This window comes from Ovoidimarina sediminis (assembly GCF_032586175.1).
GTDB classification, from domain to species: domain Bacteria; phylum Pseudomonadota; class Alphaproteobacteria; order Rhodobacterales; family Rhodobacteraceae; genus Ovoidimarina; species Ovoidimarina sediminis.
The window spans coordinates 56,091-111,993 of the sequence record NZ_JAWHTE010000015.1 but is presented as its reverse complement, the minus strand read 5'-3'; the positions used below and the strand labels follow the sequence as shown (position 1 = coordinate 111,993).

Genomic DNA, 55,903 nt, shown 5'->3' with positions numbered 1-55,903 from the left:
TACCACGATAGCGCCAGCACCGCCGCCGTCGCCGCCGCCGCCACGGCGAAGCCGAGGGCCGGGGAACTGTCTGACACCCCGATCACCCCGAACCGCACCCCGTCGATCAGGTAGAAGACGGGGTTCATGTGGCTCGCGGCCTGAAGCCAGCCGGGCAACCCCTCGATCGAGTAGAACGTGCCCGACAGGAAGGCGAGCGGGGTGACGATGAAATTCGTGATCGCCGCCATATGATCGAACTTCTCGGCCAGGATCGCCGCGATCAGCCCCAGCCCGCCCAGAAGCGCGGCTCCGAGGATCGTGAAGGCCAGCGCCACGAACGGATGCGCCAGCGGCACGCCCAGCCCCACGACCATCACGATCCCCGTCGATACCGCGACCAGTACACCCCGCGCCACGGCGCCGGTGACATATCCGATCACCAGCTCCGCCGCCGACAGGGGCGGCATCAGCGTATCGACGATATTGCCCTGCACCTTCGCCACCATCAGCGAGGATGAGGCATTGGCGAAGGCGTTCTGGATCACCGTCATCGTCAGGATGCCCGGCGCCAGGAAATGCAGGAACGGCACCCCCATCACATCGCCACGGCTCGGCCCGATCGCCAGCGCGAAGACGGCCAGGAACAGCCCCGCCGTCACCAGGGGCGCAAGCACCGTCTGCGTCCAGACCGACAGGAAGCGCATCACCTCCCGCCGGGCCAGCTCGTAAAGCCCCAGCCAGTTCCACCGTCCGAACCGCCGCGCGCCCATTTGCCGGGTGATGCCCATCACTGCTCTCCTTTTCCGTCGGCCTGTCTTGTATCCCGGGCCCCGGTGCTTAGAATAGGGCTCAGGCGAAAAATGAAAGCGGCCTCCCACAGGGGCCGCTTTTTCGAGAGAGAGACAGGTGCCGAGATGTCCTGGACGGATGAACGGGTCGAGCTGCTGAAAAAAATGTGGAGCGATGGGCAAAGCGCAAGCCAGATCGCCAAGGAACTGGGCGGGGTCACCCGCAACGCGGTGATCGGCAAGGTGCACCGGCTCGGCCTGTCGAACCGCACGGCGGCCCAGCCCGCCAAGCCGCTGAAGGAAAAGGAAAAGCCGGAAAAGGCCATGGCGTCCGCCAAGGCCGACACCGCCGCCGAGGCGGTGGCCGATCCCGCACCGGCCGAACGCCCCTCCACCCCGGCGCGGCGCGCGATCATCCCCGCCGGCCAGCCGCTTCCGCCACAGCCCTCCGCGAACGAAATCTCGCCCGAGGCGCTTGCCAGCGTCCGCGAGGTCGAAAAGAAATCCAAGAAAATCAGCCTGATGGAACTTACGGAACGCACCTGCAAGTGGCCCGTGGGCGATCCGGCGACCGATGATTTCTGGTTCTGCGGCCTGCCCGTGCAGCAGGGCAAACCCTATTGCGAGGCCCATGTCGGCGTGGCGTTCCAGCCCATGTCGTCCCGGCGGGATCGTCGGCGTTAAGGCAACGTCCCAAGACTTTCCTCACCTTTGACAAAAACTCGCGCCGGTTCACCGGTTAGGCTCGTTGAAAGAGCCGCCGAACGGACTGGCGTGAATGGCGAGGCGCAGAGCGGATCATATCCCGCATTGGAAGCGCGCCGATCTTCTGTCGGCATGCGCGTGCCTGTGCCTGCTCTCCGCCCAGCCGGCCCCAGCCGATACCTTCGCCGAAGGGCTGACGCTCGTCAGCGTCGATGTGGGAGGTCTGTCCTCCCTGGCGTCCAGCTATGAAATTCTCAGCGGCGGCCTCTCCGACGGCTCGCGCTATTCCTTCGATCGCTACTACGCCTCCGATTACCAGGACATCCGCTTCACCATGCTCTCGCCGGTTAGCGAGACCTTCGGCATCCTCTGGGGCTTCGGCACCGGTGAACGCGGCAACAAGTACCGCATCGATCCCAGCCTGAAGATCGGCTTCGTTCTGACCGAGCCGATCACGAAGAACGAATGGGTCTCGCTCTCCGTCTCCACGGTGATCGGCGGCTACTTCCGGGAAGAGGCCTGCACGGCGGATTACGGCGCGATCGGCGGCGTCCAGCGGGTGAACTGCCGGATGGCGGATTCGATCCTGCCGCCGTCCGAAACGCTCGAATACCTCGAAAATCGCCCGCCCGAAGATCAAGTCTTCATCTCACTCCGCTACCACCTGCGGTTCTGAAACGAAAACGGCCGGGGATGTCCCCGGCCGCTCTGTCTCGGTTGGATAGGTGCCTACTGCGGAATTGAAGCTGGCGAAAGCGCGCAGGACAGGCAGGCCTCGCCCATGCCGTGAATGCTCGCGCTATAGTTCCGGATCGTATCCGTCCGCGCCGTCGACAGCAGTTGGTCAACGACCTGCACTGGCGTTGCAGTGTCGAACTTGTCGCCCAGAAGCGCGGCATAGCCCGACACGATCGGTGCCGCGAAAGACGTGCCTTCAAGCCCGCCATTGTCACCGGATTTCACTCCGACGACGAGGAACTGCTGCTGCGCAACAACGTTGTCACCCGCTACCGTCGAATAGCGTGCCATCGAAGCCTGCTTCTTCGCATCGCCATCCTTGGTCAGGGCCCCGACGAAGATCGCGCCGTCCGCACCGATAAGCTGTTCGTTCAGCGCATCATAGACCGTCACAATCTGACCACCGATGATCGCTGCGAACGGATCGGTCAGCGCGCCGCCGTTGGTGTTGCCCGCAGCCTTCACGAAGACCGCACTGCCCGCAAACGCCTGGTCAACAATCGAGTCGCCTAGGGCCCCGAGGTTTACACTCGTGGCATTCACGTCTTCCGCCAGCGCAAAGCTCAGGTTGACGACGTTCAGATCCCCGGACGTCGCGCTGTAATAGGAGGTGATCGAACTGTTGATGTTGCTGTCGTAGTCGACGCCGCCAAGCGCGCTGTCCGAACCCGCCCTGGACGCATCCGGCGCCACAAGCGAGGCCTGAAGCGTTGTCCACTCACCATGGAAAAGGGCCTGTGTCGTTCCGTCGAGATTGCCCGAATACTGCGCGCCGTCAAAGCTGTCGACCACGATCAGATGCGATCCGACGCCCGTGTAGGCCCCGCCCAGATCGCCGGGCGAGAACGCAAGCGCCACATCGGGATGCATCCAGGAGTAATAGCCCTCAACCGTAGGGCCACCGCCCTTGCCGCCGCCGGGGCCGCCCTTATCTCCACCGCCGCCGCCGCCGACGGGACGACCCTGTGCTTCGGCAATTCCGCCAGTGGCCGCCAGAATGAGTGCGACCGACACCGACAATCCAAGTGCCGCAAATTTCTTCATTACCGTTTCTCCCCTCAGAGATGACGCTACGGTAACCTGAATGTGATTTCCGTCAAAACTTAGCCGGATTCCCGCCGAATATGGCCGGAATAGGGCGGGAATCCCCGCCAATACGAAACAATTCTGAGCAGCCGCTCAAGGATTGTTTCGAAAACGCAAAACCAGCCCCGCCATGATTTGCACCGCTCGAAGGCACCCCACGCCGGGGCAGGGGGCCCGGCCTCACCGGTTCAGCAAGCCCCCCAGCCCCTTCTTCAGCACGTCTTCCAGCCCGCCTTCCACCGCGTCCTTCAGTTCGTCCTCGACGCGCTCCTTCACCTCTTTCTCCACCCGCTCGCGCACCTCCGTCTCCACCCGCTCGCGAATCGCGCCCTCGATGTCCAGCCGCACGCGCGGGTTGTCCCAGCTGCCCGTCACCCTGAGCGGCACCTTCAACCCGGCATTCTCGCCCCCCAGAAGCTCCGGCACCACGCTCAGGTCCAGCGTCTGCCCGCCGATCCCGATCCGCCCCGATCCCGTGGCCCGGAACAAGGGCGCGGTCAGCCGCAGGTCGTCATTGATCACCACGCCGTCGACGATCCGGAACGTGCCGCTGATCTCGTCGAAGATCGTGGTATGACCCTGCCCGACATAGGACGGGTCGAGGTTCCGAAGCATCCCGGCGATATCAAGGCCCAGAAGCTCGCCCGCCCCCACCCGGAACGCGCCATTCCCGTTCAGCGAATTCATCAGCCGGTCCATCGAATTGCCGACACCCAGCACGTCAAGCTGCAGGTCCCCCGCCGCCACGATCCGGTCATAGCCCACAAGTTCCGACAGCAGGCGCGAGATCGCGAAGGCCGATCCGGCGATGTCCAGCCGCGTCGAAAACCCGTCGCGGCCGTTCAGCACAAGCGTGCCCGCCGCCGAGCCGTCATAGGCCTGAAGCCGCGCGATCTCCGTCACCGCGCGCCTGTCCTCGATCACCGTCTCCGTTGCCAGCGCCCCGATCGTCGACGTGCCCAGCCTGAGGCCCGAGGCCGTCACGCCGATCCGCCCGTCGATCAGGCCAAGCGCGCTCACGTCGAAGGGCTCCGTAGACCATCCCGTGGTGGCCCCGGCCGCGTTCGTCTCCGCACCCCCCCCGGTCTCGACACCGCCCAGGTCGAAATTGCCAAGGTTCAGATCGGCCTGCACCACGGGCCGCGCGCCGCCCAGCCGCACCTGCGCCACCCCCTGCACCCGGTTCTCGTCCAAAGTCAGGTCCAGATCGGCGACCGAAAGCGTTTCGTCCTCGAAGGCCACCAGCGCGGTCGCTTCCATCCGGTCGCGCCCAAGCCCGCGCGGCAGATCGGGCGCAGGCTGCCCCAGGGCCGCAAAGACCCGGGCAAGATCCGACGCGCTCGCCCGCAGCGCACCATCGAGCGCCGCGGGCTGAAGGCCGAGGATGCCATCAAGCGCCACCTCTGCCGACCCAAGCGTCAGCGCCGCCTGAAGCGGCGAGGTCCCGCCCGCCAGAAGCTCTGACAGCGCCACCACCTCCGCCTCGCCGGAAAACGCCGCTTCGCCCATCCGCGCGGCCATCGCAAGTGTCACGGGTCCCGCACTGTCGGGGAACCCCGCGGTCAGGTCGATATCGTCCAGCCGCACCGTCGTGCCATCCGCGGGCGTAAAGATCACCGTGCCGCCCGTGATCCGCGCCGCGTCAAGCGTCAGCGCCCGCGATGCGCCGGTTCCGCCGCCGCCCGCGCCCGCGGCGGGCGCGCTCCCGGCCTCTCCGAAGGCCCAGTTCCCCGTGCCATCGGCCCCGGTCGCCAGCCGGATCACCGGCTCCCGTATCTCGATCCCCGTCACCCGGATATCACCGAAGATCGTCCCGGGATCGATCCCGACGGAAATGCCCGCGGCCTCCACCATCGGCTCGGGCCCCGCCCAATCCGCATTCTCCAGCAGGAACGCCCCCGTCGTCACCCCCAGCACGGGCCAGAGCGTCGGGCGAACATCGCCCTCGATCACCAGCGCCCGGCCCGTGGCCGCCTCGAACCGGTCGGTCGCGATCGCCGCGATCCGCTCCGTCGGCACGAGAAACAGCGCCCCCACGGCAAGGACGATCAGAAGAACGACAAGCCCCAGAAGGCGCCAGACCCATTTCATCGAAAGTGCTCCACCTGCTCTTTTTCCCAACGCTACGCCGTGACGAAACCCGGTTCAATCGCCTTCCCGGCACGCCAAGGGCGATTGCGGGCGCGCCCGCCCTCCGCTATCTCCCCGGGGCCATGAGCCAGAACCCGCCAGACCTGCGCCCCGACCGCGCCAACGCCCGCCTCGACGCGGCCGCGGTCGGCGTGAAGGGCAGGGGCCGCCAGCCCACCATCGGCATGGTCTCCCTCGGCTGCCCCAAGGCGCTTGTCGACAGCGAACGCATCCTCACGCGGCTCCGCGCCGAAGGCTATGCGATCAGCCCCGATTACACGGGCGCCGAGGCGGTGATCGTCAACACCTGCGGCTTCCTCGACAGCGCCAAGGCCGAAAGCCTCGAGGCGATCGGCGAGGCGCTTCAGGAAAACGGCCGCGTGATCGTCACGGGCTGCCTCGGTGCCGAACCCGAATACATCACCGGGGCGCATCCGAAGGTTCTCGCCGTCACCGGGCCGCATCAGTACGAGGCGGTGCTCGATGCGGTCCACGCCGCCGTCCCGCCCGCGCCCGATCCGTTCATCGATCTTCTGCCCGCCCGCGGCGTCAGCCTCACCCCGCGGCACTACAGCTACCTCAAGATCTCCGAGGGCTGTAACCACAAGTGCCGCTTCTGCATCATCCCCGACATGCGGGGCCGCCTCGTCTCGCGCCCCGCCCACGCGGTGATGCGCGAGGCCGAACGGCTGGTCGAGGCTGGCGTCAGGGAACTCCTCGTCATCAGCCAGGACACCTCCGCCTACGGGGTCGACACCAAACATGCCGAGGCGAACGGCCACCGCGCCCACATCACCGATCTCGCCCGCGATCTCGGGGGCTTGGGCGCCTGGATCCGCCTCCACTACGTCTATCCGTACCCCCATGTGCGCGATCTGATCCCGCTCATGGCCGAGGGCCGCGTGCTCCCCTATCTCGATATCCCCTTCCAGCACGCCCATCCCGACACGCTTCGCCGCATGGCGCGGCCCGCGGCGGCGGAAAAAACGCTCGACCGCATCGCCGAATGGCGCGCCATCTGCCCCGACATCACGCTCCGCTCCACCTTCATTGTCGGCTACCCGGGCGAGACGGAGGCGGAATTCCAGACGCTCCTCGACTGGATGGACGAGGCCCGGCTCGACCGCGTCGGCTGCTTCAAATACGAAAACGTCGCCGGCGCCCGCTCGAACGCCCTCCCCGATCACGTCCCCGACGAGGTGAAGGATGACCGCTGGGCCCGCTTCATGGCGCGTGCCCAAGCCATCTCGGAAGCCAAGCTCGCGACGAAAGTCGGCCAGACGATCGAGGTCATCGTCGACGAGGTCGACGAAGACGCCGCCACTTGCCGCACCAAGGCCGACGCCCCGGAAATCGACGGCAACCTCTTCATCGACGAAGGCCACCAAGGGCTGAACCCGGGCGATATCGTCACCGTCACCGTCGACGAGGCGGGGGAATACGACCTCTGGGGGCGGCTGACGGCCGGGGGATAAGACGTCGGGGCATTTCCGAGAGACATGTCGGCTCTGCGGACGAAGCCGCACTTCGGAAGAAAGCCTGACGACAGTCCAGAATCGCCTGCTGCGAGGATGCGGGGACAGAGCCGCCAGTCCAGCCCGGGCCGAACATGGACCGAAAATTAGTGATTGAACTCAAACCGTTGGTTATATTTCTTGAATGTTAATTCAATTTTGGGGGTTGATAGTATGAAGTTGTCCGTTTTCGTTCCCGCGCTAGCGGCTGGTGTGATTTCCTTGTCGTCGGCCGAGGCGTCGACATTTGCTTCTACCGCTGATGCGTCATTGGTAGGCGGGTACAGCTTTTATGCTGTCCAATCGTTCACGGCGACCGAGAATAACATTTCAGGGTTCGACGTGTTCATTTCGGGGACGGGGACGGCTGGGACTATTGAAGTGGATCTTACAATCTACTCGGACGCCGAGCTCACCAATGCTCTGGTAACGGCGACCGATACGGAAGTAAGCAGAAGCACCTTTGCCGAGTTCACGTTTGACCCGGTCGAACTGATTATCGGAGAAACATACTACCTCTACGTTGACCCGGATGATCTGTTGGCTGTCGGCACCGCTTGGAGCGATCCTTACGCCGACGGCGCGATTGTAAAGGTTGGCGGGGGGCGTCTGGTCCCGTCGGCGGACATGATTTTCAATGCATTCTATGATCCGGAGTATGGCGTAGAGGGTGACGGAGACGAGCGCCCGCTGCCCTCAATACCGCTTCCGGCAAGCGCATGGTTGCTGCTTGGGGGAGTTGGCATACTCTTGGGGAAGCGAAGAAAGCGAGAGACTTGGAATAGCAAGAGGCGCGGGCAGTGATGCGGCGTCTTTGCCGGATATGGTCGCGCCGAATATCGAACGGATTTCAATGACCGCTCCGGGCCGATTGTGTTGAAGACGTCGGGTTGAGGAGCGCGATCGGATCGGTCAGACCGGGCCGGCAGAACCGCCGCTCCGACGGAATGCCGAAGGCATATCCCCCGATCAGCATCCGGATCATCAGCTCGGGATCGACCGGCGGCCGTCCCGTAGAACAGCGCGCCCTGCGCCACTTGCCTCGGCCGCATCATCGCCAGACCTCCCATGCCTCGGGAGAAGTGACTCAGCAGCTCACCCTGCTCTCAAGCCGAGGTTTTCAATCCTATCGGCTCAAACCAGCCATCAGCCGCCTCAATCCAAACTCCGGATCTCCTCGTTCGCCTGGCGCAGCCGCCCCGCCAGATCCTTCACGATATTCGCCAGGATCGTCGCCATGATCTGCGGGCGCTCCACCGACAGCGTCCGGATCTTATCGAGCGAGAACTTGTAGGCGACCAACGCGTTATCGGCATGAACGTCCGCCGTCCGCTCGCCACCGTCGACCAGCGCCATTTCCCCGAAGGTTGCACCGGGGCCAAGCGACGCAAGCCGCCGCCGCCGCCCGTCGCCCAGCGTGATCGACACGCTCGCGCTGCCGCTCGCCAGGATATAGAACGCCTCGGCCGGATCACCCTCGGCAATGATCCTCTGTCCGCCCATATAGCTGACCGGCGAGACGATGCTTTCGAGAAGCCGGTAATCCTCCGGCTGAAGCCCTGAAAAGATCGACAGCCGCGACAGGGAATAGACCGATCGATCCACCAGATCGTAATGGTCGCCCAGCAGGCGGTCCTCGGCCGCCTGAACCGCCAGGTCGAGGTCCGGGTACCGCTCGACGCCATCGCACTGCGCCGCGATCTCGCCGGCAAGGCGCGCCAGCGCGGTGCTGTCGCCCAGCCCGCTCATCGTGACACGGCAACCGAGCGCCAGGAACTCCCTCAGCGACTGCACCAGCAACCGGCTCGCAGCGGCATCCGCGTATCCCACCCTGCGAAAGTCGATCACAAGCTCCTCGACCTCCGAGGTTTCGGCCGCCAGCCGGCGAATGACCGTTTCCGCCGACCCGAAGTACAGCGCGCCCTGCAGCTCGGTAACCGAAACCCTCTGACCATGCCGCTGAAGCCAGGCCCGCTCCGACTCCGAACGCATCCGCTTCGACATGGCCTCGCTGGCCCGGCGGTGGTGCCGGATCACCGTGCCCGCCGTCGCCCGCTCGCGAAAGCCGTGCAGGCCGAACTCCCGGCTGATCGCCTTGCACACCTCGACCCCCCGCACCGAATTGCCATGCGGGTCCAGAGGCGGCGACCAGACGGCAATGCCGGCCTGTCCCGGGATCACCGCGATCACGCCGCCCGACACCCCGCTCTTGGCCGCGATCCCCACCTCATAGGCCCATTGCCCGGCATAATCGTACATGCCGCAGGTGCTCATCAGCGTCAGCACATCCTGTACATGCTCGGGTTCGAAGATCTCGTCCCGGGTCAGGGGATGCTGGCCCAGATTGCCCAGCGTCGCGGCCATATAGGCCATGTCGCGGCAATTCACCCGGATCGAGCATTGCCGGAAGTAAAGATCCAGCACCCGCTCCGGATCCTTGTCGATCATCCCCGTGTTCAGCATCATGTAGGAAATCGCCCGGTTCCGGTGCCCGGTTTCCAGCTCCGACTGGAACACGGCGTTGTCGATCGACAGGGGCCGACCCGCCAGGCGGCTGAAAAGGTCGGTGACCGAGGTCTCGGCCTGCGCGTCGTACAGGATGTTGGCGATCGAGATCGCGCCGGCATTCACCATCGGGTTGAAGGGCCGGTTGTGCACCTCGTCCAGCACGATGGAATTGAACGCTTCGCCGGTGGGCTCCACGCCGACCCTTTTCAGAACGGCCTCGGTCCCGTACGTCATCAGCGCCTGGCCATAGGTAAAGGGCTTCGACATCGACTGAATGGTGAATTCCGTGGTCGTCGCGCCGCATTCATAGACGGTGCCGTCCATCGTCGCCACGGCGATGCCGAAGCTCATCGGATCGGCATGGGCCAGCTCCGGGATATAACTTGCCACCTCGCCCGAGGTGTTCTTCAGAAGCGTTTCGCGCAGCCCTTCGAGATACCGGGTGATCGGCGAACTGAACGCCGACTGGCCCGCCGGAGCGCCCGGCTCTGTGTGCATCTTGCTTCCGTCCACTTCGATTTCCCCACCGCCGGAGCCCTTGATCCCATGGGCCGGGCCCGGTGCGTTCGCCACGCACATGCGTTTCGTGGCCCGAGGCGGGCGGCACCGCAAATTCCCGGCGCGGATCGCCGCGCAACAGCGACCGCGGCCACACCGGGCGCGGAAAAAAAGGGCAGATTGTCGGGATCTGCCCAATTCCCGGGATGTTTTGGGATGCGCCCCGCCGCTACTGCGTCCGCACTTCCATCACTGTCGCCATCATCTGTGGCAGGGGCAGGTATCCGCGCACCATCCGGTCCTTGAACACGAAACCGGGCGTGCCGTTGATCTCAAGCTTCTGCGCCAGTTCGTGGTTCGCCCGGATCACCGCCGAAACCTCCTCGCTGTCCATCCGCCGCATGATCTTGAGCGCCGACAGGCCCTTGTCCTCGGCGATCCGCTCCAGCGTGTCCCGGGTGAACGTGCCCCGATGCGCGATCAGCGTGTTGTTGATGTCCTCGTAGGCCTCCGGCCCGTCGATCTGCAGCACCGAGATCGCAAAGCGTGACGCCTCGACCGATTCTTCCCCGAGGATCGGGAATTCCTTGATGATCTTCTTGATCCGCCCGTCGGCCTCCAGAAGCCGCGCGATCTCGGGATGCGCCTTCCGGCAATAGCTGCAGCGATAGTCGATGAACTCGACCATCACCACGTCGCCGTCGGGATTGCCGCCGATGAAGGAAAAATCGTCCTCGAAGATCTCTTCGGAAAGTTCTGAAATCAGGGCCACTTCCGCGCGCGCCCGCTCCTCCGCCTCGCGCTGTTCCAGCACGGCGACGGCCTCCATCAGAACGCGGGGGTTTTCCAGAAGGTATTCGCGCACCGCGGCGCCGAAGGCCTCCTTCTCGGACGCGCTCATATCGCTCGGGTCGAACGCGGCGGCCCCGCCCGCGGTCAGCGCGACAAAGCTTGCCGCAAGGGCTGTGGTACGGATCATTCCGTTACTCCTTTTCACTCTCATTGGCTTCCTCCGAAGGCCGCCAGTATGTCTTCGGCCCGGCGCCGACCGGGCGATCCCGCGGGTAAAAGCCCCGCGGCGCGCTTGGCATGGATCACCGCGTCTTCCGCCTGGCCGATCATCGCATAGCGTTCGGCGGTCGAAACGCTGGCCATTCCGTTCTGTCCGTTCCGTGCATAGGCCACCGCGAGGTCGCGCAAAAGCACCGGGTTGCGCGCGTCCCGCGCCCGTGCCCGCGTGAGCACATCCAGAGCGGTGCCATAGCGTTCCGCGGCCAGAAGCGCCCGGCCATAGCTCGCAAGGATCAGCGGGTCGCTCGGGCGCAGCTCCACCGCCCGCCCATAGGCCTGCACCGCAGGGCCGATTGCCCGGCTCTCCATCAGGATCTGGCCGCGCAGCTCGTGCACGAAGGGGTCGGTGGGGCGCATCGCGGCCAGCCGGTCGATCTCGGCCCGCGCCTTCTGCGTATTGGCCTGCCGGTGATAGGCGATCGCCCGCCGCATCACGGCGATATCCGATCCGTCGGAAGATTTCACCTTGCGAAGCGTCTCGCGCGGGCTCCGCACGAAGGCCCCCAGCTTGCCCTGCGCACGCCGGAACCAGTACTCGTCCGACGACCGGTCCGCCGGAATCACCCTCAGCCCCGCGGCCATCCCCTCGACGGCCCGCATCCGGTCCCGCGTCAGCGGATGGGTCTGCACGTAGGGGTCGCGGCGCGGCGCGGCCAGCGCCTCCTGTCCCCGGAACCGCTCAAGCACCCCTATCGCCGCCCTGGGGTCGATCCCCACCTCCGCCATGAAGCGCAGGCCCGAGGCATCGGCGGCCGCTTCCTCGGCCCGGGTATGGGCGAAGAACGCGGCCATGGCCGACGATTGCGTGCCGATCGCCAGCCCGGCGGCCGCCTGCGATTCCCCCGCCAGCGCCGCCGCCAGCCCCAGCGCCATCCCCGCGAAGGCAGACCGCGACGCGGCCCGCCTGTTGCTCAGCCGCCGAGGGATGTGGCCGTTCGCGATATGGGCGATCTCGTGGGCGATCACCGATTGCAGTTCCGCCGCCGATCCCAGCCTCAGGATCAGGCCGGAATGGATGAACACGGTGCGGTCGTCCACGATGAAGGCGTTCATCCGGTCGTCATGGATCACCATGATGTCGATCCGCCCGATGCTCATCCCCGACACGCCGACGATCGGCTCCGCCAGCTTCTTCAGTGCATATTCGATATCGGGGTCGCGCAAGAGCGTGCGCGCACTCGCGGCAAACGCCACAAGCGCCAGAAGGGCGGCCAGACATCCGATCCGAAGGGCACGCAAGAGGGCTTTACTCCGACACCATTGACAGGGCCCGCACCCCATGTGCAGGTCACCGCGCGCAGAGGATAGGAGAAGGTGGATGCGAAGCTCAAGGCGCGGCGAGGTCGATCCCTTTATCGTGATGGACGTGATGGAGGCCGCCCGCGCCGCCGAGGCCGCCGGTCGGCACATCATCCACATGGAGGTGGGGCAGCCCGGAACCCCAGCACCCGCAGGGGCGCGCGCCGCTCTGGCCGCCGCGATGGAGCGCGATGCGCTCGGCTATACCGTGGCCCTCGGCCTGCCCGAACTGCGCGCCCGGATTGCGCGGATCTACGCCGATCGCCACGGGCTCGATCTCGATCCGGCCCGCGTCATCGTCACCTCGGGCTCCTCGGGCGCGTTCCTGCTCGCCTTCACCCATCTCTTCGACGCGGGCGACCGCGTGGCCTTGGGCGATCCCGGCTACCCGTCCTACCGCCAGATCCTGAGGGCGCTCTCGCTCGATCCCGTTGGCATTCCGACACGGATCGAAAACCGCCTTCAGCCCGCACCCGAGGACGTGCCGCAAGACATCCAAGGCCTGATCGTCGCCTCGCCCGCCAACCCCTCCGGCACGATGCTCGACACGCCCGCCCTCACGGCGCTCTACGAGGCCGCAACATCGCGCGGAGCGGCCTTTATTTCCGACGAAATATACCATGGCATCGAGTACGAGCGGCGCGCGGTGTCGGCCCTCGAAATTTCCGATGACGTGACCGTCATCAACTCGTTCTCGAAATACTATTCGATGACGGGCTGGCGCGTCGGCTGGATGGTCGTGCCCGAGGCCCATGTGCGCGGCATCGAACGGCTTGCCCAGAACATGTTCATCTGCCCCTCCCACGCCGCACAGGTCGCGGCCCTCGCCGCCCTGGACTGCGAGGCAGAGCTCCAGGCAAACCTCGCCGTCTATGCCGAGAACCGCCGCCTGATGATCGAAGGGCTGCCCGGGGCGGGCTTCACCGATGTCGCGCCGCCCGACGGCGCCTTCTACGTTTATGCCGATGTCTCGGCCTTCACCGATGACAGCCTCGCCTTCGCAAGGCGGCTTCTCGACGAGGCGGGCGTCGCCGCCACCCCGGGGATCGATTTCGATCCCGTCCGGGGGCGCCACACCCTGCGCTTTTCCTACGCCCGCTCGACCGAGGATATCGCCGAGGGCCTCCGCCGCCTCGTGGATTTCATGGCGAAGGGCTGACGGCGCGGTCCGAAAACAGTTTTGGCCTGACCGGGGTTGCGGTATAGTCCCGGGAAACAATCGCCCGCCAGAGGCGATCACGAGGCAGGCATGTCGAGACTCACCTTGCTCCTTCCGGCGCTCTGCGCCTTTCTTCTGTTGGCCGCGCCCGCGCAGGCCACGCCGCTCGGCGCGCTCGCCCGCGTCTCGGGCAGCGACAGCGCCGTCAGCGACGCGGGGCAGGGGCTCGACCTATCCCTCGCGCTCAGCCAGCCGGTGCCCTGGCGCGCCTACACGCTCGACGCACCGAGGCGCCTCGTGATCGATCTTGCCGAAGTCACCTGGCCGGGCGAGATCCCCGTCACCTCCCGCCGCGATCTCGCGCTCTCGACCGGCACGGCCCGTCCCGGCTGGTCGCGCCTCGTCCTCACCCTCGACGCGCCCCTTGCCATCGACCGGGCCGAACTCGACACCTCCGCGCCCGACGGCCGCGCCCGGCTCTCCGTCAGCCTCGGCCCGGTCGACGAAGCCACCTTCGCCGCCCGCGCCCAGGCCGCACCCGACCTCGCGCTACCCGCCGCGACGCCCGATGGCGCGCGGCCCGTCATCGTCCTCGATCCGGGCCATGGCGGGATCGATCCGGGCGCGGTGGCCGGCGGCCTCGTTGAGGCCGATCTCATGCTCACCTTCGCCCGCGAACTCAGGGGCATCCTGCGCGCCACCGGCGCCTTCGATGTCGTCCTGACGCGCGACGCCGATGTCTTCGTTCCGCTGGAAACCCGCATCACCCGCGCCCGCCAGGCCGGGGCGACCGTGCTGATCTCGCTCCACGCCGACGCGCTTCCGCCCGACGCGGGCCATGCCTCGGGCGCCACCGTCTACACCCTCGCCGAAGAAGCCTCGGATATCGCCTCCCAACGCCTCGCCGAACGCCATGACGAGGATGATCTGATCGCCGGCGTCGACCTCGGGGGGCAGGGCGACGAGATCGCGCTCGTGCTCATGGATCTCGCCCGCACCGTCACCCAGCCCCGCACCGATGCCCTGGCCGATACCCTCGTCGGCGCCATCGACGCGGGCACGGGCGCCACGAACTCCAACCCGCGCCGCGCCGCGGCCTTTTCCGTCCTGAAGGCCCCCGATTTCCCCTCCGTCCTGATCGAGCTGGGCTTTCTCTCCTCCGAGGCCGATCGCAAGCGCCTTTCCGACGGGCGCGCCCGCATGGCGCTGGCCCGCGCCATAGCCGACGGCCTTCTCGACTGGACGGCCAAGGATCGCACCCTTGCGGCGCGTCTCAAATGACCGTGACGGGCCCCTTGCCCTCCGGCGGGTTTCGTCCCATGGAACGCCCCGTCTGTTTTGACCCTGGCGGTCCGGCCCCATATAATCGGGCTGGGTCGTCTAACCCGAGGTGTAGCGCGTGTTGAGGTTTGTCTTTTCCATCCTTGGCGGGATCTTCAGCCTGGCCACGCTTGGCGCGGTCGGCGGCGCGCTCATCGTGGGCGCGGTCTTCTACATGTACGGCCGCGATCTGCCGAACCACGAACAGCTCTCGCAATACACGCCCCCCACGATCAGCCGGATCTATTCCACCGAAGGCCGGATCATCGATGAATTCAGCCAGGAACGCCGCCTCTTCACACCGATCGAAGAGGTGCCCGACCTCGTGAAAGCCGCCTTCATCTCGGCCGAAGACAAGAACTTCTACGAACATGGCGGCTTCGACGCCCGCGGCATCGCCGCGGCGGTGATCGAGGCGGTCGAAACCCGCGGCGCCCGCGTGCGCGGCGCCTCCACCATTCCCCAGCAGGTCGTGAAGAACTTCCTTCTGTCCTCCGACCGGTCCGCCGAACGCAAGATCAAGGAACTGATCCTCTCGGTGCGCCTCGAAAGCACCCTTTCGAAGGACAAGATCCTCGAGCTTTACCTCAACGAGATCTTCCTCGGCCAGAACAGCTACGGCGTCACCGCGGCGGCCCAGACCTATTTCAACAAGCCGCTGTCCGATCTCACGCCCGCCGAAGCCGCCTATCTTGGCGCGCTCCCCCAGCGGCCCTCGTCGCTTCACCCGGTCCGGAACGAGGCCGACGCGATCCAGCGCCGCAACTTCGTTCTGCGCGAGATGAACGAAAACGGCTATATCGACGACGCAACCTACCAGGAGGCGCGTCTCGAGCCGCTTCTGACCGTGCAGGCCGGGGATCTCGAAGGCTTCCGCCAGCAGCTCCCGCCACGCGACTATTTCACCGATGAAATCCGCCGTCAGCTGACCCGCGATTTCGGCGAGGGGCAGTTCCTCGGCGGCGGCCTTACCGTCCGCGCGACCATCGACCCCGAAATGCAGATCGAGGCCGCCAGCGCGCTGCGCCGCCAGCTCGAGGCCTATGACCGCGAACAGGGCGAATGGCGCGGCACCGGTCTCACGCTGCCGACCGATATCCTGGGTGATGAAAAGGCCTGGCGCGAAGCGCTCGCCGCCCTTGAAATCCCACGCGATATCGAAGGCTGGTTCCCCGCCGTCGTCCTCGCCGAAGGCGACACCTCCGTCCGCATCGGGATCGAGGGCGTGCGCGACGATGCCGACGGCCATTTCATCCCCCGCGAAGACGTGCGCTGGATTCGCGGCGCCAGCACGCCGGGCGATATCCTCGATGTGGGCGATGTCGTCCATGTCCGCGCCATGACGTCGGACAGCGACGGCAGCTTCCTTCGCTGGACGCTCCGCCAGGTGCCCGAGGTGCAGGGCGGCTTCATGGCGATGGATGTGAACACGGGCCGCGTGATCGCCATCCAGGGCGGGTTTTCCTACCAGCATTCGGTCTTCAACCGCGCCACCCAGGCCACGCGCCAGCCGGGCTCGTCCTTCAAGCCCTTCGTCTACGCCGCGGCGCTCGACTCGGGCTTCACACCGGCCACCATCATCGTCGACGCGCCGATCGAGGTCGACGTCGGCGGCGGCCGCGTCTGGCGGCCTCGGAACGCATCGAACGAATTCTACGGGCCAACGCCGCTCAGAACCGGCATCGAACGGTCGCGAAACCTGATGACGGTGCGGCTTGCCGAAGAAATCGGCATGGATGTCGTCGCCTCCTATGCCGAGCTTTTCGGCGTCTACGACCGCATGGGCCAGTACCTCGCCAATGCGCTCGGATCCGAGGAAACCACGCTCTACCGCATGGTCGCCGCCTACGCGATGTTCGCCAACGGGGGCGAGCGCATCGAACCCACGCTCGTCGACCGGGTGCAGGATCGCTGGGGCACCACGATCTACCGCCACGACGCGCGCAACTGCGAGGAATGCGGCACGGCCGATCTCGATCCGGGCCGCGCGCCCCGCATCATCTCGAACCGCCGCCAGGTGATGGATCCGGTCACGGCCTATCAGCTGACCTCCATGATGCAGGGCGTGGTCCAGCGCGGCACGGCGGCGGGGCGCGTGAACCTGCCGGTTCCGGCCGCCGGCAAGACCGGCACGACGAACGACGCGAAAGACGTCTGGTTCGTGGGCTTCACCTCGAACATCGCCGCCGGCTGCTACATCGGCTACGACACGCCCCGTCCCCTCGGGCGCGGCGCCTCGGGCGGCCGCTTCTGCGCCCCCGTCTTCCAGGATTTCATGGAAAAGGCCGTGGCCAAGTATGGCGGCGGGCCGTTCGAAGTGCCCCCGGGCGGGCGCTTCATCAAGATCGACCGCTTCACCGGCGAACGCCTGCCCGATACCGCGACGGGCGATTACGTCGTGGCCGAATATTTCCGCGACGGGGAAGAGCCCGTCTTCGGCCTGATGTATGACGGCGGCTTCGCCATGGGCTCGAACCTCCCGCTCTTCGAGCGCGACGCCCAGCCCGAGACCGAGACGACCGTCACCGCGGGCGACGGCCAGACCGTCACGATCCCGACCACCCGCGACACGGGCACGATCTCATCGGGCGGACTTTACTGAGAGGGTGGAGGGGCGCTGCCCCACCTCCCTCCGGTCGGCCCCCGGGATATTTCAGGCCACATGAAGCCGGAAGGGCGCCTTTCATCCGCCGCCCCTTCCTCTTGTTCCACCGCCCCCGCCTTGCTACATCGCCCTCCTGACAAGGACGAACCCCATGCGTGCCGAAGCCGAAAACACCGTCGCCGAGATCGAGAAATCCCTGGCCCTCCTGCGCCAGCGGATGGATTGGGACACCGCCGAACATCGCCTCGAGGAATTCAACGCGATGACGGAGGATCCGGGTCTCTGGAACGATCCAGACCGCGCGCAGAAACTCATGCGCGACCGCCAGATGCTCGTCGACGCGATGGATCGCTACAAGGGGATGAGCCAGGATCTGTCCGACAATGTCGAACTGATCGAACTGGGCGAGGCCGAGGGCGACAGCGACGTGGTGGCCGAGGCCGAAACGGCGCTGAAGGCCCTGAAGGAACGCGCCGCCCAGGCCGAGCTCGAGGCGCTCCTGTCGGGGGAGGCCGACGGCAACGACACCTTCCTCGAAATCAACGCGGGCGCCGGCGGCACCGAAAGCTGCGACTGGGCCTCGATGCTCGCGCGCATGTATGTCCGCTGGGCCGAAAAGCACGGCTTCACCGTCGAACTTCTGTCGGAAAGCGCGGGCGACGAGGCAGGCATCAAATCGGCCGCCTACAAGATCTCGGGCCCCAACGCCTATGGCTGGCTCAAATCCGAAAGCGGCGTGCACCGCCTGGTGCGGATCTCGCCCTTCGACAGCGCCGCCAAGCGCCACACCTCGTTCTCCTCGGTCTGGGTCTACCCGGTCGTCGACGAGAATATCGAGATCGAGGTGAACCCCTCCGACATCCGCGTCGACACCTACCGCTCCTCCGGTGCCGGCGGGCAGCACGTCAACACCACCGATTCCGCCGTGCGGATCACCCACATCCCCACCGGCATCGTCGTCACCAGTTCCGAGAAATCCCAGCACCAGAACCGCGACATCGCCATGAAGGCCCTGAAATCGCGGCTCTACCAGCAGGAGCTCGACCGCCGGAACGCCGAAATCAACGCCCAGCACGCCGCCAAGGGCGAGGCGGGCTGGGGCAACCAGATCCGCTCCTATGTGCTGCAGCCCTACCAGATGGTGAAGGATCTTCGCACCAACCACGAAACCTCCGACACCAAGGGCGTGCTCGACGGCGATCTCGACGGCTTCATGGCGGCCACGCTCGCGATGGATGTGGCGGGCAAAAGCCGGGCCGAGGCCCAGGCCGAAGACTGATCCTTCGCGCTTGATTCCGCCCGCCGCCCGGCACAGGCTGCGGGGCAGGGGAGGACCGAGGGCGCATGAACACCACCACCGAACTCGAAGCATCGCGCGTGCCCGATATCGGGCACCTCACGGTGACGGAGATTTTCGCGGCGCTGCGCGCGGGCTGGCGCGATTTCCTCGCCGCCCCCGTCTTCGGCATCGCCTTCTCGGCGGTCTATGTCGCGATGGGCTTTCTCCTTCTGATCCTGGGAGCGGGCACCTTCGTCTGGACGCTCGCGCTTTCCCTCGGCTTCCCGCTTGTCGCGCCCTTCGCCGCGGTCGGGCTTTACGAGGTCTCCCGCCGGCTCGAGGCGGGCATTCCCCTCGTCTGGTCCGAAATCCTCTCTGTCGTCGTCCGCGAAAAGGACAGGCAACTGCCCTGGATCGGCGTCATCCTCCTGATGATCTTCCTGTTCTGGTCCTTCTTCGCCCATATGCTCTTCGCCCTCTTCATGGGGCTCTCGACGCTCACCAACATCTCGTCGAGCTATGATGCGCTGCTCACCGGCAACGGGCTCACCATGATCGCGATCCAGGCGCTTGTGGGCGCGGGCGTCGCGTTTCTCACCTTCGCGCTCACCGTCGTCAGCCTGCCGCTCCTCCTCGAGAAGGAGCTTGATTTCGTCACCGCCATGCTCACCTCGATCCGCGCGGTCCGGGCGAACCTGCCCGTCATGCTGATCTGGGCGGCGGTGATCGCGGGGCTTCTCTTCCTCGGGATGCTGCCCCTGTTCCTCGGGCTCTTCGTGGTGCTTCCGGTCCTGGGCCACGCGACCTGGCACATCTACCGCCGCGTGCTCTACGATCCTGTCTGAGGTCCGCCCGAAACGCGAAAGGCGCCGCGGTATCCCGCAGCGCCTTCCGTGATCCTTGCGATCCGAAGGGGCCGGATCAGCTCTTCGCGCCAGCCGCCGCAGGCTGCGGGCTCGACGAAGACGAAGTCGGCGATGCACCGGGCGCAGGCTTCGGCGCGGGCTTCCCGCTCGTCGAAAGCGGGTCTTCCTGCCGCTGGACGGAGCCTTCGAAATGCGCCCCCGATTCGATCGCGATGGTCTTGTGAATGATGTCGCCCTCGACCTTCGCGGTCGCGGTCAGGCGCACCTTCAGGCCGCGCACGCGGCCGATGATCCGGCCATTGACGATCACGTCGTCGGCCATGCACTCGCCCTTCACCGTGGCGCCTTCGCCGACAGTCAGGATATGGGCACGGATATCGCCTTCCACGGTGCCTTCGATCTGGATATCGCCGGCGGTCTTCAGGTTGCCCGTGATGGTCAGGTCAGACGACAGAACAGACGCCGGCGGCTTCGCCTTCGGGGCCGAAGAGGTGCTGTAGTCGGTGGAGGGTTTGCTCGTGTCCATGGGATCCTTTGCCTCGCTGTTGTTGGACGATGACGGCGTTTCTGGGGTGCCGCTGTCGCTCACTCTGCTTTTAGAAAACATCTCTCGCTGCCTTGATGTAATTCATCGGGTTTATGGGGGTGCCGTCGACCCTGATCTCATAGTGCAGATGAGTGCCGGTCGAGCGTCCAGTATTTCCCATATCACCGATGCGGTCTCCGCGCGAGACCCTATCGCCCACGTTCACCCGGATCTTCGAAAGGTGTGCGTATCGGGTCTCGATCCCGAAATCGTGCCGGATCTTGATAAGCTTGCCATATCCGCTCTGCGTCCCGGCGAAGATCACCACCCCGTCCGCGGTGCTATGGATCGGCGATCCGTGGCCGCCCGCGAAATCCGACCCGTTGTGCATCCGCCCGTTCCGCGGGCCGAACCCGCTGGTATAGCGGAAGGCGCCCTTCACGGGTTCGTAGAACGGCGTCTTCTGCACGGCGATCCGGTACAGGTTCAGCCGGTCAAGCCGTTCGAGGATGTCGTTCGCCCGCAGCGTATCGGCATCGGGCGGCGCGTTCTTGGTTGAAAACTGCAGCGGCGTCAAAGGCCCGCCCTGTCCGGAATAGCCGCGCCGCACCGTCTCGATGATCGAATCCGCGGGAAGCCCGGCCTGCCGAAACATGTCGTCCAGCGGTTCGAGAGAGATCGACACCGCTTCCTCGAGCTGCCGGAAGATCCGGTCGTTCCGCTCCTCGGCCAGCTTCTTCTCGAATTCCATGTCTTCAAGCTGCGCAAGCGTCACGGCGGTCGTCGCCGCCTTGTCGTCGCGTTCGGCCGCGGTGCCCGACAGGGCGGCGGCCAGGTGATCGACGGTCGACTGAAGCTCTTCCATCGCCGCCACTTCCGGCGCGACGGCATCCTCGGTCTCGGCCAGCGTCGCCGTCAGGTCGGCCACCCGCAGGGCCTGGGCGTCGCGCTCCGCGATCGCCGTGCGAAGCGAGGCCCGCAGCGCGCCGATCCCGGCTTCCAGTTCCTTGCGGCGTTCCTCGGCGCCCAGAAGCCGGGTCTGCATCGCCGAAACCTCTGCCAGCGCCAGCGAGAAACGTTCATGCGCCTCGCGGGCCTCTTCCGCCCGCGCATCCCGCTCCGCCGAAATCGTGTTCAGCCGCTCGCCGTACAGCGCCATTTCCCGCAGCGCCTGGTCGCGCTGGTTCCCGGCGCCAAGCGAATCCATCAGGAGGATCGCCGAGGCCACGATCGTCCAGCCCACGACCATGCCGCTGCCCGCGACGGCGATAAGCTGCGTCACCGGGCTCAGCCGCACATAGCGCGTCTCGCTGTCCGATCTCAGGAAAAGCCGCTGCTCGGGAAATACCCGTTCCAGACGCGTCCGCAGAACATGCAGGAGGTGCGCTCGTGTCATGGCTTTTACCGCTCGTCTCTTGTCCCGTTTGTCCCACGGCATGCCCATGCCGCATTTTTGGACAACATGGTGTTAACGGCGCGCCGGGAAACGGGCAACCTCTTTGATCGAATTGGCGATTTCTCTTCGGGATCGTGGCTATTCCGGCGGCTTTTCGCCGATGCTGGGGCCGGTTTCATCCACCAGCGGCCAGTAGAAGTCGGGCGGGATTCCGGCCTCCGCCCGCTTCTCCTCGTTGAAGGGCGGCTTCGGCCCGCCGGGGAAATAACGCCGGACCAGCCCGTGAAACGCCTCCTTCGGGTCGGTGTCCTCCCGCCCGCAGAGGAAGTGAAACCATTTCGAGCCATAGGCGACATGCCCCACTTCCTCGCCATAGATCACCTCGAGCGCGGCCACGGCCTCATCCGCCCCGGCCTTCCGGAAGATCCCGATCATCCCCGGCGTCACGTCAAGGCCGCGCGCCTCCAGCACCATCGGCACGATGGCAAGCCTGCCCATCAGGTCGTCGGCCGTCTCCTCCGCCGCGCGCCACATGCCCGCATGGGCGGGCAGCGCACCGTAATGGCTGCCCATCGCCTCAAGGCAGTCGCAGACAAGGTTGAAATGCTTGGCTTCCTCGTCGCCCGCCTTCACCCAGTCGTCATGGAACCCCATCGGCATCGGCACATCGGCGAACCGCGCGATGATGTCCCAGTGCAGGTCGACAGCGTTCAGCTCGATATGCGCCACCGCGTGCAGAAGCGCGATCCGCCCCGCCTCCGTCCCCGGCTTTCGCTTCGGCACGTCCCGGGGCGGCAGAAGCTCGGGGCGCGCGGGGCGTGCGGGAAAGTCGGGCGGGCTGGCCCGGCCCACGGGCAGGGGGGCGCCCGCCTCCCGCGCCGCCCGCCACCGCGCGGCATGGGCGCGCGACAGCGCCGCCTTCGCGCGCCCGTCCGCCGTCGACAGAACCTCGACGGCCATCTCGGCAAGGCTGGCCGGCGTCCCGCTCACAACGCCTGCACCGCCTCGAGCACGATGGCGTCATGGCCCGGCACCTTCACCTTCCGCCAGATATCGCGCACCCGGCCGTCGGGGCCGATCAGGAAGGTCGACCGCTCGATCCCCATATAGCTCTTGCCGTACATGCTCTTCTCGATCCACACGCCATAGCGCTCGCAGACATCGCTTTCCTCGTCCGACAGAAGTGCCACCTGAAGCCCGTGCTTGTCGCGAAACTTGTCGAGCTTCTTGACCGAATCCTTCGACACGCCAAGCACCACGGCGCCCGCGGCCTCCATCGCGCTCCGCATCGCGGTGAAGGCGACGGCCTGCTTCGTGCAGCCCGAGGTATCGGCCCGCGGATAGAAATACAGAACCACGGCCTTCCCCTTCAGATCGCTCAGGGAAATCTCGCCGCCGCCATCGCGGGGCAGGGTGAATTCGGGGGCGCTATCGCCTATCGCAACCATCTTGGGTCTCCTTCTGCGCGCATCGTGATATCCCTTGCTGTTTTAGGCTGCGGCGCGGCAAGTTAAAGGTGAGGAATGGCAGTGGACCCCGATCCAGAGGCCCCGGCGACACCGGAGGCCGATGACGCGCGCCCGGAACGGGCCGGGCGCCGCTGGCCGCTCTATGCTCTCGCGCTCCCCACGATCCTCGTCGGCCTGATGCTCGGCCTGTTCTACGCGGTCGAAGGGCGCACCATCGCGCTTCCCGCGCCGCTCTCCGAACGGCTCGAGGCAGAACTCGCCCAAGGGCTCGGGCAGGGCCGCGTGCGCATCGGCGGGGCCGAGGTGCGGCTCGACAGCACGGTGTCGGCCTCGATCGTCCTGCGCGACGTGATCATCCGCGACGGCGGCGGCGCGCGCCTCGCCCAGGTCAACCAGATGTCCGCCAACTTCCCCGTCGCGATCCTCTGGGGCGGGCGCATCGCGCCAGACGATTTCGCGATCCACGGTGGGCAGCTTACCCTGCGCCGCGCCGCCGACGGGGCCTTCACCCTCGCCTTCGGCGGGGGCGAGCGCTCTGCCGAGGGCAACCTCGCCGATATCCTGCAAAGCCTCGATGCGCTCTTCACCGACACCCCGCTCGCCGAGGTGCGCGAAGTCGCCGCAACCGATGTCACCATCGCGGTCGAGGATGCGCGCTCGGGCCGGGTCTGGCAGGCCACGAACGCCCGCGCCACGCTACGCAACACGCCCGACCGGATCGACCTCGACGTTTTCAGCGAGGTCTTCAACGGCACCGAGGATCTGGCGGCCGTCCAGCTTTCCTTCCGCACCACGAAGGGAGAGCTTGACGCCGAACTCGCGGCCACCATCCTGAACGCCGCCGCCGCCGACCTCGCGCTGCAAACCCCTGCGCTCAGCTATCTGGGCCTCCTCGACGCCCCCGTCTCTGGCGCGATCCGCGCGGTCTTCGACGACATGGCCGAACTCGAAAGCCTCGCCGCCACCCTCGATATCGCGGCCGGCAGCCTCCGGCCCGCCGGCACCGTCCGTCCGATCGCCTTCAACCGGGGCCGCGCCTATCTCACCTACGATCCGGCAGAGGCGCGGCTCGGCTTCGACGAGATATCGGTGGAAAGCGATGCCCTCCGCCTCACGGCCGACGGCCACGCCTATCTGCGCGAATTCCGCGGCGCCTGGCCGCAAAGCATGGAGGCCCAGCTGCGCGTCAGCCAGGTCGCCGTCGCACCCGAAGGCCTTTTCGAAAACGCCGTCACGCTCGACAGCGGCATCGCCGATCTGCGCGTCCGCCTCGATCCCTTCCGCGTCGATCTGGGCCAGGTCGTGTTCCGCGACGGCGACACCACGCTCCGGGGGCAGGGGGCCGTCTCCGCCGATCCCGAAGGCTGGCAGGTGGGCGTCACGCTCGCCGCCGACCGGATCACGCCCGACCGCGTGCTGGCGCTCTGGCCCCTCGGCGCGGCCCCCGGCGCCCGCCGATGGGTGGCGGAAAACCTGCTCGATGGCCAGATCACCGATGTGAATGCCGGGTTCCGCATCGCGCCGGGCCAGGCCCCCGCCATCGGCGTCACCTACGATTTCGAAGAGGCCCGCGTTCGCTTCCTGCCCTACATGCCGCCCCTCGTCGACGGGCGCGGCCACGCCGCCGTCTTCGACAACGCCTATACCATGCGCCTCGACCGCGGCATCGTCGTGCCGGAAGAGGGCGGTGCGATCGACCTCACAGGCTCCACCATCCGCATCGCGCCGCTCGACGAAAACCCGCCCCGCGCCGAAATAGGCATCCGCGCCACGGCGCCCCTCGAAGCGGCGCTCACGCTGCTCGACAACAAACCCCTCGAGATCCTGCAGAAGGCCGGCCGTCCCGCCGATCTCGCGGCGGCCACGGCGACGGTGCGCGCCACCCTCGGCTTCCGCCTCCTGAAGGAGATCCCGATCGAGGCCGTCCGCTACGACGTCGCCGCCACCCTGTCCGACGTCCGCTCCTCCACGCTGATCCCGAACCGGATGCTCACCTCCGATGCGCTCGGCGTCACCGTCGTCCCGGGCCGGCTCACGCTCTCGGGGCCGGTCGAGGTCGACAGCGTGCCGATGAACGTCGTCTTCGATCAGCCGTTCGGCGATGGCGGCCTCGCCCCGGCCCGCGTGACCGGCACCATGACGCTTTCGAATAGCCTGCTGTCGACCTTCGGTGTCGGCCTGCCGCCCGGCACGGTGGGCGGCGAAGCCCCGGCGGAGTTCACCCTCGATCTGCCCCCGGGCGAACCGCCGGGCCTCTGGGTCTCCTCCGATCTCGGCGGGCTGACGCTTCGGATCCCCGCGCTCGGCGTCTCCAAATCGGCGGGCACGCTCGGCGAGTTGTCCCTCGACGCCGCGCTCGGGCCCGATCCCCGGATCGACCGCATCTCCCTCGAAACGCTGGGCTTCTCCGCCGAGGGCCGGGTGCGCCTCGCCCCGGGCGGCGCCTTCGAGGCGCTCGAACTTGATCGCCTCGCCGCCGGGCGCTGGCTCGACGCCGCCGCGGTGACGCTCGAAAACCGCGGGGCAGGGCAGGCGCCCCGGATCCGCGTCGACGGCGGCACGATGGATCTGCGCGCCCGTCCCGACGGGGGCGGCGGCGGCGCGCCGGTCCCGGTCGAACTTCGCCTCGACCGCGTGCAGATCACCGACGAGATCGCGGCCACGAACCTGGTCGCCAGCCTTGTCTCGGGCAATGGGCTCGACGGCACCTTCACCGCGCTCGTCAACGACGGCGCCCCCGTCCGGGGCCGCCTCGCGCCGCAACGCGGGCGCACCGCGATCCGCGTGCAGGGCGACAACGCGGGCCAGATCCTGCACAATTCCGGCCTCTTCCGCTCGCTCGAGGAAGGCAGTTTCGATCTCGTCCTCGCCCCGCGCGAGGAAGGCCCAGGCTTCAACGGCCGGCTCCGGATCGAAGACGCGCGGCTCGGCGATCAGCCCGCCATCGTCGACGTGCTCGACGCCATGTCGATCGTCGGCATCCTCGATCAGCTGCGCGGCCCCGGCATCGTCTTCGATTCGATCGAGGCCAATTTCCGCCTGCTCCCCGACCGGCTCCTGCTCGACCGCGCGGCGGCGGTGGGCGCCTCCCTCGGCGTCTCGCTCGACGGCGTCTACGGGCTCGAAACCCGGCGGCTCGACATGCAGGGCGTGCTCTCGCCGATCTACATGCTGAATTCCATCGGCTCGGTCTTCACCCGGCGGGGCGAGGGGCTCTTCGGTTTCACCTTCAAGATCCGCGGCGCGGCGGAAAACCCCAGCGTCTCGGTCAACCCGCTCTCGATCCTGACCCCGGGCATGTTCCGCGAGATCTTCCGCCGCCCGCCGCCGGGCGAGACGCAGTAGGGAGAGCCTTCCGATCGATTGCCGTGCCAGCGCATGCCCGTGGGGAGGCGCTTGCGCTGGCACGGCGGCCCGGCGGGCCTTGATTCCGTACCGGGCGATCCTTCAGAAGGCCAAGCCCCCTTGCATCCGGAAGGACTTCACCCGAAATACCCACTCCGTTCTCCTTACCGACGCCCCAATCACCGCCCCCATGAAACTCTCCGATTTCGATTTCCCGCTCCCCGATCACCTGATCGCCACCCGCCCGGCAAGCCCGCGCTCCTCCGCGCGCCTCCTCGTCGCGCGGGGCGACAGCATCGCCGACCGCACCGTCACCGATCTGCCCGGCGAACTCCGCCCCGGCGACCGCCTCGTGCTCAACGACACCAGGGTCATCCCCGCCCGCCTCTCCGGCATCCGCCACCGCACAGGGGGCGAGGGCGCCCGGATCGAAATCACGCTCCTCCAGCCCACCCCCGGAGGCCACTGGCGCGCGCTCCTGAAACCCCTGAAGAAGGTCCGCGACGGCGAAACCATAGACCTCCCCGCAGGCCTCACCGCCACCGTCGAGACCCGCGACGACGGGCAGGCCACGCTCTCCTTCAACCTCGAAGGCGCCGCCTTCGACGCGGCGCTGGCGGAGGCCGGCAACATGCCCCTCCCGCCCTATATCGAGGCGCGCCGCAAGGCTGACGCCCGCGACAAGACCGATTACCAGACGGTCTGGGCCCGAAACGATGGCGCCGTCGCCGCCCCCACCGCCAGCCTCCATTTCGACGAACCGCTCCTTCAGGCCCTCGCCGACCGCGGCGTGGGCTTCACCCATGTCACGCTCCATATCGGCGCGGGCACCTTCCTGCCGGTCAAGGTCGACGATATCGCCGATCACCGGATGCACGCCGAATGGGGCCGGATCAGCCCAGAGGCGGCAGACGAGATCAACGCCACCCGCGCCGCGGGCGGCCGCATCATCCCGGTCGGCACCACCGCGCTCCGCCTCCTCGAAAGCGCGGCGCGCGACGACGGCACCCTCGCCCCCTGGACGGGCGAGACCGATATCTTCATCACCCCGGGCTTCCGCTTCCGCATCACCGATGCGCTGATGACGAACTTCCACCTGCCGAAATCGACGCTCATGATGCTCGTCTCGGCGCTGATGGGGCGCGACCGTATCATGGCGATCTACGCCCACGCCCTGCGCGAGGAATACCGCTTCTTCTCCTACGGCGACGCCTCGATCCTCTTCCCCGAGGCCTGAACGCGACAAACCTTTGTCGAAAAAACACCGGACGCGCCCCCGGCCATGCTGCTAGGCGGGCGCAACAAGACGTGAAACGGCGCAAGACATGATACAGGTCCTCGGCTCCTCCTGGGCAATCCTGCTCGGGCTCCTGCTCCTGATGCTCGGCAACGGCATCCAGGGCACGCTCCTCGGCATCCGGGGCGCGATCGAGGGCTTTTCGACCTACGAGATGTCGCTTGTCATGTCCGCCTATTTCCTCGGCTTCTTCGGCGGCTCGCGCATGACGCCGCGCCTCATCCAGCGTGTGGGGCATGTCCGCGTCTTCGCCGCGCTCGGCTCCTTCACCTCCGCGGTGCTGATCCTCTTTCCCACGCTCACCGATCCCTGGGCCTGGGTCTTCCTGCGCGTCCTGATCGGCTTCTGCTTCTCCGGCATCTACGTCACCGTCGAAAGCTGGCTGAACAACGCGGTCGAGAACGAGAACCGCGGCAAGGCACTTTCGCTCTACCTGATCGTTCAGATGGCCGGCATCATCTCGGCCCAGGGTCTCGTCGCGGTGGGCGATCCCTCGGGCTTCGTGCTCTTCATCATCCCGTCGGTCCTGGTCTCGATCGCCTTCGCGCCGATCCTGCTCTCGGCCACCCCCACACCGTCCTTCGAGACGACGAAGCCGATGGGCATTCTCGAGGTGTTCCAGATCTCGCCCCTGGGCTGCGTCGGCGTCTTCGTCCTGGGCGGCGTCTTCTCGGCCATGTTCGGCATGGCGGCGGTCTACGCGACCGAGGCGGGCTATTCCGTCGGACAGATCTCGCTCTTCGTCGCGATGATCTACGTGGGCGGGCTTTTGCTGCAATTCCCGATCGGCTGGGTCTCCGACCGGATGGACAGGCGGATCCTGATCCTCGGGGTCTCGGCCCTGGGCGGGGCGGCGGCGCTCATCGGCTCGATGACGACCGAGATCTACTGGGTCATCATCGGCGTCGCCTTCTTCGTCGGCGGCACGGCGAACCCGCTCTACGCGCTGCTTCTGGCCTATGTGAACGACTATCTCGACGGCGAGCGCATGGCGGGCGCCTCGGGCGCGCTCATCTTCGTCAACGGGATCGGCGCCATCGCCGGCCCGCTCGTCATCGGCTGGCTCATGGCACAGCTGGGGCCGCGCGGCTTCTGGCTCTTCGTCGCGATCCTGATGCTTGGCCTCGCGGCCTATGCGGTCTGGCGAATGGGCCGGCGGCCCATGGCGGTGCCGGTCGAGGAAACGGTGCCATATGCCCCGATCACGCCCGTGGCCTCGCCCGTCGCGACCCAGCTTGCGCAAGAGTATTACGCAGACACGAGCGATGAAATCGTGAGCGATTCCGCAACAAATGAAACTTCTCGCGACCACAAAAGTTGAGAATCGAAGAAACTCTTGTAACGCTTTGAAAAAAACATGTGCACAACGAGCAGGCGAAAAGGTGAGTGTGTAGAATGAAACCGGAAGACGTATTGTCGTATTGGCTGGACGAGGTTGGTCCTGACGGCTGGTACAAGGGCGGCGATGCTCTCGACAAAGAGGTCGCGTCCAAATTCCAGGACACCTGGGAAAAGGCGGGTGAGGGCGCGCTGTCGCTCTGGCTCACCTATCCCTCCGGTGCGCTGGCCTACATCATCCTGACGGATCAGTTTCCGCGCAACATGTTCCGGGGCACGGCCAAGGCCTTCGCCACCGATGCGGTGGCGCTCGCGGCGGCCAAGTCGGCCATCGCCCGCGGCTGGGACATGAAGATCGACGAACCGGCGCGCCAGTTCTTCTACATGCCGCTGATGCATTCCGAATGCCTCGTCGATCAGGATCGCTGCGTGCGGCTGATGCTGACGCGGATGCCGAATTCCGAACCCGATCACCTGCTACACGCCAAGGTGCATCGCGAGGTGATCCGCCGCTTCGGGCGCTTCCCCTACCGCAACGATGCCCTGTCGCGGAAACCGCAGGGGGACGAGCTCGATTTCATCGCGAATGGCGGCTACGCCCACGCGCTTCAGACGATGCAGGGCGCCCGGCCCCACGTCTGACCGGCCGATGCGACGATTGCCGCCCCGGCCACCGCGCCGGGGCCTCGTTGCATGCCTCTCTTCCCGTATTGACAGCGTCCGCCGGTCTCACGGCCCGGTAAGCCGTGCGGCGCGGTAGGATCTGTTCGGAAAGATCACCGTACGCCCGCCTCCCGGATTCTGACGACGGGCGGTGTACGGGCTGTGTACGCCCTGTGTACGCCGTGTGACTTTGTACAAAACGCCCCGAATCGCAGGCGTTACCCCACCGTACTCAGGCCGAGCAGCTGGCCCCGCCAAGCACACAGAACTTGGCGCAATGGGGGTGGTTCAGCGCCACCTCGCCCTCGGCCTCCGCCAGCGTTTCGCCAAGCTCGAATTCGGGCTCATAGGGCAGCAGCGTGCAGGCCACCACCACCGGCCGCGCCGCCCCCTTGCGCTTCACGACCATTCGGGACGAGGCGCACATCACATCCTCGGGCCGCTTGTTCAGGATACCCCAGCAAGCCGTTGTAATCTCTGGTACATCCGCCGTCTCGTCCATCTCGGGGAACAGCACCGTCATCCCCGGATCATCCGCGTCGATGGCAAAGCCCTCCCGCGCATAAAGCGCCGCATAGCCTTCCCGCGCCGAGGCGTCGCTTTCATGCCAGAGCGCCCGGCCCGCCACCGCCATGCGGATCCCGGCATCCCTCAGCCAGCGCATCCCCTCGATGCTTTTCTCGAAACTCCCCGCGCCCCGCTCCTCGTCATGCCGCAGCGGCGACCAGTGATCGAGCGACACCCGAAGTGTCATGCGATTTCCGTATCTTGCAGCCAGATCCTCAAGCCCCGCCCGCACCGATTTCCGCATCATCGGGCGCATGGCGTTCGTCAGGATCAGCACATCGTAACCGCGCGCAAGCGATACCTCCGCCATCGCGATCATCTCGGGGTTCATGAAGGGCTCGCCGCCCGTGAACCCGATCTCGCGCACGCCCCAGGCCCGCTCGTCAAGCTGGTCGAGAAACCCTTCCAGCTCCGCGGTGGTCAGATAGACGAGACGGTCGTTCTTCGGAGAGGATTCGATATAGCAGTTGACGCATTCGATATTGCAGAGCGTCCCGGTGTTGAACCACAGCGTCTGCGGGTACGACAACGCAACCCGTGCCCTCGGCTCGCCTTTCGCCGTCACCGCGGGATGGTCGAACTTGCCGAACGCCGCTTCGCCGGAGGGGTGGTCTTTCATGGGGGCACTCTTTTATCCTTCGCAATCAACGGGTACTGCCGGACGGGCCGAAAGGCCATACCCCGGGTCGGCTTTGACGCAGTTGTGAAGCGCGGCTCCCGTGCTAGACAGCAGCCACTGGTCAGCGTATACGAGCGGCACATTGTTAGCGTTAACATCACATAGGACGAGCGCCCATGGCCTCTCGCGTCATTCCCGTGGATCCGTTTGATCTGGTCATCTTCGGCGGCACCGGCGATCTCGCCCGCCGCAAGATCCTGCCGGGTCTCTTCCGCCGCTACTGCGCCGGCCAGATGCCTGCGGAGGCCCGCATCATCGGCGCGGCCCGCTCCGATATGTCGAATACCGAATATCGCAGGCTGATCGGCGAGGCGCTCGAGGAATTCGGCGCGGCCGACGGGAAGAACCAGAAGGACGTGACCGAGTTCCTGCAGCGCATCGAATACATCGCGATCGACGCCATGGGGAAATCCGGCTGGAAGGCGCTGGCGAAGGCGCTTCGCAAGAACGTGGTGCATGCCTTCAACTTCTCGGTCGGCCCCGCGCTTTTCGGCCCCCTGGCCGAGCGGCTTCATGAAAACGGCATCGCCGACACGCAAAGCCGCATCGTCGTGGAAAAGCCCTTCGGTCACGATCTGGCTTCGGCGAAGGAACTGAACGCGACGCTCGCGCAGTATTTCGACGAACGCCAGATCTACCGGATCGATCACTATCTGGGGAAGGAAACGGTTCAGAACCTGATGGCCGTCCGCTTCGGCAACATCCTGTTCGAGCCGCTCTGGAACGCCCAGTACATCGATCACGTGCAGATCACCGTGGCCGAAACCGTCGGCGTCGGCGGGCGGGGCGAATATTACGACAAGTCGGGCGCCATGCGGGACATGGTGCAGAACCACCTGATGCAGCTTCTCTGCCTCACGGCGATGGAGCCGCCGGCGAAGTTCGATCCGAACGCCGTCCGCGACGAAAAGCTGAAGGTTATCCGCGCCTTACGCCCTGTAGCCAATGGCGATCTCGTGCGCGGGCAGTACAGCGCGGGCTCCGACACACCGTCTTATGCCGAAGAGGCCGAAAATCCCTCGTCGACGACCGAAAGCTTCATCGCCATGAAGATCGACATCGAGAACTGGCGCTGGAACGGCACCCCCTTCTACCTGCGCACCGGCAAGCGGATGCGCGCGCGGCTGTCCGAAATCGTCGTCCGCTTCAAGGAACCCCCGCATTCGATTTTCGACGAGGATGCAGGCTCCAACGCCAACGAACTCACCATCCGCCTCCAGCCGAACGAGGGCATGGACATGATGGTCACGATCAAGGAACCGGGGCCGGGGGGCATGCGCCTCGTCCAGGTGCCGCTCGACATGACCTTCGCCGATGTCCTCGGTTCCGACGGATCGGATGTGCCGGATGCCTATGAACGCCTCATCATGGACGTGATCCGGGGCAACCAGACCCTCTTCATGCGCGGTGACGAGGTCGAGGCCGCCTGGGCCTGGACCGATCCTATCATCGAGGGCTGGGAAAGCCGGGGCGACAAGCCTAACCTCTACGAGCCCGGAACTGCGGGCCCCGAAGAGGCGTTGATGCTGATGCACAAGGACGGGCGCCGCTGGCGCGATCTGAAGCCATGAGATTTATCGAATATCCCGACCGCGAAATGATGATGATCGACCTCGCCAACCAGCTGGCGGGCGAATTGTCGAACTACGTCACCCACCATGACAGCGCCACCTTCGCCGTGCCGGGCGGCACGACGCCGGGGCCCGTCTTCGACACGCTGAGCGGGGCGGATCTGCACTGGGACAGGATCCGCGTGCTGCTGACCGACGAACGCTGGGTGCCGGAAGAGCACGAACGCTCGAACACCCGGCTGATCCGGGAGCGGCTTCTGACGAACCGGGCGGCGATGGCGGACTACATTCCGCTTTACGCCGAAACCGACACGCCGGAAGACGCGATCGATGATCTCGCCGCGCGGCTCGAACCCGAACTGCCCCTGTCGGTGCTGCTTCTGGGCATGGGGGCCGATGGGCATATCGCCTCGATCTTCCCCGGCGCCGATCGGCTGGACGAAGCCCTGTCGTCGAAAGCCCCGCCGCTGATGGCGATGCGCGCCCCCGGCGCCCCGGAACCCCGCATCACGCTGACCGCGCCGGTCCTCACCGGCGCGATGTCGACGCATATTCTGATCACCGGGGCGGAAAAACGCGAAACCCTGGAACGCGCGCGCCACGCGAAGGCACATGACCTGCCGGTGCAGGCGGTGCTGCACGACGCGACGGTGCACTGGGCGGAGTAGAGAGATGGACTGGAGCAAGCTGAAATCGGCCGCCGAGGCCGCGACCACCCGCCGGATCGAGGATCTGCTGGACGCCCCCCGGGCCGACGGCTTCGCTGTCAGCGCCCTCGACATGCGGTTCGACTATTCGAAGACCACGATGAACGAAGACGACCGCGCGCTTCTCGTCGAGATGTACGAGGCCTCGGGCGTGCCGGCGCGGCGCGAGGCGATGTTCTCGGGCGAGAAGATCAACGAAACCGAGGGCAGGGCGGTTCTTCACACCGCGCTGCGCAATCTCGACGGCGGGCCGGTGATGGTCGACGGGGCGGATGTCATGCCCGGGGTGCTTGAAACGCTCTCGCGGATGGAGGCCTTTGCCGAAGGCATCCGCGACGGCTCGATCGCCGCACCTGGCGGGCACCGGTTCACCGATGTCGTGAATATCGGCATAGGCGGGTCGGATCTTGGCCCCGCGATGGCGACGCAGGCCCTGTCGCCCTATGCCGACGGCCCGCGCTGCCATTTCGTCTCCAACGTGGACGGGGCGCATATCTACGACGTGCTCGACACGCTCGAACCAAGCTCGACCCTCGTGATCGTCGCATCGAAGACCTTCACCACGATCGAGACGATGATGAACGCCGAAACCGCCCGCGCCTGGCTTGCGAAAACGGTCGGGGCGGAAAAGGCGGGCGCTCATTTCGCGGCCCTGTCCTCGGCCACCGACAAGACGGCGGCCTTCGGGATCGATCCGGCCCGCGTCTTCGGGTTCGAGGATTGGGTTGGCGGGCGCTATTCCATGTGGGGGCCCATCGGGCTTTCGCTGATGATCGCTATCGGGGCAGAGGCCTTCCGCGCGTTCCTGAGGGGCGCAGAGGCGATGGACCGACATTTCCGCGCCGCCCAACCGCTCGAAAACATGCCCGTCATGCTGGCGCTCGTCGGCCTCTGGCACCGGCAGGGCTGCGGCTATCCGACCCGCGCCGTTCTGCCCTACGAACAGCGCCTTGCCCGGCTGCCGGCCTACCTTCAGCAGCTCGAGATGGAATCGAACGGCAAGAGCGTCGCGATGGATGGCGCGCCCTTGCCCGTCGCCTCGGGGCCCGTCGTCTGGGGCGAGCCCGGCACCAACGGCCAGCACGCCTTCTATCAGCTGATCCACCAGGGCACCTCTGTCATCCCCTGCGAGTTCATGGTCGGCGCCGAAAGCCATCACCCCGAGCTTGCGCACCAGCACCGGCTTCTGATCGCGAACTGCCTTGCGCAGTCGCAGGCGCTTCTCAAGGGGCGCAGCTTCGAAGAGGCGCAGGCGCTGATGGACAAGGCCGGCTTCGAAGGGGCCGAACGTGACCGGCAGGCGCGCCACCGGGTGTTCCCGGGCAACCGGCCGTCGACGACCCTGACCTATCCGAAGCTGACGCCCGAGATCCTGGGCCAGATCGTGGCGCTCTATGAACACAGGGTGTTCGTGGAAGGCGTGATGCTTGGCATCAACTCCTTCGACCAGTGGGGGGTGGAGCTTGGCAAGGAACTGGCCAAGTCGCTTGAACCGCTCGTGGCTGGCGAGGGGGATGCGGGCGATGTCGACGCCTCGACGGCGGCGCTTCTGGGCTATCTCCGGACGCATGGCTGAGCCGCCGCTGCCTGGCGCGACACTTCGGTTTCGCGGTGGGGCGGTGCTGCGCTAAGCTTCCGGAACCACTACGGGGGATCCCGCCATGACCGAACACAAGGCCTCCTGCCCCTGCGGGGCGCTTTCGCTTACCGCATCGGAAGATCCGCTCATCACCATCGCCTGCAGTTGCCGGGCCTGTCAGAAGCGCACGGGTTCCGCCTTTGCGACGGTGGCCTATATCGCGAAGTCCGCGGTCGAGGTCACGGGGCCCCGGCAACGCTGGGGCCGGACGGCGGCCTCGGGCCGGGGGGTGGAGAATGTCTTCTGTCCGACCTGCGGCACGACGCTTTACTGGACGCTCGATTTCCGCCCCGATCACATGGGCATTCTGGTGGGCGCCTTCGACACCGAAAAACCCACACCCACGCGCGCGGTCTGGACCTGCGAGAAATTGCCGTGGGTGGAGATCCCGGGCGGATGGGAGGCGTTCGGGCAAGGCTCGCCCGGCTCCTGATCAGCCCTCGGCAACCGCCCCGTCACGGTCCCGAAGCACGGCCCGCATGGTATCGCTCAGCGGCATCTTCGTCGTGCCAGCCTTGTCGGTCATCACGATCACCGCACTGCCTTCGACCTTCAGCGCACCGTCCGACCAGACGCCGTAAACCTTTTTGAACGAGGTTTTCCGAAAGCTCACGCAACGCGCGGTGACGACATAGCTTTCGTTGAGGAACATCGGCGCGTGATAGTCGCAGGTAATGGCCCGCAGAACGAAGGTGGGATCCTCGGGGCCGTAGAACGAAATCCCGTACGCGGCGAACCAGCCCACGCGCACGGTTTCGAACCAGCGAAGATAGGCGGTGTTGTTCACATGGCCGAGCGCGTCAAGTTCATAGAACCGCACCCGATCAGCCTGCCCGAAGGTCCAGGGATCCGGGATGCCTTCGGCGCGAAGCGCGTCGGTCGAGAGGGGGGTGAGGTAATCGGCCATGGGCAGACTGATGCCCCAGAGGCGCTGGCAGGTGCAAGGGGAGAGAGGCTGGAGCGGGTGAAGGGAATCGAACCCTCGTCTTAAGCTTGGGAAGCTCCTGCTCTACCATTGAGCTACACCCGCATCTTCGTGCTTCACTATCCCCGGGCCGGGCGCTGGTCAAGAATGCGCGTCGGGGTCCTCCGGCGCGGGCACGATCAGCGGCTCTGCATCCCGGGCGCAGGCGGCGAGATGGGCGGCGGCATCCGTGACGGGGGTGAGGCCGAAGCTGCGGGCGATCTCGGCAAGAACCGGGTGGCGGTCGCGGGCCGGGGTGGCGTCGAGCCGCCCGATGGTTTCCTGCGGGCTGTAGATCAGCCCGTCGAGCGCGAAGAACCCCTCGACGATCCCGAGCGACAGAAACTCCCCCAGGTCGCGCCCCAGAACGAGGTTCGGCGTCGGAAACGCCATGGGGGCCGTCATGACCACAGGGCAGGTTTCGCTCAGCCCCGCGCCGGCGTCGAGGAGGCAGAAATGCACGCCGTCCCCGCCCGTCCAGGCAAAGGGCCGCGCGTTGAGCGGCGTCTGATCGTAGCCGGAGGGGCGCAGATCCTTCGCCATGAAAAGGCCGATCTCGTCGCCCGTCGACTCGGGCGCCGCGTCCAGGATCGCATTGAGGCGCGCGAGGGCGGGCACGCTGTCGAGCGGCAGGGGCGCGCTCACCCCCGGCGCCTCCGCCGCCGGCCACCGTCTGCCCCGCCGTCACCGGCGTTGAAGGCGACCTGCGGAAGCTCCACGATCTCGCGCAGATGCGGGAAGGGGGCGGTGGCATGGGGGATCGCGTTGGCGGCCACGAAATGCTCCTGAAACCGGGGTTCCACCGCCGTTTCCACCTTCTTGATCCGGCCCACGACCTCTTCGATCCGGGCCCGGTCGGCGATGTTGCAAAGCGCCATGCGCGCGCCGGTTCCCGCGGCGTTCCCGGCGCTCGTCACCTTTTCAATCGGCGCATCGGGGATCATGCCGAGGACCATCGCGTGCTTCGGCGAGATATGCGCCCCGAACGCCCCGGCCAGCACCACGCGATCCACCGTGTCGGTGCCGATCTCGTCCATCAGAAGCCGGGCGCCCGCATATAGCGCGGATTTCGCAAGCTGGATCGCGCGGATATCGCCCTGGGTCACGGTGATGACCGGGCCCCCCTCGGCGCTGCCATCGTGCAGAAGATAGGCGTGCGTCCGGCCTTCGGGGATCATGCGGGGCGTGCCGGTCTGTTCGGCAGAGCCCAGAAGCCCGCGGGGATCCATCAGCCCGGCAAGGCGAAGTTCCGCCACCGCCTCGATGATGCCCGAGCCGCAGATGCCGGTGATGCCGCTTTCGGCCGTGCGCGTGGCGAAGTCGGGATCGTCCGACCAGAGATCACAGCCGATGACGCGGAAGCGGGGCTCCTTCGTCGCCGGATCGATCTCCACCCGTTCGATCGCGCCGGGGGCGGCGCGCTGGCCCGACGAGATCTGCGCCCCTTCGAAGGCGGGGCCGGTCGGGGAGGAACAGGCGAGGACACCGCGTTTGTCGCCCAGCAGGATCTCGGCATTCGTGCCGACATCGACGACAAGCACCAGATCATCGGACATGTCGGGCCGCTCGGCCAAAGCCACGGCGGCGGCATCGGCCCCCACATGGCCCGCGATACAGGGCAGGAGGTAAACCCGCGCGGCCCCGTTCACGCCGCCGATCTCAAGCTCACGCGCATCGAGGTGCATGGCGCCGGAGGTGGCGAGGGCGAAGGGCGCCTGGCCAAGTTCCACCGGGTCGATCCCGAGAAGGAGGTGATGCATCACCGGGTTGCAGACGAAGACGGCTTCGACGATCTGGCGCGCCTCGATCCCGGCTTCGGTGGCCAGTTCCTCGGCCAGCTGGCCGATGGCCTTGCGCACCGCGCCGGTCATCTCGGCATCGCCGCCAGGGTTCATCATCGCATAGCTGACCCGGCTCATCAGATCTTCGCCGAAGCGGATCTGCGGGTTCATCACCCCCGCGGACGCCGCGACCTGGCCGTTGCGAAGATCGGTCAGGTGGGCCGCGATGGTGGTGGAGCCGAGATCGATGGCAAGCCCGTAAAGCCGCCCTTCCCAGAAGCCCGGCCAGATATCGAGAATGCGGGTGGCGGGGGAGGCGTGATCGCGGTGCACCGCCAGCGTGACCGACCAGTTGCCCTTGCGAAGCGCGGGTTGCAGGCGGGTGAGGACAGGCAGCGCGATCTCGACCTCCGCAATCTCCCACTGCGCCAGAAGCGCGGCTTTCAGGCGTTCGAAATCGCCCGAGGGTTCGTGCATGTCGGGTTCCTGCACCTCGACGTAGAGAAGCCGGGTGGCGGGATCCATCACGATCTCGCGCGCATCCGCCGCCTTGCGGACGACCTGTTTGTGCACCTGGCTTTCGGGCGGCACGTCGATCACCACATCGCCCTGGATCGTGGCCTGGCAGCCGAGGCGCCGGCCTTCCTTCAGCCCGCGCTTTTCGTCATAGCGGGCCTCGACCTTGTTCCATTCCGACAGGGCATCGCGGGCGACGGTGACCCCGTGCTTGGGAAAGTCGCCGTATCCCGGGCTGACCTGGCATTTCGAGCAGATGCCGCGCCCGCCGCAGACCGAATCGAGATCGACCCCGAGCTGCCGCGCCGCCGCCAGCACGGGGGTGCCGATCGGCACCCGGCCGCGTTTTCCGGAGGGTGTGAAAAAGACCAGCGCGTCCGACATCGGGGCCCCTTGAAGGAAACTGTTGCGTTCCCGCCCTACTTAACGGGTTCCCGCCGATGGAAAAGACGCTGTGCGGCACAAATCTGCCTATTGGCGTCATGGGCGGCCCGGAGCGTTGCGTCGGCGCGTGACGAAGCGCAAATCTGCGTCAAGAACCAGACCCGAGCAGCAAACACGATCCCATCATGGCAGCCTTCGCAGTCATCGCCGTTCCCGTGCTTTACATCGCCCTGCAATACGCCGCGCTGTCGCGGATGCGCGAGGGCTGGCAGGTTGCGGCGCTGTTTCCGGTCGGGCTGATCTCGCTGTCGCTTCTCGTGATGATCCTCGGCCTGATCGCGGGCATCGATATGGCGATGGCCGCCGTGATCTTCGGCCTGCCGGCGGCGACGCTTTACCTGATGGTGCTTCTGCCGCTCTATTTCGCGCTCAGACGCCCATAAGCCGCGCAAGCCCCGCATCCCCGAAGAGCCAGACGATCAGCGGCACGGGCGCGACGGCGATCGCGAGGGTGAGCATCGTGGCGCGCGGGCGGAAGAGCCCGGTGAGCCCGGCAAGGAGGCAGATCCCGCCGCCGCCGCCAATGAGCCCGCTGCCCGGCAGGTTGATCAGGAGCGCGAGCAGGAGGTAGCGGTACGTCACCGCGTGGCCTGCGAAACGGGCGGGCAGGGCCCCGCGCAGACGGGCCAGGCGCTCTTCGGGCGACAGCGGGGCGGCGTCGGCGAGAAGGCCCGCCGCCCGCAAGAGCCCCGCCGCGCGCAGCCGCTGTTCCAGCCAGGGAAGGGGCAGGGCGCAGCCCGCCCAGTAGGCAAGCCCGAGCCCCGTGACCGTCGCAAGGTAGACGGGCAGCGCCACCCCGGCCCCTTCGAGCGCGAGAAGCGAAAAGCCGATCTCGATCCCCGGCACGAAGGGCACGGCGATCAGAAGCGCGTAGGCGACAAGAAGAAGGACGATCAGCGAGAGGCTGAGCATCGCGCCCATGGCAGAGGCCTCGGCGAGCCGAAGCATCCAGTCGATGGCGAGGTGAAGACTGTAGACGAGCAGCACGAGACCGATCAGGCGCGGCAACAGCCGGCTGACGAGCAGACCGGGGCCTGCGCGCGGAGAGGGCTGTTCCGTCATGCGTGGAGCCTAGAAGATTGCAGGGCCGCGGGCCAGTGCCGCCGGCCGGGCGCTGATGGTGCCGCGAAAGCTATTCGTCGGGCGGGATGAGCCCGAGCCCCCGGAGGTAGATGCCGATCCCGCTTTCCAGCAGGTCCTCGGGTGAAAACGGGGCCTTGGTGCCCGGGGAGCCGCGGGCGAAAAGCTCCACCACCCCGTGGCTCATCGCCCAGATATGGGCCGAGAACATCTGTGGCGGCGGCCGCTTTTCGGCGGGGATATGTTCCGAAAGCTCCGCCGCGGCGCGTTCGAGCACCCCGAAGGCGCGGCCCGAAAGATGGGCGAGTTCGGGGTTGCGGTTCACCGAAATGCCGCTTTCGAACATCGCCACGTAATGGCCGGGATACTTGCGGGCAAACGCGAGGTAGGCCCGCCCCGTCGCCTCGAAGGAGGCAAGCGCCGAGGGCTGGCCCGACTGGTAGGCGTATTCCATCAGATCGGCGAAGATCGCATAGCCCTGCTGGGCGATTTCCGCGATCAGGTCATCGCGCCCGGCGAAATGGCGGTAGACGGCCGCCGGGGTGACGCCGGCCTTCTTCGCCGCTTCCGAGAGCGTGAAGCCCGTCGGGCCCTTTTCCTCGATCAGGATGAGGGCCGCGTCGATCAGCGCCTCGCGCAGGTTGCCGTGATGATAGCCGCGCTTAGACATTCCAGAGGCTCGGGTCGCCGCAGATCTTCGGGTCGGGCCTGCCGACGACGGCCTCGTCCTTGCCGGCGTAGTCGACGCCACCGATAACCGCGCGGATGGCGGCCAGCCGCGCACGGCGCTTGTCGTCGGTGCGGATCACCGTCCAGGGGGCGGTGGGCGAATGGCTGATGTCGAAGGTTTCCTTGATCGCGTCGGTGTACTGATCCCACTTCGCGAGCCCCGCGACGTCGATCTGCGACAGCTTCCACTGTTTCAGGAGATCGCCCTCGCGGGCGAGGAAGCGGCGGAGTTGTTCGGCGCGGCTGACATTGAGCCAGAGCTTCACGAAGTGGATGCCCTCGTCGATGATCAGTGCCTCGAACCGGGGCAACTGGCGGAAGAACACCGCCCGTTCCTGGGGCGTGCAGAAGCCGAACACATGCTCGATCACCCCGCGATTGTACCAGGAGCGATCGAAGAACACGATCTCGCCCTCGGCGGGCAGGTGATCGATGTAGCGCTGGAAATACCACTGCGAGCGTTCGCGGTCGGACGGCTTCGTCAGGGCCACGTTCTTGGCGTGGCGGGGGTTCATGTTCTCGGTGAAGCGCTTAATCGTGCCGCCCTTGCCGGCAGCATCCCGGCCTTCGAGCACCACGACGATCCGCTTGCCGGTGGCCGTGACATCGGCCTGAAGCTTGGCGAGTTCGAGTTGCAGGGCCTCGAGCTCTTCCTCGTAGATCTTCCTGTCAAGCCATTCGCGGTAGGGATAGTCGGGATCGAGAATATCCTTCTTGCCCGAGGTCTTGATGGCCGTCCGCACCTCTTCGGGGGCTTCGTTTTCGTAATAGGCGGTGATCGCGCCGTCGAAGGGTAGGGACATCTGGATTCCTTGGCTTATCCGTACCGAAAGCGTAGGCGGCGGGCGGCCTCAGCGCAATCCGGCGCGGGCCGCCGCGCGTTCGATGGCGGCGATTGCCTCATCCGTGGCCACGTGGTGCGGCATATGTCCCACACCGTCGAGCGTGACGAGGTTGGCCGAGGCCACCAGTTCGGAGAACGGCCCCGAATGCACCGTGATCGGCACGGTGCTGTCGGCGGTGCCGTGGACGATCTCGATCGGGAGGGTGAGGGTCGGATAGCGCTTCGACATCTCGACCACATGGGGGCGCAGCGTGTTGACCTGCCGGGCATTGGCGCGGAACGGGCCGCGACGGACGGGCATCATCGGCCCGATATGGGCGGCATAGCCGTCGGGGGCGGGTTGCGGGGCGAAGGTGCTTTCGATGCCGTTCCGCAGCCGGTCTTCGGGCACAAGCGCGGTAATCAGCGGCGGAACGAGTGCGCCGCCCACGGAAGTGCCGTTCACCGTGTAGAGCCAGCCGAGTTCCCCGGGCCAGGGCATCGCGACGCCCGCCAGCGACACCACCGCCGCCGGATCGTGTTCGAGCGCCCAGGCCAGCGCCACGATCCCGCCGAAGGAATGGCCCACGACGATCGGCTGATCGGCCCCGAGCTGGCGGGCGGCGGCCGCGAGGATGCGGGCCTGTTCGACGGGGCTTTCGGCGTCGTCCGCGAAGAGCCGCGCATAGGAGGCGTCGGCCCGCCCGCTCCACCCAAGCCCCGGGCGGTCGAGGGCGATCACGCGGTAGCGGTCGCTCAGCCGGCCCATGAAATCGAAGGTGAAATCCCGGGTGCTGCCGAAAGCGCCGTGGATCAGCACAAGATCGGGGCCATCGCCCGCGACGACCGCATGGATGCGGGTGCCATCGACCTCGATGAAGCGGCCCGCCGGGGGATAGGCGGCCTCGGCCCGCGCCTCGCGCTTCGACGCGATCAGGCTGGTGCCGAAGGCGCCCAGGGCGGCCAGCCCGGCGATGACGAGGCTAGTCGTGGCCAATCTTCTCAAGCTCATATGGCGTGGTCTGGTAAATCTCGTTTATCCAGTTGCCATATAGAAGGTGCGCGTGGCTTCTCCAGCGATTGAGCGGGGTTCGGGCCGGATCGTCATCGGGATAGTAGTTGAGCGGCACCTCGATCGGCGCGCCCGCCTCGACGTCGCGGTCATATTCCTGCTTCAGCGTGTCGCTGTCGTATTCGAAATGATTGAAGATGTAGAGGGCGCGGTGGCCCGGATCCTCGACAAGGCAAGGGCCGACCTGATCGGAACTCAGAAGCGTGATGAGCCCCGGGGCCGCGTCGATCTCGTCCTGCCGCATCTCCGTCCAGCGGGAGACCGGGATCACGCAATCGTCGGAAAACCCGCGCAGGTAGGGCGAGGACGGCACGAGATTGGTGTGGCGGTAACAGCCGAAGGCCTTTGCCGTCAGCATGTGTTTCGCGACACCGTGGAAATGGTTGATCATCGCCATGCCGCCCCAGCAGACGCCGAAGGTGGAATGGACGTGGCTTTGCGTCCAGTCCATGACCTCGGTGAGTTCATCCCAGTAGGTCACATCCTCGAACGGCAGATGTTCGATCGGCGCGCCGGTGATGATGAGCCCGTCGAAATACTCACCCTTCACCTCCTGAAAGGGGCGGTAGAACTCTTCCATATGGGCGGCGGCGGTGTTCTTCGTCTGGTGCTCGCTCATCCGGATCAGCTGCAGATCGATCTGCAGCGGCGTCGCGCCGATCAGGCGGGCGAACTGGTTCTCCGTCTGGATCTTTTTGGGCATCAGGTTCAGAAGCCCGATCCGAAGCGGGCGGATATCCTGACGCGAAGCCCGGTCGTCCGACATCACCATCACGCCCTCGTCCCGGAGGACGGAATAGGCGGGCAGCGATTCGGGCAGTTTGATCGGCATTTCGGCAGGCTCCGTTGCGGGCAAGACCGTCTAGATAACGGCGCAGGCGGGCAGTCTCAACCCGTGCGGGCGGCGATGGCGTCGCCGACAAGCGCCTCGAACTCTTCCGCGGCGGTCACGCGGGCCACGTCTTCGGCGGCCAGGGTGACGCCCCAGTTTTGGGCAATCGCGCGGTAGCGGGGCTGGCGTTCGGCGAGTGCGCGCGCATAGGTCCAGCGAACGAAGGCGTTCGGATCGACCTCGTCTTCCTCGAGCCCCGTTTCGCCCAGGTATTCGAGCCAGGCGGCGTGGAGGAAGGCGGGCTGATAGTACATCGGCTTCGGCGCCCGATCGAACCGGCGCACGAGCGCCTCGGTATGGGCATCGCTGCCCTCGATCCAGACGAAGAGAAGCGTGCGGGAGAGGGCGTTCAGCACCGGATCGGCCGTATCCTCGGGATCCACCACCTCGCAGAGCGAACCGGAACTGTCGCAGACGAAGTGATCGTAGCCATAGAGCGTGCGGGCGCGTTCGATGAAATGGGCGCTGTCGAGCATGGCGTTGATCTCGGCCATGCGGTGCAGTTCCTGCCGGCGCATGTATTCATCGAAGCTGAGCCCGCCCTTGGCCGGATCGCCGGGCTTGCCGAGATACATCGAGAGGGGCGCGAGATTGTGGAAGGTGATGTTCGAGGCGATGTAGATCGAATCGCTCAACAGAAGCTCGCGCAGGTAGGGCACGCGCATCGCCTCGGCCTTGAAGCTGTCGGCGATGTGTTCGCCCATGTAGCGGGTGCCGATCCGGTAATCGACCGAGTAGTGAAACCAGCCCCCCGTCTCGCGCAGGAGGTTGGAAACATGGGTTTTCCCGAGCCCCGACATCCCGAAGAGGCAGATCCGCTTGGCGGGCGCGTCGGCCCAGGCTTGTGCGCTGTCATAGATCATCCTGGCGCAGTGCTAATCGCGCGGGCGGGCGGTTTCCAGCGGGATTTATTACGACGGATGTTTCGCGCGCCGCCTGTGCCATGCCTGCCAGAGCCGGCCGTCGAGGATCAGAAGCCCGAGCGCGAGGCAGGCGAAGCCGAAGAACGCGTTCGGCGCAAGGGTTTCGCCGCGGACGAGCGCGCCGAGGGCGATTGCCACGGGCGGGATCAGAAGGGTGCAGAGCAGGAGGTTTCCGGTGCCCGCCATCGCGAGGACACGGTAGTATAGGAGATAGGCGAAGGCCGTTGATATTACGGCGAAATAGGCGATGGCCCCAAGCGTATCCGGGGCGAGATCGAGGCGGATCGGGCCGTCGATCGCCCAGGCTGCGGGGACGATGAGAAGCGCCGAGCCTGTCAGCATCCCGGCCGCGTTCAGGATCGGCGGCTGATCTTTCAGCATCCGGCGCGCCCAGGCACCGGCAAATGCGTAGGAGAGCGCGCCCGTGAGGACGGCGAGCTGCGCGAGCGAGCGGGGATCGAAGGCCAGGAGCGTGTCGAGCCCAATCGCCGTGGCGACCCCGAGGAAGCCCAGCAAGACGCCGAGCGCCCGCCGCGCCGTCAGGCGTTCGTCGGGGAAGACGAGGGCCGCGACCAGCACCGCGAAAATCGCCGTCGTCGCGTTCAGGATCGAGGTCAGGCCCGTTTCGATGTGAAGCTGTGCCCAGGCCATGAGCGAGAACGGGATCACGTTGTTGAGGATCCCCATCACGAAGAGCGCGCCCCAGACCGCGGGCGGCCTGGGCAGGGGCACCCGGCGGAGAAACACCACGCCCCAGAGGATCAGCGCGGCCCAGCCGACCCGGTGCGCCACCGAGGTCAGCACCGCGATGTCGTCGAGCGCGATGCGGATCGCGAGGAAGGAGGCCCCCCAGACGAGGGACAGAAGGGCCAGTTCGGCCCAGGCGCGGGGGCTGATGCTGACCTGGTTCATGGCCAGACACTGCCCCGAAGCCGCGCCCGGCGCGACCCGGATCTTGCGGGGAATTTGCCGCAGGATTGCACCTGTCGGCGCGCGCGCGGGATGATAGGGTGGCGCCCATGTCGATCTGGTCCCGCATCGCCGCCGCATTGCAGGCGCTGTCCTCGGGCGAGGGCCTCGCGGTCGTGTTCGAGCGGCTGCGCGCGCCGCCCGAACGCTCCGTGGCCTTCACCATCGCGGTCATCGCGCTCGGCGCGAAGATGGCCAAGGCCGATGGCCTTGTGACGCGCAACGAGGTTGCGGCGTTCCGCGAGGTTTTCACCATTCCGTCCGCCGAGGAGGCGAACGCGGCGCGCGTGTTCAACATGGCGCGCACCGACGTGGCGGGCTTCGACTATTACGCCCGCCAGATCCAGAGGATGTTCGCCACCGATACGGACATGCTCGAATACCTTCTGGAATGCCTGTTTCACGTGGCGGTGGCCGACGGCACCTATCATCCCGCCGAGGACGATTTCCTGTGCCAGGTGTCGCGGATTTTCAAACTGGATGACCGCGCGTTCCGGGCGATCCGCACGCGTTTCGTGCCTGATGCGCCGCCGGATCCCTATGACGTGCTCGAAGTGGCGCCCGAGGACGATATCGAGACGATCCGCGCCGCATGGCGGGCGCGGGTGCGCGACAGCCATCCCGACCGGGCCATTGCGAGGGGCCTGCCCGAAGAGGCGATCAAGATGGCCGAGAAGCGGCTGATCGCCGTGAACCGGGCGTGGGAAGAGATCAGCCGGAACCGCGCGGCGTAATCGCATGAGAATCGCGACCTACAACGTTGAATGGATGGGAAATCTCTTCGACGATGAGGGTGCGCTTCTGGCCGATGACCGCTGGTCCGGCCGCCGGGACGTGACGCGCATTCAGCAGATCGAGGCGCTTGGCATCGTCTTCACCGCGCTTGACGCGGATGCGGTGATGATTATCGAGGCCCCCGACGGCCACCGCCGGCGGGATGGGGTGGCGGCGCTTGAAACCTTCGCCGCCTGGGCCGGGCTTCGGGCGCGAACGGCGCTGATGGGCTTTGTCAACGACACGCAGCAGGAGATCGCGCTGCTTTATGATCCCGATGTCCTGACCGCGCGCCATGATCCGGTGGGTGACGGGGCCGAGGTGGCGCCGCGCTTCGACGGGGTATTCGAGATCGATCTGGATATCGACAGCACGCTGGACCAGGTGCGCTGGTCGAAGCCGCCCCTGGAACTTTCGGTCGAAACCCATGCGGGCCTTGCCTTCCGGATGATCGGGGTGCACGCGAAATCGAAGGCGCCGCATGGCGCGCGCGGCAAGGCGGCGATCATGCGCGCCGCGATCGCGAACCGCCGCAAGCAGCTGGCCCAGTGCATCTGGCTGCGGCGCCGGGTGGAACAGCATCTGGAGGCAGGCGAGCCGCTGATCGTTCTGGGCGATTTCAACGACGGCCCCGGGCTTGACGAATACGAGAAGCTGTTCGGGCGCTCGGGGGTTGAAATCGTGATCGGCGAGGGCGAGCAGATCCAGCTTTACGACCCCAATGCAGAGATGGCGCGGGAACGCCGGATCGGGGTGATGCCTGCCTCGGCCCGGTTCTGGATGGATCACGAACAGCGCTGGATGCAGACGCTGCTTGATTACGTGATGATCTCGCCCGACCTCAGGCGCCGGGCGCGGCGCTGGCGGATCTGGCACCCGTTCGACGACCGGCAATGCTATGATCGGATCGAACTGCGCGAGGCACTTCTGCTGGCGTCGGATCATTTCCCGGTGACGCTTGATCTTGAGGCCGGGCCTTAAACCGCGGGGCGTTGGCGCCTATATATTGCTTATGCTCAGGGTATTTCTTCTGTCTCTGATCCTCCTCGCTCCGGCGGCCCATGCCCAGGAGGAGGACGGGCCGTTCGGCGACCGGTTCGAAGGGTTCGAGGAGGATATGCGCCGGCTTCTGGAAGGTTTGATCGACCAGATGGAGCCGGGGATGGAGGCGCTGCGCGAGCAGTTGGGGCGTCTGGACGCCTATCACCCGCCCGAGATCCTGCCGAATGGCGATATCATCATCCGGAGAAAGCGGCCTCTCGACGATGCGCCGCCGAACGACGGGGAAGCACCCTTCGAGATCCCCGAAGGCGGGGTGGAGCTCTGAGCCTGTCCGAGCAAACGACGTTGGTGGTGGAGACCCGGGGCCCCGGATTGTACGAGGTTACCCCCGACGTATCGCGCTGGCTTCATACGATCGGGGCCGGCGACGGGCTTCTGACGCTTCTTGTCCGGCATACCTCTGCCTCGCTGCTGATCCAGGAGAATGCCGATCCCGATGTGCGGGGGGATCTTCAGGGCTGGGCGGAGCGTTTCGTGCCGCGGGGCACGGATCCGTCGATGGGCTGGCTGACTCATACGCTGGAAGGGCCCGACGACATGCCCGCCCATATCCGGGCCGCGCATCTGCCGGTATCGCTGGGCGTGCCGGTGGCCGAGGGGAGGATGCGTCTTGGCACCTGGCAGGGGATTTATCTGTGGGAGCATCGCGACCGCCGCCACCGGCGCGAGATCGCCCTGCATTTCGGGTAGGCCCGGATATGAAAAGGCCCCGCGGTGGCGGGGCCTGTCGTTCAATCCGGACGTTCGGGATTACAGCTTGAGGCCGACCCGGAAACCGATGCCGATGGACGTGCCATCATCGTAGTCGGTCGACAGCACGTTGAAGGTTTCGCCGATCCACGAATAGTTGATGCCGCCGGTGATCTTGACCTTGTCGGTCTCGTAGATCGCACCGAGGTTGATGCCGGTACGTCCGTCGACGGGGCCGAGCGACGTCAGTTCGGTTCCGATCTGGGGTTCGTAGGTGACCGACGCCAGGCCGACCCAGTTTTCGTCGATCCGGCGCGCGACGCCGACGGTGTAGGTCCACCAGTCGTCGGAATAGTTGACCAGCGGGCGGCCGGCCGCAATGAGAGGCGGGTAGTTCGGCGGCGAAATGTCGAACTCCGACCAGTCGACCCAGTTGATCTGGCCGAACACCGCCGTCTTCGGCGCAACGCCCGTCCGGAAATCGAGCGTCACCGATTGCGGTGTCTCGATGTTCGTTTGGGATGGGACGGTGAGCCCGCCGCCGACCGAACCGAGGGTCTCGGTGGTGCTGAGATCGTGGTCGATGGCCGAGCGGTAGGTCAGGGCGACGCGCAGGGCGATCTCGGGTTTTTCATAGGCCGCGCCCACGACGAAGCCGGTGCCCCAGTCGCGATCCGCCACGACGCTGTAGCCGTTGCCGAGCGGCGAGCCCGTCGGAATGAAGGGAAGGGCGGCTTCGGCCTCGATCGACTGGAAGACCGGCCCGCCATAGACCTTGACGTTCGGCGTCGCGTCATAGGCGATCAGCGCGGTCACCGCATAGGAATCGAGATCGGCGAAGGAGCCGCCATAGACGGCGCGTACGTCAGGCACGGTGCCTGCCGGCAGGCCATAATCGGTATCGGCGCCGTAGGGCTGATTGACGATCAGCGCATAGGACAGGCGATCATTGATATCCGCCTTATAGGCCAGCCCGAAGGTGAGATACTGCTTGAGCAGGTCGTTCGTTTCGCCCGTCAGCGCGAACGGTCCGCCGAAGATCGCCGGCACGAAGCCGCCCACACCGGTCAGGTCGGGTGAAACGCTCGAGAACGAGAATTCCAGATACCGGCCTTCTTCGAACAGCGGCGAAACGTTCAGAACGCTCCGCTCGATCCCCCCGGCGTGGACCGCCGTTGATGTAAGTAGCGCTGCGGCCGCCGTGCCAGCGGCAATCAGATATTTAGACATAGGTTCTCCCACCACGTACCCGTTACGTGCCTCTGGGCGGGCATAAACCGGATACTTGACCCTCACGTCAATTCGGACCCTACGTAAATAACTCGTTACGACGCTGCGTCACTGAGTTTTTACCTTCGGGTTTCCGTCCAGATATTCAGGTAATTGGCCGCGAATATGATTACCGCGCCCGCGATCACGAGGGCATTGAGGGGCTCGCCATAGATCACCATGCCCACCACGGCGATGAGCGGCAGGCGCAGGAAATCCATCGGCACGACGAGGGTCGCCGGCGCGATGGCGAGCGCATTGGTGACGCAGAGATGGGCGAAGAGCCCCGCGCAGCCGATCAGGACGAGCCAGGGCAGGGTGGCGGCAGTGGGCCAGGCGACCACGCCATCCCAGAAGACGAAGAGCACGCCGATCACCGCCTGAACCACCGTCAGCCAGAACAGGATGCAGGTGATCGAGGCGACGCGCGTAAGCTTCTTCGTGAAGAGGAAGGTCGCGGCGAAGCACATCGCGGCCAGGGCGGCGAGGAGGATGCCGGGGCTGACCGGCTCTGCCCCCGGCTGGGCCACGAGAAGCACGCCGATGAAGCCGAGGACGGCGGAGAGGATGCGCACGCGCGTCAGCTTCTCGCCCAGGACAAGCGGGGCGAGGAGGGCAACCCAGATCGGCGAGGTGAATTCGAGCGCGAAGACCTGCGCAAGCGGGATCACGGTGACGGCGTAGAACCAGAGGTTCTGGCCCGTGAAGTGAAAGATGTTCCGCCCGATGTGAAGATCCATCCGGCGGGTGGAGATTTCGCCAAGCCGCCCGAGCGCCCCGGCGATCACCACGACGAGGACGATGCCGACAACGGAGCGGAACAGCATCATCTCGAACGTGTCGTGCACATCCGCCAGTTCGCGCCCCGCCACGGCCATGGCCGAGAACGACGCGATGCCGCCCGTCATCCAGGCCGCGGCCTTCAGGGGCTGCGTGTTGTCGGTGGGCCCTACCTCAACCATGGCATCACCCTGTCACGGGGTATCCCCAGGCCGAGCGCCAGCCGCGCTGCGCCGCCCCGAAGAAGGTTTGCGGGCCATTTCACGACTTCGGCATGCAGATCGCCTGAGCGCAGATCGACCCGCGGCGTGGCCGCGATCCCATGGAGGTTGCGGTACCCGGCGAGACGGAGGCTGACGAGCGCGCGCGGCAGGTGATAGCGGCTTGTGACCACGATCACCGGATCGTCGCGGCGAAGCCCGCCGGTCTCTGCCGCGTAATAGGCGTTCTGGAGGGTGGAATCGGCCAAGGGCTCTATCACGATCGCGGGTTCGGGAACGCCGAGCGACACCGCGAGGAGTGCCATGGCGTAGGCATCGTGTAGCGCCCGCCGCGCCCGCCGCCACCCGTCATGACAAGCGCAGGGGCCGCGCCTGCCTTCCAGACCCCGACCGCGCGGAGAACGCGCGCGCGGGCCTGGCCGTGCGACATCTCGCCCGCCGCGCCGGGGCCCGACAGAACGACGATGGCGGCCGCGTCCGGCAGGGGAGAGGGATCGGACCGGGTCATGGCGGCCGCGACGATGGCCGAGAAGGCCAGACCGTAGGCCAGGACGGCAAGGGCCAGAACCCGCATCAGGCGGCGCGCAGGGCGGTGGGCCATTATGGCGGCCTCAGCGTGGGGCGGGGCCGGTCATTCCCACTCGATCGTCCCCGGCGGTTTCGAGGTGATGTCGTAGGTGACGCGGTTGATCCCCTTCACCTCGTTGATGATCCGGGTGGCGGTTTCGCCCAGGAACTCGTGGCTGAAGGGATAGTAATCCGCCGTCATCCCGTCGACCGAGGTGACGGCGCGGAGCGCGCAGGCATAATCGTAGGTGCGCCCGTCGCCCATCACGCCCACGGTGCGCACGGGCAGGATCGCGACGAAGGCCTGCCAGATCTCGTCGTAAAGCCCGTGCTTGCGGATCTGATCGATATAGACCGCGTCTGCCTTGCGCAGGATATCGAGCTTGTCGCGCGTGATCTCACCGGGGCAGCGGATGGCGAGGCCGGGGCCGGGGAAGGGGTGGCGGCCGATGAAATGGGCGGGAAGACCGAGTTCGCGGCCGAGGGCGCGCACCTCGTCCTTGAAAAGCTCCCGCAGGGGTTCGACGAGCTTGAGGCCCATCTTTTCCGGCAGGCCGCCCACGTTGTGGTGCGACTTGATCGTGACCGAGGGCCCGCCCGAAAAGCTGACGCTTTCGATCACGTCTGGGTAGAGGGTGCCTTGCGCTAGGAAGGCCGCACCTTCGATCTGGTCGGCGTATTTCTGGAACACGTCGATGAAGAGCTTGCCGATGGTCTTCCGCTTGATCTCGGGATCTGCGACGCCTTCGAGGGCCGACAGGAACAGCTCCTGCTCCTGGGCATGGATCACGTGGAGGTTCATGTGGTCGCGGAACATGCCCACGACCTCTTCGGCCTCGTTCAGGCGCAGAAGCCCGTGATCGACGAAGACACAGGTGAGTTGATCGCCCACTGCCTCGTGGATGAGCGCAGCGGCGACCGACGAGTCGACCCCGCCCGACAGCGCGCAGATCACCTTGGCGTCGCCCACCTGTTCGCGGATCTTTTCGACCGCTTCCTCGCGATAGGCGCCCATTGTCCAGTCGCCCGTGAAGCCGGCGAGGCGGACGAAATTGGCGTAAAGTTCCTTGCCCTTCGGGGTGTGGTGCACCTCGGGGTGGAACTGGACGGCGTAGAAATGGCGCGCGGGATCGGCGGTGATCGCGAAGGGCGCGCCGGGGGAGGTGGCGAAGACCTGGAAGCCGGGGGCGATTTCGGCCACATGATCGCCGTGGCTCATCCAGACCTGTTCGCGCCCCTCGCCGAACCAGCCTTCGAGCAGATCCAGCTTTTCGGCGCCCGGGGCGACATAGGCGCGGCCGAATTCGGCGGTGCCCTCGCCCCGTTCGACGCGGCCCCCGAGCTCCTGCATCATCACCTGCTGGCCATAGCAGATGCCGAGGATCGGCACGCCGAGATCGAAGACGCTTTTCGGCGGACGGGGGGAGCCTGCGTCGATGACGCTGGCCGGCCCCCCCGAGAAGATCACCGCCTTGGGCGCGAAATCCTTAAGGAAGGCGTCGGTGACCGACTGGAAGGGGTGGATCTCGCAATAAACGTTCAGTTCGCGCAGGCGGCGGGCGATGAGCTGCGTCACCTGGCTTCCGAAATCGATGATGAGAAGGCGGTCGTGGGAGATCTCTGTCATGGGGCAGGCGATAGAGCCTTGCCTGCCCCCATGCAAGGGTGGTTCGGCGGAGCCCGGGCCTAGTGGCGGAGCCCGAGGACGCGCTTTGCGAGATCGGCGGCTGCGCCCGCGCGGGCAACCCGGCCCCGGGCGAGGTAGTAGTCGAGATCGATCGAACCGTCGGGGCGCTGGCGGATATCGTCTAGGCGGGTGCGGGTCATCGTCGGTGTTTCCTTCTTGGTGTCGTGTTGGTGAAGACAAGTCTGCCCGGACGTGCCGCGCCACGCTTGAAGGGGATCTGAAGATCTTCTTTAGAAACGCTTTCGATTGCTCAAGAAACGCGAGATTTTGCTTGCCGGACGCGCCGTTGGAATGTGGAAATGGCCCCATGATCTACCGTTTCGCCGACTGTGCGCTGGATGTGCGGCGCCACGAACTGAGCCGCGCCGGGGCGCCGGTTCATGTGGAACCGCAGGTGTTTCAGCTTCTTCAAAGCCTCGTCCAGCGGCCTGAGGAACTGGTCAGCAAGGATTGCCTTGTCGAAGAAGTGTGGAATGGCCTTGCCGTTTCGGATGCCACGATAAACGCCCGCGTCAGCGCGGCGCGGAAGGCGGTGGGGGATGACGGGGCGCGACAGGAGATCCTTCGCACGGTGCCGAGGCTGGGATTCATGCTTGCCGTTCCCGTCACGGTCATCGGGGCCGCGCCGGACAATCAGAGCGTGCCGCTGCCGCCGGGGGGCGAGGTGCGCTATGCCGTCTCATCCGATGGCGCTGGGATTGCCTGGACGTCCGATGGCGAGGGCCCCGCGATGGTGCGGATCGGGCATTGGCTGAGCCATGTCGAGCTTGACCGGTCCAGCGAGATCTGGGGGCCGCTGATCGAGCGGCTGTCCGCGCGGCACCGGCTGATCCGTTATGATGCACGCGGCACGGGACTGTCCCAGCGGGATGCGGAGATCGGACCATTGGCGCTTGCGGTCGACGATCTTGCCGCGGTGATCGATGCCTCCGGCGTCGATCGCGCGGTTCTGGTGGCGTCGTCTCAGGCCGTGCCTGTGGCACTGGCCTTTGCTGCCCGGCACCCTGAGCGGGTGAAGAAGCTCGCTCTTCATGGCGGTTACGCGCTTGGCCGGGTGCTCCGCGATCCGTCGGCGGGGGAGATGGCGGAAGAGACGGCGCTGACAATGATTCGCAGCGGCTGGGGGCGGCATGGCGATGTGCTGATGGCCGCGTTTTCCCGGATTTTCGCCCCCGATGCGACCGAGGCGCAGATCGCCGGGCTGATTGACATGCAGCGGGCAACGGCCTCTCCCGAGACGGCCGTGATGATCCGCGAGGCGGTGGATCGCTATGACGTGCGCGACCTGTTGCCGAAGGTGACCGCGCCCGTGCTTTTGATGCATGCCGAAGGCGACGCGGTGCACCCCATGTCGCAATCGCAATACCTCGCCGCACATCTTCCCGACGCGCGGCTGCGCGTTCTGCCGGGGAAGAACCACATCGCACTTCCCCAGACGCCGGCCTGGGCGCAGATGATCGAGGCGATCGAGGGGTTTCTGGCCGAAGAGCCGGGTTAGCCGTCGAGAAGCGGCCAAAGACCGTCGGGCAGGAGCCGTTCCCGCCCTTCCCGGAAGAGACCGAAATCGATCCAGGCCGCGCGGGACCGGACCTGCTGATCCTCGGGCACGAAGCTGTCCCGCGTGGCAAGCCCCGCATCGTCCAGTGCCAGTTCGAAAACGAAGACGATTTCGTGACCCCGTGCGCCTTGGCGATCGAAGAGGTTGATGCCGCCGCCCGGCGGGCGCCAGCCCTTGCGCGCCACGTCATCCTCCGCCACGGCGGCGGCGAGCACCGAGCTGTCCCGGAAGGGCAGGCCGATCGCCACGGGGCGGATCACGGTCGGGGCGCGAGACAGCCGTCAGGGAATCTATCGGGGCATCATCGGGCGATCCGTGGCGCGCACAAGCCCGCGATATGTCGCTTTCGCGCGCCAAATGGCGGAAATGGTGCGGGGCGGCGCGCGGGTTCATGTAAACCCGGGCGCAACCGATTTTGTGGGGTGAGCCATGGCGGAAGCGGAAACACGGCGGCGGAGCCGCGGCGGCGGCGGGGCGGCACGGCGCGCCGAGCGCACGGCGGTCAAGATCGAGGCGGCGCGGTTTATCGAGCGCAAGATCCCGAATCTCGACATCCTGCATGACGAGGCGATCGAGATCATCGAGGCCAATGCCGAGCAGGTGCTGGAAGAGATCGGCGTCAACTTCGTCGAGAACCCCGAGGCACTGAAGCGCTGGAAAGACGCAGGCGCGGATATCGATGGCGAACGCGTGCGCCTGCCGAAGGGCCTGGCGCGCGAACTGTGCAAGACCGCGCCGTCATCCTATACCCAGCACGCCCGGAACCCTGCGCGCAACGTCGAGATCGGCGGGCGCAACCTTGTCCTCGCCCCCGTATACGGCCCGCCGTTCGTGCGCGATGCCATGGGGGGCAGACGCTATGCGACGATGGAGGATTTCCGCAAGTTCGTGAAGCTCGCCTACATGTCGAAATGGGTGCACCATTCCGGCGGTACGGTGTGCGAGCCCACCGACATCGCGGTGAACAAGCGTCACCTCGACATGCTGCACGCCCATATGACGCTGTCGGACAAGCCGTTCATGGGGTCGGTCACGGAACCGTCGCGGGCGGCCGACAGCGTCGAGATTGCCGGGATCCTCTTCGGGCAGGATTTCGTGCAGCAGAACACGGTGATGACCTCGCTCATCAACATCAACTCTCCGCTGACCTTCGATGCGGTGATGATGGGGGCGATGGAGGTTTACGCCGCCGCCAACCAGGCGTCGATCATTTCGCCCTTCATCGTGGGGGGCGCGATGGCGCCGGTCTCGGTTGCGGGTACGCTGACGCAGGTTCTGGCCGAAGTGCTGGCCGGCGTGGCCTACAGCCAGCTTGTCCGCCCCGGTTCGCCGGTCGTGGCGGGGGCCTTCGTCACCTCGATCGACATGAATTCGGGTGCGCCGACCTTCGGCACGCCGGAAGCGGCGCAGATCACCTATGGCGTCGGCCAGCTCACCCGGCGGCTTGGGCTGCCCTACCGTTCGGCGGGGTCGTTCTGCGGATCGAAATTGCCCGATGCTCAGGCGGGATACGAGACCGCAAACTCGCTGAACATGGGGCTTCTGTCGGGCGTGAACTTCATGCTGCACGCCTGCGGGTGGCTGGAAGGGGGCCTTGTGGCCTCTTTCGAGAAATTCGTGATGGATGCCGATCAGCTTGGCGTCCTGCACAAGCTTGCCGAGGGGGTGAGCGTGGACGAGAACGCGCAGGCGATGGACGCGCTGCGCGAGGTGGGGCCGGGCGGCCATTTCCTTGGCTGCGCGCATACCCAGGCGAACTTCCAGTCGGCGTTCTGGCGGTCGAACCTGTTCGATTACAAGCCGTTCGAAACCTGGGACGAGGAAGGGGCGCGCGATACCGAGGCGCTGGCCTCTGTCCGGGTCGAGAAGCTTCTGGCCGACTATCAGCAGCCGATGCTCGACCCGGCGGTCGCAGAGGCGCTTTCCGCCTACGTGGCCGAGAAGAAGGCGTCGATGCCTGACAGCTTCACCTGATCCCCGCCCGTCAGTCGGGTAGGGCGCGGACGGGGGTGAGGCCCCGGATCTCGGCCATCAGCGCGATCAGCACATCGATGTGCCGCATCACCGAATAGGTGGTGTCGGCCGCGATGCGCGCGAATTCAAGCTTCTATTCCTCGCGGATCAGGCCATCGACCGCCGTCTGGGGCGACGGCTCGCGCCCGCCGGGCAGCAGGCGGGGCAGATCGCGCGCGCGGTTGTAATCCTGAATGCCGGAGCGGGCCGCCTTCACGAGAAGGGCGGGGCGGCGCAGGCCGGCGACTTTTCTGCTGAGATCGGACATCGTGAGTCTCCCGTTTGATCGAAGCGACTCTTATACAACCTATGCATGCGTTGCGTTATCTGCGGACCCGCGAACT

52 protein-coding genes, 1 tRNA gene and 2 pseudogenes (1 of these 55 running past the window's edge) are annotated in these 55,903 nt (G+C 66.3%); 24 read left to right on the top strand and 31 right to left on the bottom strand.

Going from position 1 to position 55,903, the window contains the following annotated elements:
- Positions 1 to 770: the 5' portion of an ABC transporter permease gene (locus RXV90_RS16895; protein ID WP_316650062.1), read on the bottom strand. Its footprint begins 34 nt before the window's first position; the window shows 770 of its 804 coding nt (coding positions 1–770); the start codon lies at positions 768 to 770; its stop codon lies off the left edge, out of view.
- Positions 771 to 896: 126 nt separating this feature from the next.
- Between RXV90_RS16895 and RXV90_RS16890 the strand changes: the two genes are divergently transcribed.
- Together RXV90_RS16890 and RXV90_RS16885 are read left to right on the top strand one after the other, a co-directional pair.
- Positions 897 to 1,454, top strand: a complete 558-nt coding sequence (locus tag RXV90_RS16890; protein ID WP_316650061.1) for a GcrA family cell cycle regulator — start codon at positions 897 to 899, stop codon at positions 1,452 to 1,454.
- Positions 1,455 to 1,548: 94 nt separating this feature from the next.
- Positions 1,549 to 2,151 (top strand): hypothetical protein, encoded by a 603-nt coding sequence (locus RXV90_RS16885; RefSeq protein WP_316650060.1) that lies wholly within the window; start codon positions 1,549 to 1,551, stop codon positions 2,149 to 2,151.
- Between the two features lie 53 nt (positions 2,152 to 2,204).
- Here the strand turns inward: RXV90_RS16885 and RXV90_RS16880 are convergent, their stop codons facing one another.
- Both RXV90_RS16880 and RXV90_RS16875 read right to left on the bottom strand, forming a co-directional pair.
- Positions 2,205 to 3,257 (bottom strand): S8 family serine peptidase, encoded by a 1,053-nt coding sequence (locus RXV90_RS16880; RefSeq protein WP_316650059.1) that lies wholly within the window; start codon positions 3,255 to 3,257, stop codon positions 2,205 to 2,207.
- Positions 3,258 to 3,479: 222 nt separating this feature from the next.
- Positions 3,480 to 5,390: an AsmA family protein gene (locus tag RXV90_RS16875; protein WP_316650058.1), complete on the bottom strand. Its 1,911-nt coding sequence runs from the start codon at positions 5,388 to 5,390 to the stop codon at positions 3,480 to 3,482.
- A 122-nt stretch (positions 5,391 to 5,512) separates the two neighbouring features.
- Between RXV90_RS16875 and rimO the strand changes: the two genes are divergently transcribed.
- Together rimO and RXV90_RS16865 are read left to right on the top strand one after the other, a co-directional pair.
- Complete coding sequence (gene rimO, locus RXV90_RS16870) at positions 5,513 to 6,904, top strand: 30S ribosomal protein S12 methylthiotransferase RimO (protein WP_316650084.1); 1,392 nt, start codon at positions 5,513 to 5,515, stop codon at positions 6,902 to 6,904.
- A gap of 213 nt (positions 6,905 to 7,117) precedes the next feature.
- On the top strand, positions 7,118 to 7,747 hold the full coding sequence (locus RXV90_RS16865; RefSeq protein ID WP_316650057.1) for a hypothetical protein: 630 nt from the start codon (positions 7,118 to 7,120) through the stop codon (positions 7,745 to 7,747).
- Between the two features lie 121 nt (positions 7,748 to 7,868).
- On the opposite strand, the pseudogene RXV90_RS16860 reads toward RXV90_RS16865, so the two are convergent.
- The 4 genes and pseudogenes from RXV90_RS16860 to RXV90_RS16845 all read right to left on the bottom strand — a co-directional run.
- Positions 7,869 to 7,958, bottom strand: a pseudogene (locus RXV90_RS16860) (transposase); the annotation flags it as partial.
- A 140-nt stretch (positions 7,959 to 8,098) separates the two neighbouring features.
- Positions 8,099 to 9,949, bottom strand: a complete 1,851-nt coding sequence (gene glsA / locus RXV90_RS16855; protein ID WP_316650055.1) for a glutaminase A — start codon at positions 9,947 to 9,949, stop codon at positions 8,099 to 8,101.
- A 229-nt stretch (positions 9,950 to 10,178) separates the two neighbouring features.
- Entirely contained in the window at positions 10,179 to 10,928 is a 750-nt protein-coding gene (locus tag RXV90_RS16850) for a DsbA family protein (protein ID WP_316650054.1), read from the bottom strand.
- A gap of 20 nt (positions 10,929 to 10,948) precedes the next feature.
- Positions 10,949 to 12,259, bottom strand: coding sequence for a M48 family metalloprotease (locus RXV90_RS16845; RefSeq protein ID WP_316650053.1), 1,311 nt, complete (start codon positions 12,257 to 12,259; stop codon positions 10,949 to 10,951).
- A gap of 79 nt (positions 12,260 to 12,338) precedes the next feature.
- Here RXV90_RS16845 and RXV90_RS16840 point away from each other — a divergent pair, with 79 nt between their 5' ends.
- The 5 genes from RXV90_RS16840 (at position 12,339) to RXV90_RS16820 (ending at position 19,527) form a co-directional block, all read left to right on the top strand.
- The gene (locus RXV90_RS16840; protein WP_316650052.1) at positions 12,339 to 13,478 is read left to right on the top strand and encodes a pyridoxal phosphate-dependent aminotransferase; all 1,140 of its coding nucleotides are present in this window, start codon (positions 12,339 to 12,341) and stop codon (positions 13,476 to 13,478) included.
- A 90-nt stretch (positions 13,479 to 13,568) separates the two neighbouring features.
- Positions 13,569 to 14,759: an N-acetylmuramoyl-L-alanine amidase gene (locus RXV90_RS16835; protein ID WP_316650051.1), complete on the top strand. Its 1,191-nt coding sequence runs from the start codon at positions 13,569 to 13,571 to the stop codon at positions 14,757 to 14,759.
- A gap of 118 nt (positions 14,760 to 14,877) precedes the next feature.
- Positions 14,878 to 17,400: a penicillin-binding protein 1A gene (locus tag RXV90_RS16830; protein WP_316650050.1), complete on the top strand. Its 2,523-nt coding sequence runs from the start codon at positions 14,878 to 14,880 to the stop codon at positions 17,398 to 17,400.
- A 154-nt stretch (positions 17,401 to 17,554) separates the two neighbouring features.
- Positions 17,555 to 18,682, top strand: a complete 1,128-nt coding sequence (gene prfB / locus RXV90_RS16825) for a peptide chain release factor 2 (protein WP_316650049.1) — start codon at positions 17,555 to 17,557, stop codon at positions 18,680 to 18,682.
- Positions 18,683 to 18,747: 65 nt separating this feature from the next.
- On the top strand, positions 18,748 to 19,527 hold the full coding sequence (locus tag RXV90_RS16820; protein WP_316650048.1) for a DUF2189 domain-containing protein: 780 nt from the start codon (positions 18,748 to 18,750) through the stop codon (positions 19,525 to 19,527).
- Between the two features lie 76 nt (positions 19,528 to 19,603).
- On the opposite strand, the gene RXV90_RS16815 is transcribed toward RXV90_RS16820, so the two are convergent.
- From RXV90_RS16815 to bcp, 4 genes are all read right to left on the bottom strand, one after another.
- Positions 19,604 to 20,155, bottom strand: a complete 552-nt coding sequence (locus RXV90_RS16815) for a bactofilin family protein (protein ID WP_316650047.1) — start codon at positions 20,153 to 20,155, stop codon at positions 19,604 to 19,606.
- Positions 20,145 to 21,470, bottom strand: a complete 1,326-nt coding sequence (locus RXV90_RS16810; protein ID WP_316650046.1) for a DUF5930 domain-containing protein — start codon at positions 21,468 to 21,470, stop codon at positions 20,145 to 20,147. Before RXV90_RS16810 ends, RXV90_RS16815 begins: the two co-directional genes overlap by 11 nt.
- A 138-nt stretch (positions 21,471 to 21,608) precedes the next feature.
- A complete protein-coding gene (locus tag RXV90_RS16805) occupies positions 21,609 to 22,430 on the bottom strand; it encodes a ferritin-like domain-containing protein (RefSeq protein ID WP_316650083.1) in 822 nt (273 codons plus the stop codon).
- A gap of 26 nt (positions 22,431 to 22,456) precedes the next feature.
- A complete protein-coding gene (gene bcp / locus RXV90_RS16800) occupies positions 22,457 to 22,918 on the bottom strand; it encodes a thioredoxin-dependent thiol peroxidase (protein WP_316650045.1) in 462 nt (153 codons plus the stop codon).
- A 75-nt stretch (positions 22,919 to 22,993) separates the two neighbouring features.
- On the opposite strand from bcp, the gene RXV90_RS16795 reads away from it, so the two are divergent.
- From RXV90_RS16795 to RXV90_RS16780, 4 genes are all read left to right on the top strand, one after another.
- Positions 22,994 to 26,284, top strand: a complete 3,291-nt coding sequence (locus RXV90_RS16795; RefSeq protein WP_316650044.1) for a YhdP family protein — start codon at positions 22,994 to 22,996, stop codon at positions 26,282 to 26,284.
- A gap of 190 nt (positions 26,285 to 26,474) precedes the next feature.
- On the top strand, positions 26,475 to 27,521 hold the full coding sequence (queA, locus tag RXV90_RS16790; protein WP_316650043.1) for a tRNA preQ1(34) S-adenosylmethionine ribosyltransferase-isomerase QueA: 1,047 nt from the start codon (positions 26,475 to 26,477) through the stop codon (positions 27,519 to 27,521).
- 88 nt (positions 27,522 to 27,609) lie between these two features.
- Positions 27,610 to 28,902, top strand: a complete 1,293-nt coding sequence (locus RXV90_RS16785; protein WP_316650042.1) for an MFS transporter — start codon at positions 27,610 to 27,612, stop codon at positions 28,900 to 28,902.
- Positions 28,903 to 28,976: 74 nt separating this feature from the next.
- Positions 28,977 to 29,561 carry a DUF924 family protein gene (locus RXV90_RS16780; protein ID WP_316650041.1) on the top strand — a complete coding sequence of 195 codons (585 nt, stop codon included), beginning with the start codon at positions 28,977 to 28,979 and terminating at the stop codon, positions 29,559 to 29,561.
- 253 nt (positions 29,562 to 29,814) lie between these two features.
- Here the strand turns inward: RXV90_RS16780 and RXV90_RS16775 are convergent, their stop codons facing one another.
- Positions 29,815 to 30,768: a radical SAM protein gene (locus tag RXV90_RS16775; protein ID WP_316650040.1), complete on the bottom strand. Its 954-nt coding sequence runs from the start codon at positions 30,766 to 30,768 to the stop codon at positions 29,815 to 29,817.
- A 176-nt stretch (positions 30,769 to 30,944) separates the two neighbouring features.
- Here RXV90_RS16775 and zwf point away from each other — a divergent pair, with 176 nt between their 5' ends.
- The 4 genes from zwf to RXV90_RS16755 all read left to right on the top strand — a co-directional run bounded on the left by zwf (position 30,945) and on the right by RXV90_RS16755 (position 35,178).
- Positions 30,945 to 32,399: a glucose-6-phosphate dehydrogenase gene (zwf, locus tag RXV90_RS16770; RefSeq protein ID WP_316650039.1), complete on the top strand. Its 1,455-nt coding sequence runs from the start codon at positions 30,945 to 30,947 to the stop codon at positions 32,397 to 32,399.
- Positions 32,396 to 33,067, top strand: a complete 672-nt coding sequence (gene pgl / locus RXV90_RS16765) for a 6-phosphogluconolactonase (protein ID WP_316650038.1) — start codon at positions 32,396 to 32,398, stop codon at positions 33,065 to 33,067. Before zwf ends, pgl begins: the two co-directional genes overlap by 4 nt.
- A gap of 4 nt (positions 33,068 to 33,071) precedes the next feature.
- Entirely contained in the window at positions 33,072 to 34,682 is a 1,611-nt protein-coding gene (gene pgi / locus RXV90_RS16760) for a glucose-6-phosphate isomerase (protein ID WP_316650037.1), read from the top strand.
- An 85-nt stretch (positions 34,683 to 34,767) separates the two neighbouring features.
- Positions 34,768 to 35,178 carry a GFA family protein gene (locus RXV90_RS16755; protein ID WP_316650036.1) on the top strand — a complete coding sequence of 137 codons (411 nt, stop codon included), beginning with the start codon at positions 34,768 to 34,770 and terminating at the stop codon, positions 35,176 to 35,178.
- Here the strand turns inward: RXV90_RS16755 and RXV90_RS16750 are convergent, their stop codons facing one another.
- The 4 genes from RXV90_RS16750 to RXV90_RS16735 form a co-directional block, all read right to left on the bottom strand.
- Entirely contained in the window at positions 35,179 to 35,652 is a 474-nt protein-coding gene (locus RXV90_RS16750; protein WP_316650035.1) for an acyl-CoA thioesterase, read from the bottom strand.
- A 49-nt stretch (positions 35,653 to 35,701) separates the two neighbouring features.
- Positions 35,702 to 35,775: transfer RNA gene (locus RXV90_RS16745), tRNA-Gly, on the bottom strand.
- Between the two features lie 36 nt (positions 35,776 to 35,811).
- Positions 35,812 to 36,354: a hypothetical protein gene (locus tag RXV90_RS16740; RefSeq protein ID WP_316650034.1), complete on the bottom strand. Its 543-nt coding sequence runs from the start codon at positions 36,352 to 36,354 to the stop codon at positions 35,812 to 35,814.
- The gene (locus RXV90_RS16735) at positions 36,351 to 38,390 is read right to left on the bottom strand and encodes an ASKHA domain-containing protein (RefSeq protein WP_316650033.1); all 2,040 of its coding nucleotides are present in this window, start codon (positions 38,388 to 38,390) and stop codon (positions 36,351 to 36,353) included. The genes RXV90_RS16740 and RXV90_RS16735 overlap by 4 nt, the downstream gene beginning before the upstream one ends.
- Before the next feature lie 185 nt (positions 38,391 to 38,575).
- On the opposite strand from RXV90_RS16735, the gene RXV90_RS16730 reads away from it, so the two are divergent.
- Positions 38,576 to 38,833 (top strand): hypothetical protein, encoded by a 258-nt coding sequence (locus RXV90_RS16730; RefSeq protein WP_316650032.1) that lies wholly within the window; start codon positions 38,576 to 38,578, stop codon positions 38,831 to 38,833.
- Here RXV90_RS16730 and RXV90_RS16725 read toward each other — a convergent pair.
- From RXV90_RS16725 to RXV90_RS16695, 7 genes are all read right to left on the bottom strand, one after another.
- The gene (locus RXV90_RS16725; RefSeq protein ID WP_316650031.1) at positions 38,820 to 39,512 is read right to left on the bottom strand and encodes a hypothetical protein; all 693 of its coding nucleotides are present in this window, start codon (positions 39,510 to 39,512) and stop codon (positions 38,820 to 38,822) included. The genes RXV90_RS16730 and RXV90_RS16725 overlap by 14 nt on opposite strands.
- Positions 39,513 to 39,582: 70 nt before the next feature.
- Positions 39,583 to 40,200 (bottom strand): TetR/AcrR family transcriptional regulator, encoded by a 618-nt coding sequence (locus RXV90_RS16720; RefSeq protein ID WP_316650030.1) that lies wholly within the window; start codon positions 40,198 to 40,200, stop codon positions 39,583 to 39,585.
- Entirely contained in the window at positions 40,193 to 41,062 is an 870-nt protein-coding gene (gene ppk2 / locus RXV90_RS16715; protein WP_316650029.1) for a polyphosphate kinase 2, read from the bottom strand. Before ppk2 ends, RXV90_RS16720 begins: the two co-directional genes overlap by 8 nt.
- A 48-nt stretch (positions 41,063 to 41,110) precedes the next feature.
- Entirely contained in the window at positions 41,111 to 42,079 is a 969-nt protein-coding gene (locus RXV90_RS16710; protein WP_316650028.1) for an alpha/beta fold hydrolase, read from the bottom strand.
- The gene (metA, locus tag RXV90_RS16705; RefSeq protein WP_316650027.1) at positions 42,066 to 42,986 is read right to left on the bottom strand and encodes a homoserine O-acetyltransferase MetA; all 921 of its coding nucleotides are present in this window, start codon (positions 42,984 to 42,986) and stop codon (positions 42,066 to 42,068) included. The genes RXV90_RS16710 and metA overlap by 14 nt, the downstream gene beginning before the upstream one ends.
- Before the next feature lie 56 nt (positions 42,987 to 43,042).
- On the bottom strand, positions 43,043 to 43,909 hold the full coding sequence (locus RXV90_RS16700; RefSeq protein ID WP_316650026.1) for an ATPase: 867 nt from the start codon (positions 43,907 to 43,909) through the stop codon (positions 43,043 to 43,045).
- Between the two features lie 48 nt (positions 43,910 to 43,957).
- A complete protein-coding gene (locus RXV90_RS16695) occupies positions 43,958 to 44,881 on the bottom strand; it encodes a DMT family transporter (protein WP_316650025.1) in 924 nt (307 codons plus the stop codon).
- A 107-nt stretch (positions 44,882 to 44,988) separates the two neighbouring features.
- On the opposite strand from RXV90_RS16695, the gene RXV90_RS16690 reads away from it, so the two are divergent.
- From RXV90_RS16690 to RXV90_RS16675, 4 genes are read left to right on the top strand one after another with little or no spacing between them, the layout of a single operon-like run.
- The gene (locus tag RXV90_RS16690; protein ID WP_316650023.1) at positions 44,989 to 45,672 is read left to right on the top strand and encodes a molecular chaperone DjiA; all 684 of its coding nucleotides are present in this window, start codon (positions 44,989 to 44,991) and stop codon (positions 45,670 to 45,672) included.
- A gap of 4 nt (positions 45,673 to 45,676) precedes the next feature.
- Entirely contained in the window at positions 45,677 to 46,693 is a 1,017-nt protein-coding gene (locus RXV90_RS16685) for an endonuclease/exonuclease/phosphatase family protein (RefSeq protein WP_316650022.1), read from the top strand.
- A 31-nt stretch (positions 46,694 to 46,724) separates the two neighbouring features.
- Positions 46,725 to 47,039 carry a hypothetical protein gene (locus tag RXV90_RS16680; RefSeq protein ID WP_316650021.1) on the top strand — a complete coding sequence of 105 codons (315 nt, stop codon included), beginning with the start codon at positions 46,725 to 46,727 and terminating at the stop codon, positions 47,037 to 47,039.
- A 2-nt stretch (positions 47,040 to 47,041) separates the two neighbouring features.
- A complete protein-coding gene (locus RXV90_RS16675) occupies positions 47,042 to 47,464 on the top strand; it encodes a secondary thiamine-phosphate synthase enzyme YjbQ (protein WP_316650081.1) in 423 nt (140 codons plus the stop codon).
- A 60-nt stretch (positions 47,465 to 47,524) separates the two neighbouring features.
- Here RXV90_RS16675 and RXV90_RS16670 read toward each other — a convergent pair whose 3' ends face one another.
- The 6 genes from RXV90_RS16670 to RXV90_RS16645 form a co-directional block, all read right to left on the bottom strand.
- A complete protein-coding gene (locus RXV90_RS16670; RefSeq protein WP_316650019.1) occupies positions 47,525 to 48,694 on the bottom strand; it encodes an OmpP1/FadL family transporter in 1,170 nt (389 codons plus the stop codon).
- A gap of 119 nt (positions 48,695 to 48,813) precedes the next feature.
- The gene (locus RXV90_RS16665; RefSeq protein WP_316650018.1) at positions 48,814 to 49,695 is read right to left on the bottom strand and encodes a DMT family transporter; all 882 of its coding nucleotides are present in this window, start codon (positions 49,693 to 49,695) and stop codon (positions 48,814 to 48,816) included.
- Positions 49,683 to 50,039 (bottom strand): YdcF family protein, encoded by a 357-nt coding sequence (locus RXV90_RS16660; protein ID WP_316650017.1) that lies wholly within the window; start codon positions 50,037 to 50,039, stop codon positions 49,683 to 49,685. The genes RXV90_RS16665 and RXV90_RS16660 overlap by 13 nt, the downstream gene beginning before the upstream one ends.
- Positions 49,991 to 50,335 carry a hypothetical protein gene (locus RXV90_RS16655; protein WP_316650015.1) on the bottom strand — a complete coding sequence of 115 codons (345 nt, stop codon included), beginning with the start codon at positions 50,333 to 50,335 and terminating at the stop codon, positions 49,991 to 49,993. The genes RXV90_RS16660 and RXV90_RS16655 overlap by 49 nt, the downstream gene beginning before the upstream one ends.
- Positions 50,336 to 50,365: 30 nt before the next feature.
- The gene (gene guaA / locus RXV90_RS16650) at positions 50,366 to 51,928 is read right to left on the bottom strand and encodes a glutamine-hydrolyzing GMP synthase (protein ID WP_316650014.1); all 1,563 of its coding nucleotides are present in this window, start codon (positions 51,926 to 51,928) and stop codon (positions 50,366 to 50,368) included.
- Positions 51,929 to 51,987: 59 nt separating this feature from the next.
- Positions 51,988 to 52,128 (bottom strand): hypothetical protein, encoded by a 141-nt coding sequence (locus tag RXV90_RS16645; RefSeq protein ID WP_316650013.1) that lies wholly within the window; start codon positions 52,126 to 52,128, stop codon positions 51,988 to 51,990.
- A gap of 167 nt (positions 52,129 to 52,295) precedes the next feature.
- Here RXV90_RS16645 and RXV90_RS16640 point away from each other — a divergent pair, with 167 nt between their 5' ends.
- Entirely contained in the window at positions 52,296 to 53,486 is a 1,191-nt protein-coding gene (locus tag RXV90_RS16640; protein WP_316650012.1) for an alpha/beta fold hydrolase, read from the top strand.
- Here RXV90_RS16640 and RXV90_RS16635 read toward each other — a convergent pair.
- Entirely contained in the window at positions 53,483 to 53,806 is a 324-nt protein-coding gene (locus tag RXV90_RS16635; RefSeq protein WP_316650011.1) for an NUDIX hydrolase, read from the bottom strand. The genes RXV90_RS16640 and RXV90_RS16635 overlap by 4 nt on opposite strands.
- A 169-nt stretch (positions 53,807 to 53,975) precedes the next feature.
- On the opposite strand from RXV90_RS16635, the gene RXV90_RS16630 reads away from it, so the two are divergent.
- Complete coding sequence (locus RXV90_RS16630) at positions 53,976 to 55,520, top strand: trimethylamine methyltransferase family protein (protein ID WP_316650010.1); 1,545 nt, start codon at positions 53,976 to 53,978, stop codon at positions 55,518 to 55,520.
- Positions 55,521 to 55,530: 10 nt separating this feature from the next.
- On the opposite strand, the pseudogene RXV90_RS16625 reads toward RXV90_RS16630, so the two are convergent.
- Positions 55,531 to 55,827: pseudogene (locus RXV90_RS16625) on the bottom strand (DUF6477 family protein).
- Positions 55,828 to 55,903: the final 76 nt, after the last annotated feature.

What these genes read in the sequence shown, in the direction of transcription:
- RXV90_RS16890 (WP_316650061.1), top strand. Translation starts at nt 897, where the DNA reads ATGTCCTGGACGGATGAACGGGTCGAGCTGCTGAAAAAAATGTGGAGC.
- RXV90_RS16885 (WP_316650060.1), top strand. Translation starts at nt 1,549, where the DNA reads ATGGCGAGGCGCAGAGCGGATCATATCCCGCATTGGAAGCGCGCCGAT.
- RXV90_RS16880 (WP_316650059.1), bottom strand. Translation starts at nt 3,257, where the DNA reads ATGAAGAAATTTGCGGCACTTGGATTGTCGGTGTCGGTCGCACTCATT.
- RXV90_RS16875 (WP_316650058.1), bottom strand. Translation starts at nt 5,390, where the DNA reads ATGAAATGGGTCTGGCGCCTTCTGGGGCTTGTCGTTCTTCTGATCGTC.
- rimO (WP_316650084.1), top strand. Translation starts at nt 5,513, where the DNA reads ATGAGCCAGAACCCGCCAGACCTGCGCCCCGACCGCGCCAACGCCCGC.
- RXV90_RS16865 (WP_316650057.1), top strand. Translation starts at nt 7,118, where the DNA reads ATGAAGTTGTCCGTTTTCGTTCCCGCGCTAGCGGCTGGTGTGATTTCC.
- glsA (WP_316650055.1), bottom strand. Translation starts at nt 9,949, where the DNA reads ATGCACACAGAGCCGGGCGCTCCGGCGGGCCAGTCGGCGTTCAGTTCG.
- RXV90_RS16850 (WP_316650054.1), bottom strand. Translation starts at nt 10,928, where the DNA reads ATGATCCGTACCACAGCCCTTGCGGCAAGCTTTGTCGCGCTGACCGCG.
- RXV90_RS16840 (WP_316650052.1), top strand. Translation starts at nt 12,339, where the DNA reads ATGCGAAGCTCAAGGCGCGGCGAGGTCGATCCCTTTATCGTGATGGAC.
- RXV90_RS16835 (WP_316650051.1), top strand. Translation starts at nt 13,569, where the DNA reads ATGTCGAGACTCACCTTGCTCCTTCCGGCGCTCTGCGCCTTTCTTCTG.
- prfB (WP_316650049.1), top strand. Translation starts at nt 17,555, where the DNA reads ATGCGTGCCGAAGCCGAAAACACCGTCGCCGAGATCGAGAAATCCCTG.
- RXV90_RS16820 (WP_316650048.1), top strand. Translation starts at nt 18,748, where the DNA reads ATGAACACCACCACCGAACTCGAAGCATCGCGCGTGCCCGATATCGGG.
- RXV90_RS16815 (WP_316650047.1), bottom strand. Translation starts at nt 20,155, where the DNA reads ATGTTTTCTAAAAGCAGAGTGAGCGACAGCGGCACCCCAGAAACGCCG.
- RXV90_RS16810 (WP_316650046.1), bottom strand. Translation starts at nt 21,470, where the DNA reads ATGACACGAGCGCACCTCCTGCATGTTCTGCGGACGCGTCTGGAACGG.
- RXV90_RS16805 (WP_316650083.1), bottom strand. Translation starts at nt 22,430, where the DNA reads ATGGCCGTCGAGGTTCTGTCGACGGCGGACGGGCGCGCGAAGGCGGCG.
- bcp (WP_316650045.1), bottom strand. Translation starts at nt 22,918, where the DNA reads ATGGTTGCGATAGGCGATAGCGCCCCCGAATTCACCCTGCCCCGCGAT.
- RXV90_RS16795 (WP_316650044.1), top strand. Translation starts at nt 22,994, where the DNA reads ATGGCAGTGGACCCCGATCCAGAGGCCCCGGCGACACCGGAGGCCGAT.
- queA (WP_316650043.1), top strand. Translation starts at nt 26,475, where the DNA reads ATGAAACTCTCCGATTTCGATTTCCCGCTCCCCGATCACCTGATCGCC.
- RXV90_RS16785 (WP_316650042.1), top strand. Translation starts at nt 27,610, where the DNA reads ATGATACAGGTCCTCGGCTCCTCCTGGGCAATCCTGCTCGGGCTCCTG.
- RXV90_RS16780 (WP_316650041.1), top strand. Translation starts at nt 28,977, where the DNA reads ATGAAACCGGAAGACGTATTGTCGTATTGGCTGGACGAGGTTGGTCCT.
- RXV90_RS16775 (WP_316650040.1), bottom strand. Translation starts at nt 30,768, where the DNA reads ATGAAAGACCACCCCTCCGGCGAAGCGGCGTTCGGCAAGTTCGACCAT.
- zwf (WP_316650039.1), top strand. Translation starts at nt 30,945, where the DNA reads ATGGCCTCTCGCGTCATTCCCGTGGATCCGTTTGATCTGGTCATCTTC.
- pgl (WP_316650038.1), top strand. Translation starts at nt 32,396, where the DNA reads ATGAGATTTATCGAATATCCCGACCGCGAAATGATGATGATCGACCTC.
- pgi (WP_316650037.1), top strand. Translation starts at nt 33,072, where the DNA reads ATGGACTGGAGCAAGCTGAAATCGGCCGCCGAGGCCGCGACCACCCGC.
- RXV90_RS16755 (WP_316650036.1), top strand. Translation starts at nt 34,768, where the DNA reads ATGACCGAACACAAGGCCTCCTGCCCCTGCGGGGCGCTTTCGCTTACC.
- RXV90_RS16750 (WP_316650035.1), bottom strand. Translation starts at nt 35,652, where the DNA reads ATGGCCGATTACCTCACCCCCCTCTCGACCGACGCGCTTCGCGCCGAA.
- RXV90_RS16735 (WP_316650033.1), bottom strand. Translation starts at nt 38,390, where the DNA reads ATGTCGGACGCGCTGGTCTTTTTCACACCCTCCGGAAAACGCGGCCGG.
- RXV90_RS16730 (WP_316650032.1), top strand. Translation starts at nt 38,576, where the DNA reads ATGGCAGCCTTCGCAGTCATCGCCGTTCCCGTGCTTTACATCGCCCTG.
- RXV90_RS16725 (WP_316650031.1), bottom strand. Translation starts at nt 39,512, where the DNA reads ATGACGGAACAGCCCTCTCCGCGCGCAGGCCCCGGTCTGCTCGTCAGC.
- RXV90_RS16720 (WP_316650030.1), bottom strand. Translation starts at nt 40,200, where the DNA reads ATGTCTAAGCGCGGCTATCATCACGGCAACCTGCGCGAGGCGCTGATC.
- ppk2 (WP_316650029.1), bottom strand. Translation starts at nt 41,062, where the DNA reads ATGTCCCTACCCTTCGACGGCGCGATCACCGCCTATTACGAAAACGAA.
- metA (WP_316650027.1), bottom strand. Translation starts at nt 42,986, where the DNA reads ATGCCGATCAAACTGCCCGAATCGCTGCCCGCCTATTCCGTCCTCCGG.
- RXV90_RS16700 (WP_316650026.1), bottom strand. Translation starts at nt 43,909, where the DNA reads ATGATCTATGACAGCGCACAAGCCTGGGCCGACGCGCCCGCCAAGCGG.
- RXV90_RS16695 (WP_316650025.1), bottom strand. Translation starts at nt 44,881, where the DNA reads ATGAACCAGGTCAGCATCAGCCCCCGCGCCTGGGCCGAACTGGCCCTT.
- RXV90_RS16690 (WP_316650023.1), top strand. Translation starts at nt 44,989, where the DNA reads ATGTCGATCTGGTCCCGCATCGCCGCCGCATTGCAGGCGCTGTCCTCG.
- RXV90_RS16685 (WP_316650022.1), top strand. Translation starts at nt 45,677, where the DNA reads ATGAGAATCGCGACCTACAACGTTGAATGGATGGGAAATCTCTTCGAC.
- RXV90_RS16680 (WP_316650021.1), top strand. Translation starts at nt 46,725, where the DNA reads ATGCTCAGGGTATTTCTTCTGTCTCTGATCCTCCTCGCTCCGGCGGCC.
- RXV90_RS16670 (WP_316650019.1), bottom strand. Translation starts at nt 48,694, where the DNA reads ATGTCTAAATATCTGATTGCCGCTGGCACGGCGGCCGCAGCGCTACTT.
- RXV90_RS16665 (WP_316650018.1), bottom strand. Translation starts at nt 49,695, where the DNA reads ATGGTTGAGGTAGGGCCCACCGACAACACGCAGCCCCTGAAGGCCGCG.
- RXV90_RS16660 (WP_316650017.1), bottom strand. Translation starts at nt 50,039, where the DNA reads ATGGCACTCCTCGCGGTGTCGCTCGGCGTTCCCGAACCCGCGATCGTG.
- RXV90_RS16655 (WP_316650015.1), bottom strand. Translation starts at nt 50,335, where the DNA reads ATGGCCCACCGCCCTGCGCGCCGCCTGATGCGGGTTCTGGCCCTTGCC.
- guaA (WP_316650014.1), bottom strand. Translation starts at nt 51,928, where the DNA reads ATGACAGAGATCTCCCACGACCGCCTTCTCATCATCGATTTCGGAAGC.
- RXV90_RS16645 (WP_316650013.1), bottom strand. Translation starts at nt 52,128, where the DNA reads ATGACCCGCACCCGCCTAGACGATATCCGCCAGCGCCCCGACGGTTCG.
- RXV90_RS16640 (WP_316650012.1), top strand. Translation starts at nt 52,296, where the DNA reads ATGATCTACCGTTTCGCCGACTGTGCGCTGGATGTGCGGCGCCACGAA.
- RXV90_RS16630 (WP_316650010.1), top strand. Translation starts at nt 53,976, where the DNA reads ATGGCGGAAGCGGAAACACGGCGGCGGAGCCGCGGCGGCGGCGGGGCG.